At 64.8% G+C, this 57,671-nt stretch carries 49 protein-coding genes and 1 riboswitch (2 of these 50 only partly in view); of the genes, 30 read left to right on the top strand and 19 right to left on the bottom strand.

Annotated features, from left to right (window positions below; genetic code table 11):
• From IB275_RS11035 to IB275_RS11015, 5 genes are all read left to right on the top strand, one after another.
• A protein-coding gene (locus tag IB275_RS11035) for an efflux RND transporter periplasmic adaptor subunit (RefSeq protein ID WP_192295464.1) crosses the window boundary here: on the top strand, positions 1–29 show its end. The gene continues 1,054 nt to the left of window position 1, outside the view; only the last 29 of its 1,083 coding nucleotides appear in the window; its start codon lies off the left edge, out of view; the stop codon is at positions 27–29.
• Positions 29–3,082: an efflux RND transporter permease subunit gene (locus tag IB275_RS11030; RefSeq protein WP_192295463.1), complete on the top strand. Its 3,054-nt coding sequence runs from the start codon at positions 29–31 to the stop codon at positions 3,080–3,082. The genes IB275_RS11035 and IB275_RS11030 overlap by 1 nt, the downstream gene beginning before the upstream one ends.
• Positions 3,083–3,166: 84 nt before the next feature.
• The gene (locus IB275_RS11025; protein ID WP_192295462.1) at positions 3,167–4,171 is read left to right on the top strand and encodes a GlxA family transcriptional regulator; all 1,005 of its coding nucleotides are present in this window, start codon (positions 3,167–3,169) and stop codon (positions 4,169–4,171) included.
• Between the two features lie 29 nt (positions 4,172–4,200).
• The gene (locus IB275_RS11020) at positions 4,201–4,443 is read left to right on the top strand and encodes a DUF1272 domain-containing protein (RefSeq protein WP_081516560.1); all 243 of its coding nucleotides are present in this window, start codon (positions 4,201–4,203) and stop codon (positions 4,441–4,443) included.
• 9 nt (positions 4,444–4,452) lie between these two features.
• Complete coding sequence (locus IB275_RS11015) at positions 4,453–5,622, top strand: MFS transporter (RefSeq protein ID WP_192295461.1); 1,170 nt, start codon at positions 4,453–4,455, stop codon at positions 5,620–5,622.
• A 154-nt stretch (positions 5,623–5,776) separates the two neighbouring features.
• On the opposite strand, the gene nfuA is transcribed toward IB275_RS11015, so the two are convergent.
• Entirely contained in the window at positions 5,777–6,361 is a 585-nt protein-coding gene (gene nfuA, locus IB275_RS11010) for a Fe-S biogenesis protein NfuA (protein ID WP_045208304.1), read from the bottom strand.
• Between the two features lie 170 nt (positions 6,362–6,531).
• Entirely contained in the window at positions 6,532–8,820 is a 2,289-nt protein-coding gene (locus IB275_RS11005) for a fatty acid cis/trans isomerase (protein WP_192295460.1), read from the bottom strand.
• A 171-nt stretch (positions 8,821–8,991) separates the two neighbouring features.
• On the opposite strand from IB275_RS11005, the gene metH reads away from it, so the two are divergent.
• The 9 genes from metH to IB275_RS10960 all read left to right on the top strand — a co-directional run bounded on the left by metH (position 8,992) and on the right by IB275_RS10960 (position 22,848).
• Positions 8,992–12,684, top strand: coding sequence for a methionine synthase (gene metH / locus IB275_RS11000; protein WP_192295459.1), 3,693 nt, complete (start codon positions 8,992–8,994; stop codon positions 12,682–12,684).
• Positions 12,685–13,349: 665 nt separating this feature from the next.
• The gene (locus IB275_RS10995) at positions 13,350–13,490 is read left to right on the top strand and encodes a hypothetical protein (protein WP_192295458.1); all 141 of its coding nucleotides are present in this window, start codon (positions 13,350–13,352) and stop codon (positions 13,488–13,490) included.
• A gap of 183 nt (positions 13,491–13,673) precedes the next feature.
• Complete coding sequence (locus IB275_RS10990; RefSeq protein WP_192295457.1) at positions 13,674–14,876, top strand: HlyD family secretion protein; 1,203 nt, start codon at positions 13,674–13,676, stop codon at positions 14,874–14,876.
• 2 nt (positions 14,877–14,878) lie between these two features.
• Positions 14,879–16,978, top strand: a complete 2,100-nt coding sequence (locus IB275_RS10985) for a peptidase domain-containing ABC transporter (RefSeq protein WP_192295456.1) — start codon at positions 14,879–14,881, stop codon at positions 16,976–16,978.
• The gene (locus IB275_RS10980) at positions 16,975–18,294 is read left to right on the top strand and encodes a TolC family outer membrane protein (RefSeq protein WP_192295455.1); all 1,320 of its coding nucleotides are present in this window, start codon (positions 16,975–16,977) and stop codon (positions 18,292–18,294) included. Before IB275_RS10985 ends, IB275_RS10980 begins: the two co-directional genes overlap by 4 nt.
• On the top strand, positions 18,278–19,195 hold the full coding sequence (locus IB275_RS10975; protein WP_225607878.1) for a hypothetical protein: 918 nt from the start codon (positions 18,278–18,280) through the stop codon (positions 19,193–19,195). Before IB275_RS10980 ends, IB275_RS10975 begins: the two co-directional genes overlap by 17 nt.
• Positions 19,196–19,425: 230 nt before the next feature.
• On the top strand, positions 19,426–20,541 hold the full coding sequence (locus IB275_RS10970; protein WP_192295454.1) for a fimbrial protein: 1,116 nt from the start codon (positions 19,426–19,428) through the stop codon (positions 20,539–20,541).
• A 116-nt stretch (positions 20,542–20,657) separates the two neighbouring features.
• Entirely contained in the window at positions 20,658–21,008 is a 351-nt protein-coding gene (locus tag IB275_RS10965; protein ID WP_192295453.1) for a 50S ribosome-binding protein YggL, read from the top strand.
• Between the two features lie 478 nt (positions 21,009–21,486).
• A complete protein-coding gene (locus IB275_RS10960) occupies positions 21,487–22,848 on the top strand; it encodes an FAD/NAD(P)-binding protein (RefSeq protein WP_192295452.1) in 1,362 nt (453 codons plus the stop codon).
• A 78-nt stretch (positions 22,849–22,926) separates the two neighbouring features.
• Here the strand turns inward: IB275_RS10960 and IB275_RS10955 are convergent, their stop codons facing one another.
• The 4 genes from IB275_RS10955 to IB275_RS10940 form a co-directional block, all read right to left on the bottom strand.
• Positions 22,927–23,286 (bottom strand): hypothetical protein, encoded by a 360-nt coding sequence (locus IB275_RS10955; protein ID WP_017519512.1) that lies wholly within the window; start codon positions 23,284–23,286, stop codon positions 22,927–22,929.
• A 71-nt stretch (positions 23,287–23,357) separates the two neighbouring features.
• Positions 23,358–23,768 (bottom strand): roadblock/LC7 domain-containing protein, encoded by a 411-nt coding sequence (locus tag IB275_RS10950; protein ID WP_192295451.1) that lies wholly within the window; start codon positions 23,766–23,768, stop codon positions 23,358–23,360.
• A 32-nt stretch (positions 23,769–23,800) separates the two neighbouring features.
• Positions 23,801–24,331 (bottom strand): GTP-binding protein, encoded by a 531-nt coding sequence (locus IB275_RS10945; RefSeq protein WP_192295450.1) that lies wholly within the window; start codon positions 24,329–24,331, stop codon positions 23,801–23,803.
• The gene (locus IB275_RS10940) at positions 24,328–24,927 is read right to left on the bottom strand and encodes a hypothetical protein (RefSeq protein WP_192295449.1); all 600 of its coding nucleotides are present in this window, start codon (positions 24,925–24,927) and stop codon (positions 24,328–24,330) included. Before IB275_RS10940 ends, IB275_RS10945 begins: the two co-directional genes overlap by 4 nt.
• 121 nt (positions 24,928–25,048) lie before the next feature.
• Positions 25,049–25,136, bottom strand: a riboswitch (cyclic di-GMP riboswitch).
• A gap of 230 nt (positions 25,137–25,366) precedes the next feature.
• Here IB275_RS10940 and IB275_RS10935 point away from each other — a divergent pair.
• The 5 genes from IB275_RS10935 to IB275_RS10915 all read left to right on the top strand — a co-directional run bounded on the left by IB275_RS10935 (position 25,367) and on the right by IB275_RS10915 (position 30,175).
• On the top strand, positions 25,367–26,692 hold the full coding sequence (locus IB275_RS10935; protein ID WP_192295448.1) for an MATE family efflux transporter: 1,326 nt from the start codon (positions 25,367–25,369) through the stop codon (positions 26,690–26,692).
• Positions 26,693–26,740: 48 nt separating this feature from the next.
• Positions 26,741–26,956 (top strand): DUF2970 domain-containing protein, encoded by a 216-nt coding sequence (locus tag IB275_RS10930; protein ID WP_045208331.1) that lies wholly within the window; start codon positions 26,741–26,743, stop codon positions 26,954–26,956.
• A gap of 324 nt (positions 26,957–27,280) precedes the next feature.
• On the top strand, positions 27,281–27,769 hold the full coding sequence (locus IB275_RS10925) for a PaaI family thioesterase (RefSeq protein WP_405307856.1): 489 nt from the start codon (positions 27,281–27,283) through the stop codon (positions 27,767–27,769).
• Between the two features lie 260 nt (positions 27,770–28,029).
• On the top strand, positions 28,030–29,688 hold the full coding sequence (locus tag IB275_RS10920; RefSeq protein ID WP_192295447.1) for a nitrite/sulfite reductase: 1,659 nt from the start codon (positions 28,030–28,032) through the stop codon (positions 29,686–29,688).
• Complete coding sequence (locus IB275_RS10915; protein WP_192295446.1) at positions 29,672–30,175, top strand: DUF934 domain-containing protein; 504 nt, start codon at positions 29,672–29,674, stop codon at positions 30,173–30,175. Before IB275_RS10920 ends, IB275_RS10915 begins: the two co-directional genes overlap by 17 nt.
• A gap of 72 nt (positions 30,176–30,247) precedes the next feature.
• On the opposite strand, the gene IB275_RS10910 is transcribed toward IB275_RS10915, so the two are convergent.
• On the bottom strand, positions 30,248–30,826 hold the full coding sequence (locus IB275_RS10910; RefSeq protein WP_192295445.1) for a TetR/AcrR family transcriptional regulator: 579 nt from the start codon (positions 30,824–30,826) through the stop codon (positions 30,248–30,250).
• Positions 30,827–30,993: 167 nt separating this feature from the next.
• Between IB275_RS10910 and IB275_RS10905 the strand changes: the two genes are divergently transcribed.
• Together IB275_RS10905 and IB275_RS10900 are read left to right on the top strand one after the other, a co-directional pair.
• Entirely contained in the window at positions 30,994–31,431 is a 438-nt protein-coding gene (locus IB275_RS10905) for a hotdog fold domain-containing protein (RefSeq protein WP_192295444.1), read from the top strand.
• Positions 31,432–31,442: 11 nt separating this feature from the next.
• On the top strand, positions 31,443–32,297 hold the full coding sequence (locus IB275_RS10900) for an alpha/beta hydrolase family protein (RefSeq protein WP_081516546.1): 855 nt from the start codon (positions 31,443–31,445) through the stop codon (positions 32,295–32,297).
• A gap of 33 nt (positions 32,298–32,330) precedes the next feature.
• Here the strand turns inward: IB275_RS10900 and IB275_RS10895 are convergent, their stop codons facing one another.
• A complete protein-coding gene (locus IB275_RS10895) occupies positions 32,331–33,323 on the bottom strand; it encodes a YhdH/YhfP family quinone oxidoreductase (RefSeq protein WP_081516545.1) in 993 nt (330 codons plus the stop codon).
• A gap of 55 nt (positions 33,324–33,378) precedes the next feature.
• Complete coding sequence (gene sohB, locus IB275_RS10890; protein ID WP_081516544.1) at positions 33,379–34,407, bottom strand: protease SohB; 1,029 nt, start codon at positions 34,405–34,407, stop codon at positions 33,379–33,381.
• A gap of 211 nt (positions 34,408–34,618) precedes the next feature.
• On the opposite strand from sohB, the gene IB275_RS10885 reads away from it, so the two are divergent.
• The 4 genes from IB275_RS10885 to IB275_RS10870 all read left to right on the top strand — a co-directional run bounded on the left by IB275_RS10885 (position 34,619) and on the right by IB275_RS10870 (position 37,896).
• Complete coding sequence (locus IB275_RS10885) at positions 34,619–35,329, top strand: histidine phosphatase family protein (RefSeq protein WP_192295443.1); 711 nt, start codon at positions 34,619–34,621, stop codon at positions 35,327–35,329.
• 58 nt (positions 35,330–35,387) lie between these two features.
• Positions 35,388–35,699, top strand: a complete 312-nt coding sequence (locus IB275_RS10880) for an SCP2 sterol-binding domain-containing protein (RefSeq protein ID WP_081516542.1) — start codon at positions 35,388–35,390, stop codon at positions 35,697–35,699.
• 334 nt (positions 35,700–36,033) lie between these two features.
• Positions 36,034–37,101, top strand: a complete 1,068-nt coding sequence (locus IB275_RS10875) for a phosphotransferase family protein (RefSeq protein WP_192295442.1) — start codon at positions 36,034–36,036, stop codon at positions 37,099–37,101.
• A 27-nt stretch (positions 37,102–37,128) separates the two neighbouring features.
• Positions 37,129–37,896, top strand: coding sequence for an SDR family oxidoreductase (locus IB275_RS10870; RefSeq protein WP_045208354.1), 768 nt, complete (start codon positions 37,129–37,131; stop codon positions 37,894–37,896).
• 178 nt (positions 37,897–38,074) lie between these two features.
• On the opposite strand, the gene IB275_RS10865 is transcribed toward IB275_RS10870, so the two are convergent.
• Entirely contained in the window at positions 38,075–38,719 is a 645-nt protein-coding gene (locus tag IB275_RS10865) for a hypothetical protein (RefSeq protein WP_192295441.1), read from the bottom strand.
• A gap of 156 nt (positions 38,720–38,875) precedes the next feature.
• On the opposite strand from IB275_RS10865, the gene IB275_RS10860 reads away from it, so the two are divergent.
• On the top strand, positions 38,876–39,658 hold the full coding sequence (locus tag IB275_RS10860; RefSeq protein ID WP_192295440.1) for a TSUP family transporter: 783 nt from the start codon (positions 38,876–38,878) through the stop codon (positions 39,656–39,658).
• Between the two features lie 24 nt (positions 39,659–39,682).
• On the opposite strand, the gene nudC is transcribed toward IB275_RS10860, so the two are convergent.
• The 9 genes from nudC to IB275_RS10815 all read right to left on the bottom strand — a co-directional run bounded on the left by nudC (position 39,683) and on the right by IB275_RS10815 (position 52,021).
• Positions 39,683–40,522 carry an NAD(+) diphosphatase gene (gene nudC / locus IB275_RS10855; protein ID WP_192295439.1) on the bottom strand — a complete coding sequence of 280 codons (840 nt, stop codon included), beginning with the start codon at positions 40,520–40,522 and terminating at the stop codon, positions 39,683–39,685.
• Positions 40,522–42,195: a FimL-related protein gene (locus IB275_RS10850; RefSeq protein ID WP_192295438.1), complete on the bottom strand. Its 1,674-nt coding sequence runs from the start codon at positions 42,193–42,195 to the stop codon at positions 40,522–40,524. Before IB275_RS10850 ends, nudC begins: the two co-directional genes overlap by 1 nt.
• A gap of 42 nt (positions 42,196–42,237) precedes the next feature.
• Positions 42,238–43,050, bottom strand: a complete 813-nt coding sequence (locus IB275_RS10845) for a crotonase/enoyl-CoA hydratase family protein (RefSeq protein WP_138216321.1) — start codon at positions 43,048–43,050, stop codon at positions 42,238–42,240.
• 238 nt (positions 43,051–43,288) lie between these two features.
• Positions 43,289–44,632 carry an amino acid permease gene (locus IB275_RS10840; protein WP_192295437.1) on the bottom strand — a complete coding sequence of 448 codons (1,344 nt, stop codon included), beginning with the start codon at positions 44,630–44,632 and terminating at the stop codon, positions 43,289–43,291.
• A gap of 191 nt (positions 44,633–44,823) precedes the next feature.
• Complete coding sequence (locus IB275_RS10835) at positions 44,824–47,010, bottom strand: putative bifunctional diguanylate cyclase/phosphodiesterase (RefSeq protein ID WP_192295436.1); 2,187 nt, start codon at positions 47,008–47,010, stop codon at positions 44,824–44,826.
• Positions 47,011–47,116: 106 nt separating this feature from the next.
• Complete coding sequence (locus tag IB275_RS10830) at positions 47,117–49,369, bottom strand: Orn/Lys/Arg family decarboxylase (RefSeq protein ID WP_081516534.1); 2,253 nt, start codon at positions 49,367–49,369, stop codon at positions 47,117–47,119.
• 632 nt (positions 49,370–50,001) lie between these two features.
• Positions 50,002–50,739 carry a DNA polymerase III subunit epsilon gene (gene dnaQ, locus IB275_RS10825; protein WP_081516488.1) on the bottom strand — a complete coding sequence of 246 codons (738 nt, stop codon included), beginning with the start codon at positions 50,737–50,739 and terminating at the stop codon, positions 50,002–50,004.
• A gap of 71 nt (positions 50,740–50,810) precedes the next feature.
• Complete coding sequence (rnhA, locus tag IB275_RS10820) at positions 50,811–51,254, bottom strand: ribonuclease HI (RefSeq protein ID WP_024763291.1); 444 nt, start codon at positions 51,252–51,254, stop codon at positions 50,811–50,813.
• A gap of 11 nt (positions 51,255–51,265) precedes the next feature.
• Complete coding sequence (locus IB275_RS10815) at positions 51,266–52,021, bottom strand: class I SAM-dependent methyltransferase (protein ID WP_151189651.1); 756 nt, start codon at positions 52,019–52,021, stop codon at positions 51,266–51,268.
• Between the two features lie 89 nt (positions 52,022–52,110).
• Here IB275_RS10815 and gloB point away from each other — a divergent pair, with 89 nt between their 5' ends.
• The 4 genes from gloB to IB275_RS10795 all read left to right on the top strand — a co-directional run.
• The gene (gene gloB / locus IB275_RS10810) at positions 52,111–52,905 is read left to right on the top strand and encodes a hydroxyacylglutathione hydrolase (protein WP_192295501.1); all 795 of its coding nucleotides are present in this window, start codon (positions 52,111–52,113) and stop codon (positions 52,903–52,905) included.
• 79 nt (positions 52,906–52,984) lie between these two features.
• Complete coding sequence (locus IB275_RS10805) at positions 52,985–54,595, top strand: LysM peptidoglycan-binding domain-containing protein (protein ID WP_192295435.1); 1,611 nt, start codon at positions 52,985–52,987, stop codon at positions 54,593–54,595.
• Positions 54,596–54,711: 116 nt separating this feature from the next.
• Positions 54,712–56,541, top strand: a complete 1,830-nt coding sequence (locus IB275_RS10800) for an extracellular solute-binding protein (RefSeq protein WP_192295434.1) — start codon at positions 54,712–54,714, stop codon at positions 56,539–56,541.
• Positions 56,538–57,671 carry the 5' portion of an extracellular solute-binding protein gene (locus IB275_RS10795; RefSeq protein WP_192295433.1) on the top strand. The gene runs 732 nt beyond the window's last position, so 1,134 of the gene's 1,866 nt are visible here — the first part of the coding sequence; the start codon lies at positions 56,538–56,540; its stop codon lies off the right edge, out of view. Before IB275_RS10800 ends, IB275_RS10795 begins: the two co-directional genes overlap by 4 nt.

The following is a 57,671-nucleotide window of genomic DNA, read 5'->3' as shown; positions in this document are numbered from 1 at the left end:
GCCCGTGGCAACGCGAACGGGGGCTGTGATGGACATCAGCGGCTACTTCATCCGCAACAAGGTCAGCAGCTGGATCGTCATCCTCCTGCTGGCCCTCGGCGGCCTCTACGCGATCCTCGAGATCGGCCGCCTGGAAGACCCGGCCTTCACCGTGAAGACCGCCGTGGTCGCCACCCGCTATGCCGGCGCCTCGCCGCAACAGGTCGAGGAAGAGGTCACCTACCCGCTTGAAAACGCCATCCAGCAGCTGGCCTACGTCGACAAACTCACCTCGATTTCCAGCGCCGGGCTGTCGCAGATCACCGTCAACGTGAAGCCGCAGTATCGCGCCGGCGAGCTGCCGCAGATCTGGGACGAGCTGCGGCGCAAGGTCAACGACCTCGCCCCGCACCTGCCGCCGGGCGTTTCGCCGCCGCAGGTGAACGATGATTTCGGCGACGTCTACGGCATCCTCCTGTCGCTGTCCGGCGACGGCTACAGCTACCAGGAGCTGCGCGACTACGCCGACTACCTGCGCCGCGAACTGGTGCTGGTGCCGGGCGTGAGCAAGGTGGTGGTCTCTGGGCTGCAGGCCGAGCAGGTGCAGGTGGAAGTCTCGCGGGAGAAGATGAACGCCATGGGCGTGCCGCTGCAGCGTCTGGCGGACCTGCTGAACCGGCAGAACGTGGTGTCCGACGCGGGCAGCCTGCGGGTCGGAAGCGAGAGCATCCGCCTGCACCCGACCGGCGAGTTCGCTGACGTCGGCGAGCTGGAGCGGCTGCTGGTCAGCGCGCCGGGCAGCGCCCAGCTGATCCGCCTGGGCGACATCGCCACCGTGCAGCGCGGCTTCACCGACACGCCCAGCCACCTCTGGCGCGCCGATGGCAGGCCGGCGCTGGCGTTGGGCATTGCCTTCGCCCCGCAAGTGAACGTGGTGAAAGTCGGTGACGCGGTGCACCAGCGTCTTGACCAGCTGGAAAGCGAACGCCCGGCCGGTATGCAACTGACGCCCTTCTATGACCAGGCCGTGGAAGTGCACGGCGCGGTCAACGGCTTCCTGCTCAGCTTCGTCACCGCGCTGGCCATCGTCGTCGGCACCCTGCTGGTGTTCATGGGCCTGCGCAGCGGGCTGGTGATCGCCGGGGTGCTGGCGCTCAACGTGCTGGGCAGCCTGCTGCTGATGTACCTGCTGGGTATCGAGCTGCAGCGCATCAGTCTCGGCGCGCTGATCATTTCCCTGTGCATGCTGGTGGACAACGCCATCGTCGTGGTCGAGGGCGTGCTGGTCGGTCGCCTGCGCGGCCAGGGCATCGACGCCGCGATCCGCCACATCGTCCGCCTCACTGCCCTGCCCCTGCTCGGCGCCACGGTGATCGCGGTGCTGGCCTTCGCCCCCATCGGCCTGTCCTCGGACTCCACCGGCGAATACTGCCGCTCGCTGTTCGACGTGTTGCTGGTGTCGCTGCTGCTCAGCTGGATCACCGCCATGACCCTGGCGCCGCTGTTCGCCCGCTGGGCCTTCGCCAGAATGCCGGTGAAGGCGGAAAGCACCGAGCCGCACGCCGGCTGGCTGTACCATGCCTACCGCAGCCTGCTGGAAGCCTGCCTGCGCCAGCGCGCGCTGACCCTCGGCGTGCTCGCCGTGGCGCTGGCCGCCTCGCTGCTGGGCTTCTCCCAGGTGCGGCAGAACTTCTTCCCGCCGGCCAACACGCCGATGTTCTTCGTCGACCTGTGGCTGCCCCAGGGCACCGCCATCGAGCACACCCGTGACCTGGCCGCCGAGATCGACCGGCACATCACCGCCCTGCCGGGCGTGGAGCGCACGGTCACCAGCATCGGCCAGGGCGCGCCGCGCTTCATCCTCACCTACGGCGCCGAGCGCCAGCACGCCAACTACGCCCAGGTGCTGGTGCGCACCGAAAACCGCGCGCAGATTCCGGGGCTGATCGCAGGCCTGCAGCACTACCTCGACGAGAACTACCCGCAGGTACAGACGGGCCTCAAGCGCCTGATGTTCGGCCCGTCCAACGGCAGCGCCATCGAAGTGCGCCTGACCGGCCCGGATCCGCAGGAGCTGCGCCGCCTCGGCGCGCAGGTGGGCGACATCCTCGCCGCCGACCCGGTGGCCACCGGCGTCAGCCACGACTGGCAGGCCCGCGCGCTGCTGGTCAGGCCGCAGTTCAACGAGGCCCGCGGCCGCGAGCTGGGCATCGACAAGCGCGACCTCGACAGCCTGCTGCGCATGAGCTTCAGCGGCCTGACCGTAGGCATCTACCGCGACGGCACCCAGCAGATGCCGATCGTCGTGCGTGAACGCGACGTCGACGCCGGGCAGATCAACGACCTGATGCTGTGGAGTCCGGTGAGCCAGCGTTACCTGCCCATCGAGCAGGTGGTCGGCGGTTTCGACAGCGTCTGGGAGGACCCGCTGATCCTGCGCGAGGACCGCAAGCGCACGCTGACGGTGATGGCCGACGTCGCCCCGCAGAGCGGCGAAACCTCCTCGCAACTGCTCAGCCGGGTGCGCCCGCAGATCGAGGCGCTGCCGCTGCCGCCGGGCTACGAGCTGGCCTGGGGCGGCGACGTGGAAAGCTCCAGCGACGCCCGCAACGGCGTGCTCGGCAGCCTGCCCATGGCCTTCCTGGCGATGTTCATCATCACCGTGCTGATGTTCTCCTCGCCGCGCAAGGCGCTGCTGATCTGGCTGACCGTGCCGCTGGCAATGATCGGCGTGACCCTGGGCTTCCTGCTCACCGGCATCCCCTTCGGCTTCATGGCCCTGCTGGGGTTGCTGAGCCTGTCCGGCATGCTGGTGCGCAATGGCATCGTGCTGCTGGAAGAAGTCGACAACCTCGCCGAAACCGGCCAGCCGCCCCGCGAGGCGCTGGTGAACGCCGCCTGCGCGAGGCTGCGGCCGATCTGCCTGACCGCGCTGACTACCATCCTCGGCCTGGCGCCGCTGCTGCTGGACGCCTTCTTCCAAAGCATGTCGGTGGTGATCATGTTCGGCCTGGGCTTCGCCACGCTGCTGACGCTGATCGTGCTGCCGGTGCTGTATGCCAGCGCCTACCGCCTCGGCGGTTCGAAGGGGACTGCCAGCTGATTTGGCAAGATCCGTGGGGCGACTGACGTTGCCGCCAGCGTCGGTCACCGCCACACTCGTGGCATCCAATGAACGAGCCTTGCCATGGAATCGCCACGCCGTATCGCCTGCCTGCTCTACCCCGAGGTCATGAGCCTGGACATCACCGGGCCGCTGCAGGTGTTCGCCTCCGCGAACGTCGAGCGCCAGCGCCAGGGCCTGGCGCCGCTCTACAAGCTGCTGGTGCTGGGCGAACAGGCCGGACCGGTGGCGACCTCGGCTGGCATCCGCATCTGCGCCGACCAGGCGTGGCGCGAAGTCGATCCCTCGAGCCTGGATACCCTGCTGGTGCCCGGCGGGTTGGGCGTACCGGAGCAATGCGGGAACAGCGAACTGCTGCACTGGCTGGCAGCCGCCGAACCCCAGGTGCGCCGCCTCGGCTCGGTGTGCTCCGGTGCGCTGATCCTCGCCGCCGCCGGCGTGCTCAATGGCCGCCCGGCCACCACCCACTGGGCGGATGTCGACGAACTGTGCGCCGGCTTCCCCGAAGTGCTGGTCCAGGGCGACCGCCTGCACACCTACGACCCGCAGCGCCGCGACGGCGACGATCACGTGTTCACCTCGGCGGGCGTCACCGCCGGTATCGACCTTGCCCTGGCGCTGGTGGAGGCCGACCTCGGTCGCGCGCTGGCCCTGGCGGTCGCACGGCGACTGGTGATGTTTCTCAAGCGCCCCGGCGGACAGGCGCAGTTCAGCCACTGGCTGACCCCGGAGCCGACCCGCACGCCGCGCCTGGCCGCGCTGCTGGAATGGATACCGGCGCACCTGGGCACCGACCTGTCGCTGGAAGCCCTGGCCGAGCAGGCCTGCATGAGCCCGCGCACGCTCTCGCGGGTATTCATCAACGAACTGGGCATGGGGCCCGGCCGCTACGTCGAACGGGTGCGCCTGGAAGCGGCGCGGGCGCTGCTGCAGGACGCCCAGGCGTCGATCAGCACGGTGTCGCGGCTGTGCGGTTTCGGTCATCCGGAAAACCTGCGCCGCACCTTCCACAAGCACCTGGCGATCAGCCCGCAGGAATACGCCGAGCGCTTCGGCCAGTTGCACTGACAACGACAACCACCCAAAGGAAGATTGCCATGCTCGAACTCCGCCCCGGCTGCGAGTGCTGCGACCGCGACCTGCCCGGCGACAGCGCCGACGCCCGCATCTGCAGCTTCGAATGCACCTTCTGCACCGACTGCGCCGAGCAGGTGCTGAAAGGCCAATGCCCGAACTGCGGCGGTGAGCTGGTGCCGCGTCCGCGCCGCCCGCTGGCGAAGCTGGCGGCCAATCCGGCCTCGACCCAGCGGGTGCTCAAGCCCAACGGCTGCCAGGGGTGAGGACGGACCATGCTGCTGCGCACCCCGGCAATCCGCCTGCTGTTCACCAGCCAAGGGCTGTACTGGTCCTGCTCGCTGATCGGTATCACCCTCACCTCGCTGGTGGGCGCCCAGCTCGCTCCACTCAACAGCCTGGCCACGCTGCCCCTGGCGATCCTGGTGCTGGGCAACCTGCTGGCGGTGCAGCCGCTGTCGCTGTTCATGCAGCGCCACGGGCGCCGGCGCGGCCTGCTGCTGGGCGCCGCCTGCGGCGTGCTCGGCGGCCTGCTCTGCGCGCTGGGGGTGTGGCTGGCGGATTTCCTGCTGTTCTGTCTCGGCGCGCTGCCCATCGGCGCGTACCAGGCCTCGGCGATGTACTACCGCTTTGCCGCGCTGGAAGCGGTCGATGAAACCCACAAGGGCCGCGCCACGGCCTACGTGATCGGCGGCGGGGTGCTCGCGGCACTGCTGGCGCCGAGCCTCGCCCTGTGGTCGCGCAACGCCCTGCCCGCTCCTTTCGTGGGTTCCTATCTGGCGATCGCCGTCCTGGCGCTGGTCGCCATCGCCGTGCTCAGCCGTCTGCCGGAGGGTGCGGCGCCCGCGCCATCCACCGGAGGCTGGAAGGTGATGCGCGAGCTGCTGACGCGCCCGGCGGTCCGCGCGGCCATGGTCTGCACCGCAGCCGGCCACGGGCTGATGATCCTGATCATGAACGCCACGCCGCTGGCGATGAGCTTCTGCGGGCTGCCGCTGGAGCGCTCGGTGAGCGTGATCCAGTGGCACGTGCTGGGGATGTTCCTGCCCGCCTTCGTCGCCGGTCCGCTGGTGGACAGATTGGGCGGGCGCCGGGTGGCCTGGGTCGGCATGGCGTTGCTGGCGGTGAGCGCGGCGGTGGCCCTGAGCGGGCAGTCGGTGGCGCAGTTCCTGGTCAGCTCGCTGCTGCTGGGCATGGGCTGGAACCTGATGCTGGTGGCAGGCACCACGCTGCTTGCCTTTGGCCATTCACCACAGGAACGCGGCCATGCGCAGGGCCTGATGGAGCTGGGCAATGGCAGCCTGGCGGCGCTGATGTCCTTCAGTTCCGGTGCGCTGATCACCAGCGTCGGCTGGAGCGCGGTGAACCTGCTGGTATGGCCGGTGCTGCTGGTGGCGCTGGTGATGGTCTGGTCGGGACGGCGGGAGCTGGCAGTTACACCGTGAAGGCGCCTTGCAGGCGCTGTTCGCGGGCATGGCCCGCTCCTACAGTACATCCGGGCACCAAAACGCCTGGGGCGTTGTTCGACCTACGACGCCGTGGAAATCCGACCACAAAAAAGGCGACCCGAAGGTCGCCTTTTCGCTGCCAGACGCCGGCTCAGTAGTAGGCGTTCTCGCGGTTGCTGTGGTCGGTGACGTCACGCACGCCTTTCAGCTCCGGGATACGCTCGATCAGGGTCTTCTCGACGCCATCCTTCAAGGTCATCTCGACCGCGCCGCAGCCCTGGCAACCGCCGCCGAAACGCAGCACGGCGATGTTGTCCTCGACCACGTCCACCAGGCTCACCTGGCCGCCGTGGCTGGCAAGCCCTGGGTTGATCTCGGTCTGCAGGTAGTAGTTGATACGCTCGGTGATCGGGCTGTCTTCGTTGACCATCGGCACCTTGGCGTTGGGCGCCTTGATGGTCAGCTGGCCGCCCATGCGGTCGGTGGCGTAATCGACCACGGCGTCGTCCAGGAACGGCTCGCTGATGGCGTCGATGTAGGCGGTGAAGGCTTTCAGGCCGACCGGGGTGTCTTCCGGCTTCTGCTCGCCCGGCTTGCAGTAGGCGATGCAGGTTTCGGCGTACTGGGTGCCCGGCTGGGTGATGAAGATGCGAATGCCGATGCCGGGAGTGTCCTGCTTGGACAGCAGCTCGGCCAGGTAATCCTGTGCGGCTTCGGTGATGGTGATAGCGCTCATGGCAACTCCTCGCAAACGTGGCGCCAGTTTACGCCATTCGGGGATGAAGGATAAAGCCCTACCGTTTTAGTAGGAATAATTCGCAGCTGGATCGACAGCAGGTAACTCCCTGCAGGAGCGGGCCATGCCCGCGATCAAGGGCATGGCCGTTCCTACAAAGAGCGTACCGGTCAGAGGTTCTCGTAGCGGTTCATGTCCAGCACGCCCGCCTCCACCGGCTCGGTTTCACGCAGGTAGGCGTCCAGGTCGTGGAAGTAGAACCAGAACTGCGGGTGGCTGCGGCGGATGCCCCAGCGGTCGGCGACCTTCTCGAAGACCGTCGCGCTCTTCACCTGCTCCAGCGCGGCGACGAAATCGCTCACCTCGGCGGCCTTCAGATTGAACATGAAGTTCGGGTAGCTCGACAGCACGCCGGGGTAGATGGTCAGGGTGTCCAGCCCCGGCTGGTAGCGCAGGGATTCGCCCGCAATGAAAGCGACGTTGCTGTGCGCGCGGTTGCGCAGCACGGTGTAGATCTCGCGCTGCCCGTCCGGCAGCTCCACACGCAGGATGGTCGCCTCGGGAAACTGGTCGATCACCGGCAACCCGGCGGCCGGACGGCTGACCAGTCGGCTGAAGGCCTGTTCGGCGTCCTGCAGCGGCGCCGCCACGGTGTTGCGGTAGCAGGCACCATTCTCACAAAGGTTGATCGGGTCGGGTCGCGCATTGAGTGCCACGTAGTTCTTCAGCAACTGCTTGGCGAAGGCCAGCTTGGCGCCCTTTTCCGGCAGGAACAGGCCGGTCGGCTGGTCACTGTCATTGCTGTAGTAGTCGGCCCACATCTTGATTTTCCCGCTGTTCTGGTACCAGTCGTCGAGCAGCTTCTTGCGTGCGCCGACAGGCATCAGGCGCAGGAAGTTCTGCTCGGCGCCGTTGCGGATCAGGTCAAAGTACAACCGCGTCTGCGCCTGATGGGCGACGTTGCCGAACACGTCGAAGTTCACCACCAGCCCGTAGTAGGTGCGCTCCAGCAGCGGGTAGTCGAGCCACCAGATGGTCTGTGGCACGCCGCCGATCAGGCCCTTGCGCACCGAAGCGCTGTCGTACTGGCGGAAGATGCTCAGCACGGCATTGTCGTTGCCGGCCCAGATATCGGCCCAGGTCGGCGTCGGCGCATCGTCGTAGACGTCCTGGCGCAGCTCTTCGTACTGGTTGCGTTTGTCGCGGTAGGAGCGCCACTGGGACAGCATCGCGCCCACGTCATCGATCTGCCCCGGCAGCGCCAGCAGCGGCGAGGCCTGGCGCTGGAATTTCGGGTCGGTGACGTAGAGGTCGTGATCCGGGTCCTGGAACAGCGCCCAGAAGTTATCGCGGATCACGTCGGTGGCGATCTGCCCGCGGCATACCGGTCCGCGGATGAACGTACGGACGAAGTACTCGGCGTTATCCAGCATGAACTGGTAGCGCGCCCGCGCCGGGATCGCCTCGAAGGTCACGAAGGGATTGGCGCGGTGCTGCAGGCCATAGCCCGGCACCTTGTCGGTGTTCCAGTCGCTGCCGTAGAACAGCTCCTGGTTGCGCTTGAGGCGTGCCTCGTTGAGCGGATAGGTAATGTGCGTCTTGTGCACGATCACGCCCTGGATGGGCCACAGGCGGTAGTAGAAGGTATTGCCCGGATCGTCGTTGGGCCGGCGCGTGGCAATGGGGTCGATGGGCTGACCGCTGGGCGTGCGCGAACGCACCAACTGGAAGAAATGCCCCGGCTCGCCGCGTTCGGTGAAGTACAGGTGAGCGAGGAACAGGTGCTCGTAGATCCAGCGCTGCACCAGGCTCTGGCGCGCGCCGGGCTGGTTCAGGAAGGCTTCCCAGTCGGCGATCTGCGCAGCCTCGCCGGCGCCCGGCTGCCAGGCCTTTTCGTCCACCGGCGCGCCCTGAGCCAGCCAGGTCTTGATAGTCGACAGCTGTTTGTCGCTCAGGCCGGTAACGGCGAACGGCATGCCACTGCGGGGATTCTTGGCGACGAAGTCGTCGATGGAATCGGGTGTCGGGCACTGGTTGGTGCGGTTGATCGACAGGTCCAGCCCGTCGGGAATCTTCGCGTTGGGCACCAGCGGATGCTCGTGTCCGAGGTCGATCATCCGCGCCATCAGCGCCGCCTGGCTGCCGCGGCCGTCGAGCACCGACCAGAAGTCCTTGCGCCGCCAGGCATCCGCGCCCTGGGCGTCGAGGAACAGCCGCGTCGGGTCCTGCGCCTTGCTGCGTCCACCGTCGTAGACCGGCAGCTTGTTCGCCCCGCGCTGCGCGCCTTCGGCAGCTGTCAGGTTGAGCTGGCAAGGCGAGTCATAGCAGGCATGGCAGGCCACGCATTTCTCGGTGAAGATCGGCTGGATGTCCTTGGTGTAGGACAGCCCTCCCGCCAGGGCCTGCGCCGAAAACGCCAGGGATGCGATGAGCAACGTGAAACGGGCTCGCAGGGACATGAAGGACTCCGGACATCAGGATGGAGCGGATTCTAGCGGGAGTGCCGGCGCAATGCGCTCCAACCAAAGGCGGAACATGAGGAATCTTCATGTAAAACCGCGCCCGGTCAAATTTCCTGCAGCTTTGTTATCATCAGCGACCTTTCGTCACGCCTTTTTCCGAGAATTCCAATGATCGACCGTGCCGCACGCCTGCAAGCCCTCCAGCAAGCCCTCAAGGAGCGCATCCTGATCCTCGATGGCGGCATGGGCACCATGATCCAGAGCTACAAGCTGCAGGAAGAGGACTACCGTGGCGCACGCTTCGCCGACTGGCCGAGCGACGTGAAGGGCAACAACGACCTGCTGCTGCTCAGCCGCCCGGACGTCATCCAGGCCATCGAGAAGGCTTACCTCGACGCCGGCGCCGATATCCTCGAGACCAACACCTTCAACGCCACCCGCGTGTCCCAGGCCGACTACGACATGCAGGAGCTGGCCTACGAGATGAACGTCGAGGGCGCGCGCCTGGCCCGTGAAGTGGCCGACGCCAAGACCGCCGAAACCCCGGACCGCCCGCGCTTCGTCGCCGGCGTCCTCGGCCCGACCAGCCGCACCTGCTCGATCTCCCCGGACGTCAACGACCCCGGTTTCCGCAACGTCACCTTCGACGAACTAGTAGAGAACTACAGCGAATCGACCCGCGGCCTGATCGAGGGCGGCGCGGACCTGATCCTGATCGAGACCATCTTCGACACCCTCAACGCCAAGGCAGCGATCTTCGCCGTGCAGGGCGTCTATGAAGAGCTGGGCGTCGAGCTGCCGATCATGATCTCCGGCACCATCACCGATGCCTCCGGCCGCACCCTGTCGGGCCAGACCACCGAAGCCTTCTGGAACTCGGTGAGTCACGCCAACCCGATCTCCGTCGGCCTGAACTGCGCCCTCGGCGCGAAAGAGCTGCGCCCCTACCTGGAAGAGCTGTCGACCAAGGCCGCGACCCACGTCTCCGCGCACCCCAACGCCGGCCTGCCCAACGCCTTCGGCGAATACGACGAGACCCCGGCGGAAATGGCCGTGGTCGTGGAAGAATTCGCCGCATCGGGCTTCCTCAATATCATCGGCGGTTGCTGCGGCACCACGCCGGGGCACATCGAAGCCATCGCCAAGGCCGTGGCCAAGTACGCCCCGCGCGCGATTCCGGAAATCCCCCGCGCCTGTCGCCTGTCCGGCCTCGAGCCGTTCACCATCGACCGCAATTCGCTGTTCGTGAACGTCGGCGAGCGCACCAACATCACCGGCTCGGCCAAGTTCGCCCGGCTGATCCGCGAGGAAAACTACGCCGAAGCGCTGGAAGTGGCGCAACAGCAGGTGGAAGCCGGCGCCCAGGTGATCGACATCAACATGGACGAGGGCATGCTGGACTCGAAGGCCGCCATGGTCCGGTTCCTCAACCTGATCGCCTCCGAGCCGGACATCTCCCGCGTGCCGATCATGATCGACTCCTCCAAGTGGGAAGTGATCGAGGCAGGCCTGAAGTGCATCCAGGGCAAGGGCATCGTCAACTCTATCTCCATGAAGGAAGGCGTCGAGCAGTTCAAGCACCACGCCCGCCTGTGCAAGCGTTATGGCGCTGCGGTGGTGGTGATGGCCTTCGATGAAGCCGGCCAGGCCGACACCCAGGCGCGCAAGGAAGAAATCTGCCAGCGCTCCTACGACATCCTGGTCAACGAAGTGGGCTTCCCGCCGGAAGACATCATCTTCGACCCGAACATCTTCGCGGTCGCCACCGGCATCGAGGAACACAACAACTATGCGGTCGACTTCATCGAGGCCTGCGCCTATATCCGCGACAACCTCCCCTACGCCCTGACTTCGGGCGGGGTGTCCAACGTGTCCTTCTCGTTCCGCGGCAACAACCCGGTGCGCGAGGCGATCCACTCGGTGTTCCTCTACTACGCCATCCAGAACGGCCTGACGATGGGCATCGTCAACGCCGGCCAGCTGGAGATCTACGACGAGATCCCGCAGGAACTGCGCGACAAGGTCGAGGACGTGGTGCTCAACCGCAGCCCGGACGCCACCGAGGCGCTGCTGGCCATCGCCGACAATTACAAGGGCGGCGGCGCGGTCAAGGAAGTGGAAGACGAAGAGTGGCGCAGCCACAGCGTCGAGAAGCGCCTGGAGCACGCGCTGGTCAAGGGCATCACCACCTTCATCGTCGAGGACACCGAGGAGTGCCGGCAGAAATGCGCGCGCCCCATCGAGGTCATCGAGGGCCCGCTGATGAACGGCATGAACGTGGTCGGCGACCTGTTCGGCGCCGGCAAGATGTTCCTCCCGCAGGTGGTGAAGTCCGCCCGCGTGATGAAGCAGGCGGTGGCCCACCTTATCCCCTTCATCGAAGCCGAGAAAGGCGACAAGCCCGAGGCCAAGGGCAAGATCCTCATGGCCACGGTGAAGGGCGACGTGCACGACATCGGCAAGAATATCGTCGGCGTGGTGCTGGGCTGCAACGGCTACGACATCGTCGACCTGGGCGTGATGGTCCCGGCCGAGAAGATCCTGCAGACTGCCCGCGAGCAGAAGTGCGACATCATCGGCCTGTCCGGCCTGATCACCCCGTCGCTGGACGAGATGGTCCACGTCGCCAAGGAAATGCAGCGGCAGAACTTCAGCCTGCCGCTGCTGATCGGCGGTGCCACCACCTCCAAGGCGCACACTGCGGTGAAGATCGACCCGCAGTACAGCAACGACGCCGTGGTCTACGTGACCGACGCCTCCCGCGCAGTGGGCGTGGCGACCACCCTGCTGTCCAGGGAAATGAAGCCCGAGTACACCCGCAAGCTGCGCGAGGAGTACGCGGAGGTTCGCGAGCGCACCGCCAACCGCAGCGCGCGCACCGAACGCCTGAGCTACGAGCAGGCCATCGCCGCCAAGCCGAAGTTCGACTGGGCCGGCTACCAGCCGCCGGTGCCGAGCTTCACCGGCGTCAAGGTGCTGGACGACATCGACCTCAACGTGCTGGCCGAATACATCGACTGGACGCCGTTCTTCATCTCCTGGGACCTGGCCGGCAAGTACCCGCGCATCCTCACCGACGAAGTCGTGGGCGAAGCGGCCACCAGCCTGTTCAACGACGCCCAGGCGATGCTGAAGAAGCTCATCGGCGAGAAGCTCATTCGCGCCAAGGCAGTCTTCGGCTTCTGGCCGGCCAATCAGGTGCACCACGACGACCTGGAAGTCTACGGTGACGATGGCCACAAGCTGGCTACCCTGCACCACCTGCGCCAGCAGACCATCAAGCCCGACGGCAAGCCGAACTTCAGCCTGGCCGACTTCGTCGCACCGAAGGACAGCGGCGTGAAGGACTACGTCGGCGGCTTCATCACCACCGCCGGCATCGGCGCCGAGGAAGTGGCCAAGGCCTACGAGGCCAAGGGCGACGACTACAACGCGATCATGGTCAAGGCCCTGGCCGACCGCCTTGCCGAAGCCTGCGCCGAATGGCTGCACCAGCGTGTGCGCAAGGACTACTGGGGCTACCAGCCCGAGGAGCACCTGGACAACGAGGCGCTGATCAAGGAGCAGTACGTCGGCATCCGCCCGGCGCCCGGCTACCCGGCCTGCCCGGACCATACCGAGAAAGGCACGCTGTTCAAGCTGCTCGATCCGAAAGGTCTGTCAGGCGTAACCCTGACCGAGCACTACGCCATGTTCCCCGCCGCCGCCGTCAGTGGCTGGTACTTCGCCCACCCGCAGGCGCAGTACTTCGCCGTGGGCAAGGTCGACAAGGACCAGATCGAACGCTACAGCGCGCGCAAGGACCAGGAAATCACCACCAGCGAACGCTGGCTGTCGCCGAACCTGGGGTATGACAACTAGGTCCGCCGACAACTGACACCCCTGGCCAGGGAACCCTGACGCCCTGGCCAGGCGTGCTCCTTCGAAGGAAGGAAACGCCCTGCTCCTCCGAACGTCCCTGATTCCCCCCCCTATTCCCCACCTTCTCCCGGACAGCGAAAGCCTGCTGCTCACGGCGTCCCCTGCCTTTCTCTTTTCTTCTATTCAAGTTTCCGCAACCTGCACCTGCAAACTTCGGAAACTTACAAATTCCTTTCCATACCAATTCACACCTTCTTTTCCTGAAGCCCATCGACAACAGGCCTCACTGCTTAAATTTAAAACTGAAAACCCTCCTTCAAATACGCACCCACCCAGGCATTAATGGCTCGGAATATTCACTCAACAACACAATTCAATTCCTATTGATCCCACACATACCGGGTGAAACCATCCGGATTCGCCCGCCAAGAGCGCAGCTTCGAAAACTATTTGAGCGCACTGAAGAAGTTCAGCTCTTCCTTGAATATTGAAACCCGTCGCCCATCAGAGCTCCCCATCCAGCCAAGCAGCAACCCCATGAGCCTATCGAAGCCGCCTATTCGAAACGCCAGCAAATCCAACATCCAGAGGAAATACAACAACCAGCCATCACACCTACAAAGCGACAGCAACCACACCCATTAAGCAATCAAGGAAACCGAACAATGAAAAAGCTCGATCGCGACCAACTGATCAACTCCGAACTTTCCGGCGGCTGCTGTAAATCCAAGAAAAAACCGGCTCCTTGCCCGGCTCCCGTTCCGCCCAGTGGCGGTGGAAGCGGCGGTCTGAACAGCAGCCGCTAACTTCGTGACGGCCAGAGACGACGGCGCAAGCGCGGCCTGAAATGTCCCCGACGCCGGCCGGCGAGCGATACCCCTGTCCTGCATCGTCAGTCACGCGGCGCTGCCCGACAAATTTTCGGGTAGCGCCTTCACTCCAACCCACATCGAAAGTATCCACGGAACCACCACCATCCAGGCCGCCCCATGAGTATCCAAGCCGAGAAACTGCCCCGTTTCACCGATATATCCTGGCGCTGGATCGCCTATTCCAGTTCGACGGTAGTGGCAGCGGGCATCGTCTTTGCGTTCTTCCAGGAGGTTGAACTCAAGCGCGACGTTCCCTGCGAAATCGTCTCGCCATCCGAGATCAAGATCAAAGGACTCTCCGGACTGGTGACCAATCCGCAAGTCGTGAACGGCCAGCAGGTGCACCAGGGACAGCCGCTCTTCCAGCTTGCCCGGGACTTCACCCTTTCGAGCGACGGCACACCCCGTCCCCGCTTCGACGAGGCCATGCGCGATGAACAGATCGCGACCGCCACCACGCAGCATGACGACCGGCGCGCCGCCCTGGCCGCCCGCCTCGAGGCCACCGAACGTACGGGAAATGCTCGTGAATTGGAGCTGCAGGCCATCGACCGGCAGCAACTGCGCACCCGGCAAATGGCCGAGGATTCGCAGAGAGCTCTAGGGCGGCTGGAAGGCCTGGCCAACTATGTGGTCCTCGAACGGGTCGAGCAGGCACGCCTACAGGCCAACCAGAGCGCCGCCGATGTCGCCCAGGGCGATGCGCGACGCCAGTCGCTGCTGAGCGAGATCGAGACGCTGCGGGGCAGCAACCTCGAGTTGAAGGTGCAGCAACGGGAACTGGACACCCAACTCGCTCGCGAAATACAGGACATTCGTCTGCGCTTCGAGGCTGCGCGCCAGAATGCCATCATCTTCGCTCCGCACGCGGGCATCGTCACCTTTTCCAGCCTTGTCGCCGGCCACACGCTAGAGGCCGAAGACGTCGCACTGGTCATCAACACCGGCTCCAACCAACCCCTGGTGGCTGCCCTGAGCATTCCGTCGCGGCAGCGCGGCTTCATCAGGGAAGGCCAGATCGTCCGCCTCAAGCTCGACGCGTATCCCTACGCTCGCTTTGGCGCCCTGCCGGCAAGTATCGAATCCATTTCCGACACGGCCATGAACAAGAGCGAGAACACCCCGGCACCGGCATCCAGCAAACCGGCGGAGACCAACAATTACATGGCCTGGGCAACGCTCTCCGGCGCCACCTTCGGCCCATCTCGCGCGCCCCTGCGCATCCTTCCCGGCATGCGCGGCACCGCCAGCGTGGTCATCGAACGCAGAACCATCGCCGAGTGGGTGCTCGAGCCACTGTTCCAGATGATCCGGGGCTGATCGTGCGGATCATCTACCAGAACGAAGTCGCGGACTGCGGCTATGCCTGCCTGGCAATGGTGTTGACCCATCTGGGGCGAGCAACCGACGTGCGTGAAATAACAGCGCGCCGCCCGCTGTCGGCCAACGGCCTGACTTTGATGGACCTGTACGATGTGGCCACCGACTTCGGCCTCGCCGTGCAGCCCTTCCAGTTCGACGCCAGCGACCTGACCAACATCAAGCCCGGCTCGATCCTGCATTTCGGTGGTGCCCACTTTGTGGTGTTCGAGAAGTTCCGGCGCAGCCATGTGGTGGTCATCGACCCGGCCTCGGGGCGACGGCGCCTGACGCTGGAGATGTTCATGGCAAACGTCTCGGGCTACCTGCTCGAATGCTCGCCGACACCCCAGCTGCCGAGCATTCGTGCCCACTCCCGCGTGCCCGGCGCATTGACCAGGGTTCATGCGCTGAATCCGCAGCTTCGCGGGCACATCGCCAAGCTCATGTTCGTAGCCATTGGCGGACAGTTCGCAATCCTCACCCTGCCCTACTTCGGCAATCTGGTCCTCGACCATGTGGTGACCAGCGACAATCGCAACCTGCTGCACATCCTAGCCGTCACCTTCACCAGCATTTTCGCCATCGGTGCCTTCAGCAAGTTCATCCAGTCCTACCTCGTGGCCCTGGCGGGAACACTGGTCAGCGTCAACGTGACCCAGGGGCTGGTCGGGCAACTCCTGCGTAACCCGATTTCATACTTCGAGAAACGCAACGTCGGTGACCTGTTCGCCCGCCTGAAATCCCAGGAGGAAATCAACGACTACGCCGTCCGGACCAGCTTCGCGCTGCGCATCGACCTGGTAGTCGCCGGCCTGGCGATAGCCCTCATGCTGATACAGAGCACGCTGCTCGCCGGCGTCGCCCTGACAATATTCGCCCTGTACCTGGGCACCGCGTTCGCCCTCTACGTCCCGATGCGCGACGCTCACATGCTGGTTCTGGAGCGTTCCGCCCAGTGTGACGACACCCTGATCGAAACCATACGGGGTGCCTCGCTGATCAAGCTGGCCTGCGGCGAAACCCGCCGTACCGCGATCTTCATGGCGAAGTTCCGCGCCAATGCCGCAGCGGCATTGCACAGCGCCAAACTGACGGCGACGCGCGATGCCGTGCTGAAGCTGGTGGAATACGCCGACGTGATCGCCATCACCTGGCTGGCTGCTGGACTGATGCTCGACGGCAGGATTTCCGTGGGCGTTTTCTATTCCTTCATGATCTACAAGTCCCTGGCCTCGGAGCGGCTGGCACAATCGATCAACGCCTTGTTCGGCCGCTTCATGCTGAGCGTGCCAGTACAGCGCGTAGCCGACATCGTGGAGCACGAGCCGGAACGCTATGGGCTGACCGAACAGATCGGCAGGACGGCGGAGCTCCAGCGCCTGGATTCCATCGTGGTGCGCGACCTGAACTTCAGCTACGGCCTATCCGACCGTACTGTCCTGTCGGGAGTGACGCTGGACATCCAGCGAGGCGACAAGATCGCCATCGTCGGCCCTTCGGGTGTTGGAAAATCCACCCTATTCAAACTCCTCTGCGCAGCCGAACCGGTGCAACAGGGCGAGATTCGCCTGAACGGCGTGAGCTACGCCAATCTCGCCGTCGACGAAATCCGCCAGCACATGACCCAGATGCGCCAGGGCGACCTGATCCTCAATGGCAGTATCGCCGACAACATATCCCTGTTCGGCGCCAACCCTGACCACAACCGAATCAACCAGCTGCTCAAGGACGTCGGCCTGCTGGACGACGTCATGCAATTGCCGATGCGCACCCAGACGGTGATCAGCGACTCGATCGCGAACATCTCCGCCGGCCAGCGCCAGCGACTGCTGCTGGCACGCACGCTGTACCAGGACGCCGAAGTGCTTCTGCTCGACGAACCCACCTCCAACCTCGACCCCGTGTCGGTGGCGCACATCGCCGCCTTGCTCCAGCGCCTGGAGCGCACGCTCATTGTCATCACCCACGATCTGTCCCTGGCGACCTGCTTCAAGCACAGCTATCAGCTGATCGACGGCACGCTGCGGCGGCGTGTCCGGCAAGAGGAAGGGCTCGCATGACCCTGGCAAAGCTCTTCATCCCGCTGGGAATGTGCCTAGCCCTCGCTCCGCCCGGCGCCTCCTCCGGCGAGTTGCTGTCGGTGGTCAACGATGCCCTGGTCCACGATGCCGAACTCTCTGCGGCGAACTCGGAGATCGCCATTGGCCGTGAAGAGGTTCCGATCGCCAGGTCCGCCCTCCTGCCTAGGCTCGATGGCGGCTGGGGGCGAACCTACAACCAGATCACGACCGACAACCAGCCCACCACCAGGTACTGGCAGAACGGCTGGATGATCACCCTGACTCAACCCGTATTCGACTGGGAGCGCTGGGTCGCTCTCCGCCAGGCCGACATCGCCAGCGCCAAGGCAGAACTCGAATACGCCAGTGCCTGGCAGGCACTGGTGCTACGAAGCGCCAACGCCTATTTCGACTTGCTGGCCGCGGCTCAGGAGCAGTCCCGCGCATCCGACTACCTTAGCGCTGTCAGCGAACAACATGCCCTGACCGTGAAACTGCAGGCTGGCGGAGAGGCGACACTGATCGACGTGCAGGAGGCCCGGTCACGCCTGAGTGAGGCTCAACTGCGCCAGCAGGATGCTCTGCGCAACCTGGACTCGCGCCGACGCGTCCTGGAGACCCTGACCGGCCGCGACGTCACTCCACCCGCAAAGATAAACCTGAGCCGCACAAAACCCTGGTTGAAAGCCAGGAGCCTGCAACAGTGGGTGCGTCAAGCCGAAACCTCCAGTTACTCCGTGCAACTGGGGAAACTCGAGGTGCGCAACGCGAGCGAGGACAGCGAGAAAGCCCGCGCCCAGCGCTACCCCGTTATCAACCTGAGCGCCAGCCATGCGCCCTCCGGCGCGGCTGCCGGCTACTCCGAACCCACCACCACCAATAGCGCGATGCTCACAATATCTGCACCTCTGTTCACGGGCGGCGCAAACCGCGCTCGCCTGCGCCAGACCCTGGCGGAAGAGGAAAAGGCAGAGAATCGCCTATTGGGGGCAACCCGGAAATCGACGGCGGATACTCGGGAGTGGTTCCAGCGCTTCAACTGGGCGCGTGACCGAAGTCAGGCACTGAGCGAGATCGTTCGTCTCAACGCGTCATCGCTGGCGGCAACCCGCAAGGGCTACCAGGCCGGAAGCCGCACGAACCTGGACGTACTGCGCGCCCAGGAAGTGCTTTTTGCCAGCCGCGGTGAGCAGGCGAAGGCCAATTACGAAATGCTCTCGGCCTTCCTGGCCCTGAAGGCCGAAGTCGCTTCCCTCAACCTGGGGGACATCCAATTGCTCGACGACTGGTTGACTGCCGATGCCTCCACCAGCTGAGGCCCCCAAACCGCGCTGGCAGGACCGCTGGCTGCTGGCCTCGTCGGCGCTCGGTCTGGAGCGTGTCGCCCTGCTGTCCTGGGGCCTGCGCAGCATCTTCAGCAGGCGTGCTCGCTGGAAAGGACGGTTGCGCTACGAATGGGGCGCCGACAGCGCTGCGCTGACTCGCGCCGATGCCTGGCGCACCATGGCCAGTGAAGAGATCGAGCAAATGATCGATCGCCGCATGCACCTGGGAAGGCTCTACAACCGGGGCAATCATTGGCCGGAACTGGAGGCAGCAGCTCAGGAGCTGGCCGCTGCCACCCGCAGGCTCCAGAGCGATCTTCCCGGCCGGCCGGTCATTATTTCGCCGTTCCACTACGTTTCCGAGTACGCCAACATCTACGTGGTCGACGCCTTGCGCGCCACGCTGGGTCTGGCGGAGCTCGCCCTCGTCTCCGGCAGCCCGAGGGAAGCCTACGGCCACAGGGAGGACATCCTGATTCCCGGCTTGCGCATCCTGCATACCTATGACGAGAACAATCGTTCCGGGCTGGGGCTGCGCGTGATGCGCGCCCTGCGGCAGGAAGGCATCGCCGTGCTGTTCAGCGACGTACCGCCCTACATGATGCAGCGCTACCCCATGGAAACCGTGGAAGTGGTGCTACTCCGGCGCCCCGCGCGCCTGCACCGAGGCGTCTTCAGCATTGGCAGCCATGTCAACGCGGTAATGCTCTGCTTCCACCTGACCTTTTCGAAGGGCCGATTCGGCCACCATCTGTTCGACCCCATCGAGCTTGTCTGCAAGGATGCGCCGCAACGCGTTGCAGACTGCATCGAGGCAGCTTATCAGCGTGCGTATCCGAACTGGATCCTGGCAGACCATCCATCTCGTTACGGCTTCGCCCCTCGCAAATGACCGGGCCAGCCCAAGCACAACACAACTTCGGGAAATTTCCTTATATGCAGGACTACTTCTCAGACAGACCGCAAACGAGCACTGCGGTAATCATCTCCTGATTGAGGTCGTCACCGGACTCTCCCGGAGAGAACGCAAGTTCCCCTGGATGTCGGAGGCCATCGAATGCCTTCGTTCGAATCAAACGGAACATTTATCTATTGCGCAGCCATGCACGCAGGAGAATCAGCATGAACCCGAGGCAGCTTACCCACTGGCGCACCTACACCCGATCATGGTCACGTACGGCAATCTGCGCTCTGGCGCTAGCCGTGTTTTTCTGGGGCCAGAACGCCTTGGCTGCCGCTACTTGCACATTCAACGGCACAGGCGCTGAAAACTTTACATTCCCCGGTCCCATATCCGTTCCACGCGACAACAGCGCTTCGATGGCCCCGCTTTCGAACTGGGTAACAGGAGAGGCAGCGACCAATATCTATACCTGCACGCTCAGCAACAGCACGAAGGGAGGTATAGGTATCAAGTTCCCCACCATGGCGCAGGCCGGGAGCTACAGCGAAGGAGGAATAACCTACAAGGTATTCAATACCAGCGTGCAGGGCGTCGGCATCGTCTATGGATTCCGTCTCTATACCGGCGGCAACTACTGCGACCAGAGCGGTGGCGTCAATGGCTGGAACCCCTGGGGCTCCGGATCAGGTTCGACGCCTTACAGTTATCGATGGTGTGACAACTTGCAGTCAGGCAGTTATTCATTTGGCGCCCAGCTGAGGTTTCGCCTGATCCAGACAGGCAGGATTACTGCCGGGACAGTGCCAACCTTCACGATGAGCAACTCCGCACAGGTAACCGATGGTACCTTCTCCACCGCTGCCGGCAGCCGCAACTACGTCATCAGCCCCGTAGCATTCCAGGCCTTGAGCTGCACCGCAGTCGGGGCCAACGTCACTCTGGATACCGCGAAAAAAAGCGACTTCACCGACGCCACCAGCGTCAGGACCAAACCCTTCCAGTTTACCCTGCAGAACTGTCCGGCCGGCATGAACAGTATCAAGTACCAACTCGACCCCATTGGAACGATCATCAGCGCAACCGACGGCACATTCCAGAACGCCACTGGCGCAGACATGGCCAAAGGTGTCGGCCTGCGGATCACCAACGAAGCCAATACGGCGCCCGTTCGCTTCGGCGATTCCAGTTACACCGTAGCGAACTACAGCCCGACATCGGGCAATACGACACTGCCCATCAAGATGAACGTGTCCTACTACCGCACCGGCGCAGCGACCCAGGTCACCGGAGGAAAGGTCCGGGGCACGGCGCAATTGACAGTGTTCTATCTCTGAAAGCCGCGCAGCTGTCATCAGCATTTGCATCAGGGATAACGGGGACGACGTGATATGATGTCCGGCTGTCACCGATCCGGGCCAGTCGCCGGATCAACGAATGCCAAGGAGCTCTCATGAAATACCTCACCCCCGAACAGATGGCCAAGCCGCGCAAGCGTCGCCTGCTGAAGAAACTGCGCCTGGGCGAGTTCCAGGAATTCGGTTTCAGTCTGGAAGTGAACTACAGCGGCGACCTGGATGATGTGTTGGATCAGTGGATCGCCTTCGTCGAGTCCGAGGGCTGGGTCTTCGTCGGCGGCGCCACCGAAGACGGTGAGTTCACCGGCTACCTGTGCCTGAACGCCGTTGGCAGCCTGACCGAAGCCGACCGCGAGACCACCCGCCTGTGGCTGGAAAAGCAATCCTGGGCCAAGTCCTTCGAACTGGGCGACCTGAGCGACTGCTGGCACGGCCTGTTCGAGTAAGGCGCAGTGAAAGGCGGCCATCCTGGCCGCCTTTTCCTATTTGTCCTTCCCCCTGATACCAACTTCGCCGGCATCGTTCAGCACCTGAAGCCAACGCTGGAAGCTGTCATGCACCCACTCCTGCTGCTCTTGCTCCTGGCCTGAACCTTCTTGGGCTGCGGCACACTCATCACTCGCCTCGAAGATCCCAGCTGAACCACGGCACCTAGTACAAGGGCGTGCAGGCAGACGCCAAACTACTCACGGGAAACGTCAGCACCGGCTACGCGCCGATCGCGCTGTTCTGTTGGATGAGCATCGTCTGCCCGAAAGTCGCGGTGGTTTCCCTACCTGTGAACGCAGTCATCGACACCGTAGCGCAGCCCATCGACCACTCCTGGCGGACTCCGCTGGCTCGCCTACCGGCGCCCGCTGGTCACGATTGCCAGCAAGCCTTGCCTCTGCGACCCTGCCCCGGTCAAAACACGGAGCAGGTTGCATGGAACACATCGCCATCATCGGAAGCGGATTCTGCGGCACGGCGCTGGCCATCCAGTTGCTGCGCACTGCACAAGGGCCGCTACGGCTCAGCCTGATCAATCGCTCCGGGCGCCTCGCACGTGGCTTGGCCTATGGCACCCGTTCGGCCAGCCACATCCTCAATGTCCCGGCTGAGCGCATGAGCCTTTCCCCTGACCAGCCCTCGGATTTTCTCGAATTTGCCCGCAAGCAGATGCCTGAGGCGCAGCCGGGCGACTTCCTCCCCCGCCGTTTCTACGGTGACTACCTGCAGGACCGCCTCGGCCACGCTATCGCCGAAGCTGCGCCTGGCATGCGCTTCAGCAGCCTCTGCCAGCAAGTACTGGAGCTGAGCGACCAGGGTGACCACCTGCGCCTTCGGCTCGATGACGGCCAGCCGCTGGACAGCCGAAAGGTGATCATCGCCACCGGAAACTTTTCCCCCGCCACGCCCGGTCCGCTCAAGTCACTTGAAAACACCCCGCAGTATCTCCGCGACCCCTGGACGGCAGGCGCACTGGAACGTATTCCATCCGATGCCAATGTCCTGCTGCTGGGTACCGGACTGACCATGTACGACATGGCGTTGGCCCTTCAGGACCAGGGTCATAGCGGGCCGCTGCTGGCACTTTCTCGCCGCGCGTTGCTGCCCCATGCTCACCGGGACAATGCCAGCCACCCCATGTTGCCGGCACTGCCCGACGCCTTCCTTGCGCAAATGGGTCTTAACGAGCGGTTGCGCGGCCTGCGTAGGTTGATCCGCCAGGCAGCCGAGGACGGCCACGACTGGCGGGACGTGATCGCCGCGTTGCGACCTGCTACGCCGCACTTCTGGCAGGCAATGAATGACCGCGAGCGCAGCCGTTTCCTGCGCCATTTGCAGGCCTACTGGGATGTCCACCGGCATCGCGCCGCGCCACCGGTAGCCCAGCGCATCATCGAGCTGCGCGACAGCGGACAGTTACACGTGCAAGCCGGCCGGGTGCTGGCGGCCAAAGCGTCGGATAACGGCATCGATCTGCAAATCCGCCATCGCGGAGCGAAGCAATCGCAACAGCATCGCTTCGACTACCTGATCAACTGTACCGGCCCCTGCACCAACCTGCGCGCCGTGAACGAACCACTGCTAAGCGGATTACTGGATCGCGGTGTGATCCGCCAGGACAGGCAAGGCCTGGGGCTGGACACTGACGACGGCTTCCGTCTGTTGGATGCGAGCGGCAAGGCAAACCCGAACCTCTACCTGCTCAGCCCGATGCTGCGCGCCAGCCACTGGGAAGCCACCGCCGTGCCGGAACTGCGCGGGCACGCCGCACGCCTGGCCGAACTGCTGCTGGCCTGAAACGAAGCTGGCCCGCAAGGGCCAGCCCAGTGTCATCAATAAGGGCGGGCCTCCCCGCCCACCCTGGTTTGCGGGGTGTCAGATCGCCACCTGCGCCTCCACCTCCTGCAGTTTTCGCCGGGCCAGCGCCAGGTTGGCTTTCACCTTGTCCAGCACGTAGTACATGAACACGCCTTCATGCTTCGCCATGGGGCGAATGATGTGGTACTGGCGGCCCAGGGTGATGAGGATGTCCTCGATCACATCGTTGAGCGCCAGCGACTTCATGGTCTTGAGCTTGGCGCGGACCACTTCGGTGTTGCCCGCCGCCGCCAGTTCCAGGTCCACGCCGCCACCCGCCTGCCCGAGCAGCATGCCGCTCTTGGCATCCACCACGGCGGACGCCAGGGCACCATCCAGGTTCAGCAGTTCGTCCAGCGATTGTTGCAGTGCTGCCATAGCGATTACTCCTTGAGTGCGCGTCCTGTTGTAGGGGCCCCGCAGCCGCGCGCGCCGCGAAGCCTTTTGTCTCATCCGGCCAGCGACAGGTCCGCCAGCCGTATGGCCGTGCGTTTTGCCTGGTAGAGCACCTGGCCGAGCATCTCCTCGCGGTCGGCGACCAGGTTGAGGATCATCGGATGGCTCGGGTGCGGGATGTCGACGATGACGATGTAGCCTTCGCTCGCCTCGACGATCACGTTCTGGTGCGGCCCGACTTCGCTCTCCTGGCCAACCATCGCACCGAGGGCGGAGATGGAGCAGGCCATCGCCGCCAGCTTGGAAACTTCCAGCCCCTTGCCGGTGCGGGAGGCCACTTCGAAACCATCGGTAGTGGCAATCACTGCCGCGCTCAGCCGGCCCAGGCTGGCGCCCAATTCGTCCAGCGCCAGCTCGGCGTCGTGACGCAGTCTTTCCGGCAGGCTCATCAGGGCATGTTCCATGGTCGACTCCAGTCGGTGGCGAACGTCAGGCCTCAGGCCGCCGTGCATTCGAGTTGCAGCAGGAGCAGGTCGAGCAACAGCCGGACTTCCTCCGCTTCGCGCACGTCGACCTCGATCACCGGGAAGCTGTATCCGGCTTGCGCCAGGGCGGTGACGTAGTCGTCCAGGCCGGGATGGGGATTACCCGGCAGGCGGCCGACACCGATCACACAGGGCGCGTGGCCGATACAATCGGCAAAGCCGTCGAGGTAGACGCGCAGGTCGCCCAGCGGGTCAGGCCGTGAGTTGTCGATCAGGATCACAAGCCCGAGCGCACCTCGGGCGAGGATTCCCCACATGAAGGCGAAGCGCGCCTGGCCGGGGGTGCCGTAGAGACGCAGACGCTCGTCCGGGCCGAGCACCACTTCGCCGTAGTCCAGGCCGACCGTGGTGCGAGCCTTGTCCAGGCTGGGGTCGTTGTTCTGCACATCGGTGCTGACCGGGTCGATATCGCTGATCGCGGCGATGGCGGTGGTCTTGCCAGCGCCCATGGTGCCGGTGAAGAGGATCTTGTATTCCCTCATCGGCTGGCCTCCGCAGTACCGCCCAGACCGAGATGACGACGGATGCGCGCCAGCAGGCCGATGGGCGCTGCGGTTTGCTGCGCGGGCGCAGCAGGCGTGGCCTCGACGGGTTGAAGCATCTGCTGGGCGTCCATCAGGCGGACGAAGGTTTCCGCCACCTGGCGCGGCACACCCGAGCGCTCGCACAGCTCATCCAGGCTCATGGCCCGCGCACAGAGCAGCGTGGCCAGGCGCACGTAGCGATGCTCACCCTTGAGCAAGGACGCCGCCGGCCAGTGCTTCAAGCGCAGCGCTCCGCCAGGAGTCTCCACTGGCCGGTGACCGATGGCACGGGCGGCGCGCTCAAGACAGTCGAAGACTTCACTGGCACGCAGTGGCCAATGGACCCAGAGCGGCTCGCCTTCGGCGGTGCGCAACTGGACGCGGGGCTCGCCTTCCTCCCCCTCGACCAGCAGATCGGCCGGGCCATCGACATACGCCCAGCTCGCCAGCGTGCGACCGCTGAGCAGGCCGACAATGGATTTGAAAACCACCTGATCCCGCAACGCCATCCGGGCGAACCCGTAGGTGTAGTGAACCTGATACGGCTGATTCATCGGCGCGCTCCCTTGGGCCAACAAACACCATCAACCTGCACGGGTTGATCAGGAGGCTCACCGGGACGTTGGAAGATGCCGAGCGCAAGCTCGCAGAAGGCGCGAACGAACGTCCGGCCTGCTTGGCAACCCCGCGGTCATGGCCCTTCCGGGCTGTAGATCGGTGGCTTTGCGTCCCTGGCTTTCGCACAGGTTTGCCCTGGTCAATTGAGTCTCAGCGTAGTACGCCGATTTCGTTCGCCAAGGCGAAAAAGCGTGATGCACCTCACACAAATATCGGAAATATCGCCGGAACAACTTCGCAATATTCGTAGGCATATTCCGTTCTAAAAAGGGGCGGGAAGCGCTCCCTTCGGCTAGGATTTCCTACAGCGAAGCCCTACCGGCACGGGCCCGCCAGATGTCCAGAACAGGCCGGGGCTTACTGCCCAGAGACGCCATGCTAGAGCGCCAGCGGTTCCAGAATATTCTCAGCCTGGGCCTGCCGATCATCGGCGGGATGCTCAGTCAGAGCCTGCTCAACCTGGTGGATGCGGCCATGGTCGGCCACCTCGGGGAAAAGTCCCTCGCCGGGGTCGGCATCGGCAGCTACGCCAACTTCGTCGCCATCTCGCTGGTGATGGGCCTGGGCGCAGGCGTACAGGCACTGGTGGCGCGCCGGCGGGGTGAAGGCCGCAGCGCCGAGTTCGCCGCGCCGTTGAACTGCGGGCTGCTGGTGGCGCTGGGCCTGTCGCTGCCGATCACGCTGATCTGTCTGTTGTTCGCCGAGCCCATCGTCCATGCGCTGTCCAACGACCCCGAGGTGCTCGCGGTCGGTATCCCCTACTTCGAATGGCGCGCCTTGTCGGTGCTAGCCGTCGGACTGAACTTCTCCTTCCGCGGCTACTGGAACGGCACCCGGCGCTCGGGCATGTACATGCGTACCCTGGTGGTGATGCACCTGGCCAACGCGGCGATCAGCTACAGCCTGATCCACGGCCTGTTCGGCCTGCCCAGGATGGGCGCGGTGGGCAGCGGCCTGGGCACCACGCTGGCGCTGTACATCGGCTCGCTGATCTACGCCTGGATCACCTGGCGCGATGCCCGCGCCCAGGGTTTCCACCCGCGCCTGCCGAGCGAATGGGACATCCGCACGCTGCTGCGCCTGTCGCTGCCAAATTCACTGCAGCAGTTCTTCTTCGCCGCCGGCATCACCCTGCTGTTCTGGATCATCGCCCAAGTCGGCACCCGCGAGCTGGCAGTGGCCCACGTGCTTATCAACCTGGCGCTGTTCCTGATCCTGCCTGGTGTCGGCCTGGGCATGGCGGCGACGACGCTGGTCAGCCAGAGCATGGGCGAGCGCGACTTCGACAGCGCGCACCGCTGGGGCTGGGACGTGGTGAAGGTGGCGGCCTGCGGCCTGGCGCTGTTGGGGGCGCCGTTCTGGATTTTCCCCGAAGCCATTCTGCGGCTGTTCGTCAGCGATCCGGCACTGATCGAACTGGGCCGGGTGCCGCTGATGCTCACCGGAATGGGCATGGTGATCGACGCCACCGCGCTGGTGCTGACCCAGGCGCTGCTTGGCGCAGGCGCCGTGCGCACGGTGATGGCGGTCAGCCTGGGCAACCAGTGGCTGTTCTTCCTGCCGCTGGCCTACCTGGTCGGTCCGGTGCTGGGCGGCGGGCTGCTGGCGATCTGGAGCATGCAGATACTGCAGCGCGGGCTGGCCTCGGCGATCTTCGCGGTGATGTGGCAGAAACGCCAGTGGACGCAGATCGAACTCTAGCGTTCGCGCCCTCAGGAGCTAGGCTTGCAGGCAAAAGGAGGACCAACGATGGACGAGCAACAGAACAAGCCGCCGAGCTTCTGGCAGATGCTCCACAGCGTGCTGGCCGCGGCCTTCGGCGTACAGAGCGGACGCAACCGCGCGCGCGACTTCACCCACGGCAAGCCCAGTCATTTCATCGCCATGGGCATTCTCTTCACGCTGGTCTTCGTGCTGCTGCTCTACGGGCTGGTGCAGCTGGTGCTGCATTTCGCCGGACTGTAGGAAAGCCGGCTGGGGGATGAGGTACCGGGCGGGCCGAAGGACGACCCGCCGGCACCGCTGTCACTGGTGGCTGACCCAGAACACGGCGGTCGCTACCACCAGCAGGATCAGGATGAATGCGGCGCGGGCATCGACGACGCTGTCGCTGGTCTTGCTGGACGTTTCTTCGCTCATGCTTCCCCCATCTTCTCGTTATTGGCTGAAGGACCACAGGCAAGAGTTAAGACCAGCCCGGCCCGCTGCTCAAGGAACCGCCCCTTTCCGCCACTGCGCAAATGCCGTTAGGCTGCTGATTCCATAAGAACAAGCAAGTGGATTAAGCGCGTGGACTCACTGCAAGACACTGTTGCGCCGGAAGGCGTCTGCTACGGCTGCGGCGGCAGCAACCCGCACGGCCTGCACATCAAGAGCCGCTGGCACGAGGACGGCATCCACGTCGTCGCCGAGCACCTGCCCGAAGCCAAGTACTGCGGCTGGCCGGAACTGGTCTACGGCGGCCTGATCGCCATGCTGGTGGACTGCCATTCGAACTGGACGGCCATGGCCTACCACTACCGCGCCGAAGGCCGCGAGCCGGGCAGCCTACCGCGCATCGACTGCGTGACCGGCAACCTGGGCATCAAGTTCATCAAGCCGACACCCATGGGCGTGCCGCTGACCCTGAAGGCTCATGTAGAAGGTGAAGTCGGGCGCAAGAGCCGGATCATCTGCGAGGTCTACGCCGGGGATGTGCTGACCTGCGTCGGCGACTCGATCTTCGTCCGCGTCGACACCTCACAACTGCGCGACGCCGCCCACGGCCGGGATGCCTGATCGACTCCCGTTGCGCCGCCGCCCATAGCCAGACGAAGCGGCGCAACGGAGCAACAGACGTCCGGCTTCAAGTCCCGTCCCGCCTGTGTTTCAGGCTTGGCGCGACTTATACCCGAAAGTTCTCGCCATATACTCAAACATCACTTTTGCGCATATTCCCGAACTGGTATCGTGCGCCCCACTCCGCGTGGAGCGCGTTGCCGTGCGCGCTGGGATACGCAATACGCCCTGAGCGCTATAGCCTGACAGCAGGATGATTCATGTACGTATATGACGAATACGATCAGAGGATCGTAGAAGATCGCGTCAAGCAGTTCCGCGATCAGACCCACCGTTACCTGGCGGGCGAACTGACCGGCGAGGAATTCCGCCCGCTGCGTCTGCAGAATGGCCTGTACATCCAGCGCTACGCGCCCATGCTGCGAGTGGCTGTGCCTTACGGCCTGCTGTCCTCCCGGCAGGTTCGCAAGCTGGCGCAGATCGCTCGCGACTACGACAAGGGCTACGCGCACATCAGCACCCGCCAGAACGTCCAGTACAACTGGCCGGAACTGGAAGACGTGCCGGAAATCCTCGCCGAACTGGCCACCGTGCAGATGCACGCGATCCAGACCAGCGGCAACTGCATCCGCAACACCACCACCGACCAGTTCGCCGGCGTCGCCCGTGACGAACTCGTGGACCCGCGCCCCTGGTGCGAGATCATCCGCCAGTGGTCGACCTTCCACCCCGAATTCGCCCACCTGCCGCGCAAGTTCAAGATCGCCGTCAACGGCGCCGTGAGCGATCGCGCTGCCATCGAGGTGCACGACATCGGCCTGGAAGCGGTGCAGAACGAAGCCGGCGAGCTGGGCTTCCGCGTCTCCGTCGGCGGCGGTCTGGGCCGTACCCCGATCGTCGGCAGCTTCATCAATGAATTCCTGCCCTGGCAGCACCTGCTGTCCTACCTGGACGCCATCCTGCGCGTGTACAACCGCTATGGCCGTCGGGACAACAAGTACAAGGCGCGCATCAAGATCCTGGTCAAGGCGCTGACTCCGGAAGTCTTCGCCCAGAAGGTCGACGCCGAATGGGCGAACCTGAAGGACGGCCCGAGCACCCTGACCGACGCTGAACTGCAGCGCGTGGCCGCCCACTTCGTCGACCCGGCCTACCAGACCCTGGAAGACCAGGACGCCGCCCTCGCCCAGCTGGACGCCGAGAACCCCGGCTTCGCCCGCTGGCGCACCCGCAACACCTTCGCCCACAAGAAACCCGGCTACGTCGCCGTGACCCTGTCGCTCAAGCCCACCGGCGTGGCGCCTGGCGACATCACCGACAAGCAGTTGGATGTGGTCGCCGACCTGGCCGACCGCTACAGCTTCGGCGAAGTGCGCAACAGCCATAACCAGAACATCATCCTCGCCGACGTCGAGCAGGCGCAGCTGTTCACCCTCTGGGGCGAACTGCGCGAGAACGGTTTCGCGACCCCGAACGTGGGCCTGCTGACCGACCTCATCTGCTGCCCGGGCGGCGACTTCTGCTCCCTGGCCAACGCCAAGTCGCTGCCGGTGGCCGAAGCCATCCAGCGTCGCTTCGATGACCTGGACTACCTGTTCGACATCGGCGACCTCGACCTGAACATCTCCGGTTGCATGAACGCCTGCGGTCACCACCACGTGGGCCACATCGGCATCCTCGGCGTGGACAAGAAGGGCGAGGAGTTCTACCAGGTCTCCCTCGGCGGCAGCGCCAGCCGTGAGGCGAGCCTCGCGCAGATCCTCGGCCCGTCGTTCGCCCAGGACCAGATGGCCGACGTGATCGAGAAGATCATCAAGGTCTACGTGGAACAGCGCACCGAAGAGGAACGTTTCCTCGATACCTACCGTCGCATCGGCATCGACCTCTTCAAGGAGCGCGTATATGCAGCGAATCATTAAGAACCGCGAGGTCGTCGACGATCGCTGGCACCTGCTGCCCAAGGACGCGACCCTCGAGACCGTGCCCAACTGCGACGACGTGATCATCCCGCTGAACCTGTGGCTGGAACACGGCCCTGCCCTGCGCGGCCGTGACGGCGGCCTGGGCGTGTGGCTGGACGCGGACGAAGAGCCCGAAGCCATCGCCGAAGACCTGGACAAGTTCAAGGTCATCGCCGTGAACTTCCCCGCCTTCACCGACGGCCGCGGCTTCAGCACCGCGCGCCTGCTGCGCGAGCGCTTCGGCTACAAGGGCGAAGTGCGCGCCATCGGCGACGTGCTGCGGGACCAGCTGTTCTTCATGCAGAGCTGCGGCTTCGACGCCTACGCCATCCGCGCCGACCGCGATCCGCAAGCGGCGCTGGCCGGCCTGGACGACTTCTCCGAGGTCTACCAGACGTCGGCGATCCAGCCGCAACCGCTGTTCCGTCGCCGTCAGCTCGCCTGATCCAGCGACAGTAAAAAGCCCCGCACTGCGGGGCTTTTTCATTTCTTCGCGGCGTGTTTCTCGTAGTGACCTTCAAGCTCGCACGCTGTCCCACGCGATCTGAGCCAGTTGCTCGCGGCACTCGATCAGGTCCACCCGCGTGCGCCCGGCCAGCCAGTTGCGCGCGTAGTCGTGGGTCGGGCCGATGACCACGGAGTTGAACAACTCCGCCGACAACGCCCTGAACGCCCCGGCCTTGCGGTGCTCGGCGAGCAGTTCGGCGATACGCCGGCCCTGCTGGCGGTTGGCCTCGCGCAGCTCCTCGCCCATCTCCCCTGCTTCCACGCGCCCGCGGCTGTGCAGGATGAAGCGCGCCCACTGCGGATTGGTCGAGACCCAGTCGATGTAGGAGGTGACGAACAGCTTCACCACCGCCTCGGCACTCTTCGCCTCCTCCAGCCCCGCGTCCAGCAACGCCGCGTACTGGCCGATACCGGTCAGGTACAGCGCACCGATGATGCGTTCCTTGTTGCCGTAATGGTGATAGAGGCTGCCGATACTGGCGCCGGAGCGGTCGCGGATCATCTCGATGGTGGTGGCGTCCACGCCGGATTCGCTGAAGCAGGCCAGCGCGGCCTGGAGGATGTCGTCTTTGCGGGAAGGTCGGGCCATGAGCGTCCTATCGGGAATTCGTTCCAGAAAGTAATTCTAGAATATTCTTCTAGAATTACTTTCTAATCTTCGTATACTGCCTGGGCGCGCACTGCTCTTCAATGACAGTTCTTCAATCACAGCTCTTCAATCCCAGCTTGCCCACCCCATCAGCCTGCGGAGCCACCATGAGCCAGATGCTGCAGATGTTCCAACAGGCCGGTCCGGCGCAGTTCAGCGCCATGATCGGCCAGGTTGCCCCCTATTTCTCCACCATTGCCCCGCAGTTCGTCGAGCTGCGTCCGGGTTATGCGGAAGTCACCTTCCCCAAGCGCCGCGAAGTGCTGAACCACATCGGTACCGTGCATGCCATCGCCCTGTGCAACGCCGCCGAGCTGGTGGCCGGGACTCTGACCGACGTGTCGATCCCCAAGGGTCGCCGCTGGATTCCCCGCGGCATGACCGTGGAATACCTGGCCAAGGCCGAGGGCGACGTCCGCGCCGTGGCCGATGGCCGCGCGATCGACTGGAACCAGGAAGGTGACATCATCGTCCCGGTGCTGGCCTACGTCGGTGAGAAGAAGGTCTTCCGCGCCGACATCACCCTGTACGTCAGCCAGGCCTGAGGGAACCCGCCATGATCACCCCACTCCCCCGTCCACTGGACAACGGCAACGGCCACAGCCTCTCCAGCCACTGGTACTACCCACCCGGCGAAGCCCGCGGAGCGGTGCTGATCGTCCCCGCCATGGGCGTCGAGCAGCGCTTCTACACCGCCTTCGCCAACTGGCTGGCGGAGCGCGGCTTCCTCACCGTGACCTTCGACTACGTAGGCATGGGCAAGTCCCGCGCCGGCCACCTGCGCGACCTGGACGTCAACGTCGTCGCCTGGGGCAACCACGATTGCAGCGCCATGCTCGACGCCGTGGTCGAGGCCGCTGGCGAGTTGCCGGTGTACTGGATCGGCCACAGCCTGGGCGGGCAGATCCTGCCCTTCGTCCGTGGCAACGAACGCATCCAGCGCGCCTTCACCATCGCCACCGGCAGCGGCTACTGGCGCGAGAACACCAAGGGATTGCGGCACAAGGCCTGGCTGCTCTGGTACTGCCTGGCACCGACCATCACGCCGCTGCTGGGCTACTTCCCGGGCAAACGCCTGGGCGTGGTAGGCGACCTGCCGCGCGGGGTGATCGAGCAATGGCGGCGCTGGTGCCTCGACCCGGAGTACGCGGTGGGCGCGGAAGGCGGTGCGGTGCGCGAGGCGTATTCATCGGTGCGCACGCCCATCACCTCCATCTCCTTCACCGACGACGAGATGATGTCCGGGCGCAATACCGAGTCGCTGCACGGCTTCTACCGTGGCTCGCCAAAGACCGTGAAGCGAATCGCCCCGGAGGACATCGGCGTGAAACGCATCGGCCACTTCGGCTTCTTCCGCAGCCAGTTCGCCGATTCGCTGTGGGCGGGCTACCTGCTGCCGGACCTGGGCTGACACCCAGGCCCGGCGCGGGCATCGATCGGAGGATCAGTCCAGCGTCACCAGTACCCGGCCGACCAGCTTGCCGGCAAGGATCTGGTGGATGGCGGCGGGCAGGTCGTCGAGCTTGACCTCGCGCACCGCCGCTTCGAGGTTGTCGAGCTTCCACTGCAGGGACAGCTTGTCCCACATGGACGCCTTGACCACCAGCGGCAGCTCTACCGAGTCGACGCCCAGCAGGTTCACGCCGCGCAGGATGAAGGGCAGCACGGTGGCCTTGAAGGCGGCGCCGGCAGTCAGGCCGCAGCAGGCGACGCTGCCGCCGTATTGCAGCGACTTGACCACGTTGAACAGGATGTCGCCGCCCACGGTGTCCACCGCGCCGGCCCACTGCTCGCGCAGCAGCGGCTTGTCGACGCCATCGGAGACGGTGGCACGGTCGAGGATCTGCCGCGCGCCCAGGCGGTTCAGCAGCTCGGCCTGCTCCAGCTTGCCGGTGGCGGCGGCCACGGTGTAGCCCAGTTGCGCCAGCAGCATCACCGCGATACTGCCCACGCCGCCGGTGGCGCCGGTGACCAGGATCGGGCCCGCGGACGGCGTGACGCCAGCGCGCTCCAGCTTGTCGACGCACAGCGCGGCGGTCAGGCCGGCGGTGCCGAGGATCATCGATTCACGCAGCGACAGGCCCTGCGGGCGCTTGATCAGCCAGGCCGCGGGCACACGGATGTACTGGCCGAAACCGCCAGGGGTGTTCATGCCCAGGTCGTAGCCGGTAACGATGACTTCGTCGCCAACGGCGAATTCGCCCACCGAGGATTCTTCCACCACGCCAGCAGCATCGATGCCGGGAGTGTGCGGGTACTTGCGGGTGACGCCACGGTTGCCGCTGGCGGACAGCGCATCCTTGTAGTTCAGCGAGGAATACTTCACCCGCACCAGCACCTCACCCGCCGGCAGATCGGCAACCTGCCGCTCGGCCACCTGCAGGTCATACACGCCATGCGCGCTCTCCGTGACCCACAACGCCTTGAATGCACTCATCTCGACCCTCCTCTTTCGAATTTGGAACGGGCGCGATCCCGGCGCCCGACGACGATCATTGCCAGAAGCGGCTGCGACCCAGGCGGTCCCACCAGGTCACCAGCACGCGATCGATCACGCCGCTGACGCCCACGCCGAAGCGCTCCTGGATGGACTTCTTCTGTACGTAACTGAGCTGGTAGACATCCGCCTCGCGAGCGCGTTCGGCCAGGTATTCGTCACTGGTCTTGAGCTCGTCAACCAGCTTCTTGCCCAGCGCCGCCTGGCCCAGCCAGACCTCGCCGGTGGCGATCTCGTCGATGGCCAGTTGCGGGCGGTAGTGGACGACGAAGCGCTTGAACAGCTCGTGGGTGGTTTCCAGGTCCTCCTGGAACTTCTCCCGGCCCTTGTCGGTGTTCTCGCCGAACACGGTCAGGGTGCGCTTGTACTCGCCAGCGGTGAGCACCTCGAAATCGACGTCGTGCTTCTTCAGCAGGCGATGGATGTTGGGCAGCTGCGCCACCACGCCAATGGAGCCAAGAATGGCGAAGGGTGCGGAAAGGATGCGTTCGCCGATGCAGGCCATCATGTAGCCGCCGCTGGCTGCAACCTTGTCGACGCAGACGGTCAGCGGTACGCCGGCCTGACGGATGCGCGCCAGCTGGGAGGCCGCCAGGCCGTAGCCGTGGACCATGCCGCCGCCGCTCTCCAGGCGCAGCACCACTTCGTCACGCGGGGTGGCGAGGGTCAGCAGCGCGGTCACTTCATGGCGCAGCTGCTCGGTGGCCGAGGCCTTGATGTCGCCGTCGAAGTCGAGCACATAGACGCGGTTCTTCTCGCCGCCCTTCTTCTTTTTCGCCTCCTTCAGGCTTTTCGCCTCGGATTTGCGCAGGGCCTTGAGCTTGGTCTTTTCCAATACGCTATGTTGCAGGCGCTCGCGCAATTCCTTGTAGAAGTCGTTGAGCTTGTGCACTTCAAGATGCCCGCTGCCGCCGCGACGACCGCGGCCGCGCAGTGCGGCGATCACCACCAGGACGATGACGATGGCCACCACCACGGTGAAGGTCTTGGCCAGGAAACCCGCGTAATCCGCTAGAAACTCCACTCACATCCCCTTTTACAATTCTGGTCGAGCCCGCCAGGCGAGCGCAGCGAATCCCGCAAGCATACCCACGCCGCAGGCCCGCCACCAGCGCTGGCAAACCGCTGCATCAGTCCAGCGAATGCCATTCAAACAAGCGTATGTTTTTTCGTTGACAGCCCCAGGTGATCCTCATAACCTCGCCGGAACTTTCAGCCCTGCCGGGATACTGCGCGTGGGAAGCATCTACCTGATTCGACATGGCCAGGCTTCATTCGGTGCCGACGACTACGATGTGCTCTCGGCCACTGGCGTACGCCAGGCTCAAATCCTCGGCGAACACTTGGCTGGCCTGGGCCTGCGCTTCGATCGCTGCGTGGCCGGCGACCTGCGCCGCCAGCGCCACACCGCCGAAGCGGTGATGGGCCGGCTGAACGAAGCCGGGATCGAAACCCCCATCCTGGAAATCGACTCCGCCTTCAACGAGTTCGAAGCCGACGCCGTGATCCGCGCGCACCTGCCGGACCTGCTCGAGATCGAGCCGCAGGCGCTGCACATCATGCGCAACGCCGCCGACCACCGCGCCGAGTTCCAGCGCCTGTTCTCCACCGTGATCGCCCGCTGGGTTTCCGGCGACCACGACAAGGACGGCCTGGTCAGCTGGGCCGAGTTCCTCGACACCGTGCACGGCGGCCTCCAGCGCCTGCTGGAGGCGGCCAGCGGCAAGGACAACATCGGTGTGTTCACCTCCGGCGGCACCATTACCGCGGTGCTCCAGCATGTGACCGGGATTCCGGCGCTGAACGCCTTCGAACTCAACTGGCAGATCGTCAACACCTCGCTCAACCGCCTGAAGTTCCGCGGTAGCGAAGTGGCCCTGGCTTCCTTCAACAGTCACGTGCATCTGGAACTGTTGAGGGCGCCGGAACTCATCACCTATCGTTGAGTACCGGCCCATTGCGACGCGAGCGTCGCGCGAGAAAACCTAGAAAAGGAATAGAACCATGAGTGTTGCTGACATCGTTTCCACCATGCAGAGCAAGTTCAACGCCAGCGCGGCCGCCGGCCTGGATCTGGTGTTCCAGTTCAACATCGAAGACGGCGACAACCACTACCTGGTCGTCAAGGACGGTACCTGCCAGGTCGTACAGGGCGACGCCGAGTCCCCCAACGTCACCCTGATCATGGACAGCGAAACCCTCAAGGGCATCACCAGCGGCGAAACCGACGGCATGCAGGCCTTCATGGCTGGCAAGCTGCGCGCCGAAGGCGACATGATGCTGGCGATGAAGCTGGGCGAACTGTTCCCGGTCTGATCCGAGGAAAACCTGCCCGCGCAGCACGAAAAACCGGAGTCCATGGCTCCGGTTTTTTTATGCCCGCGCCCCGCTGCAATACCCGGATCAGGCAGCTTGATCGGGGTCCAACACGAACGCCAATAAGGGCTTTGTGTGCTTGTGACGGGCAAGGCCTGACATTAGATTAGCCAATGATCACCCGGCGCCATCATTGCTTTGCCTGATCCTGCCGCGACCCATCGGGCAAGATACAGACGCCGGCCTGCGCGCACCTCGCCAGGAGCCCTGGGCCCTCGCGGGGAGATCAGTACGAGCCAGTACAAGACGAGCTCCTAGATAAAAAGGGACCAGCATGTCGTTGACCGACCAGACCATCCGCTCCCGCGAAGGCGAAGAACTCGATGCCGCCGTGATCGACGGCTTCCTCAAGGACCACATTCCCGGCCTGCAGGGTCAGCCGCGCATCAGCCAGTTCCCCGGCGGCGCCTCGAACCTGACCTACCTGATCCAGTACGACAACCAGGAACTGGTCCTGCGCCGCCCGCCGTTCGGCAAGAAGGCCAAGTCCGCCCACGACATGGGCCGCGAGTACCGCATCCTGAACCAGCTCAAGGACGGCTTCCCCTACCGCCCCAAGGCGTACGCCTACTGCACCGACGAGTCGGTGATCGGCGCCGAGTTCTACGTCATGGAGCGGGTCAACGGCATCATCCTGCGCAGCGACCTGCCCAAGGAGCTGAACCTCGACGCCGAGCAGACCACCGCCCTGTGCAAGAGCTTCATCGACAAGTTCGTCGACCTGCACAACGTCGACTACAACGCCTGCGGCCTGGGTGACCTGGGCAAGCCCGAGGGCTACGTACAACGCCAGATCGGCGGCTGGATCGATCGCTACGAGAAGTCCCTGACCCCCGACGCGCCAGCCTGGGAACAGGTGAAGGTGTGGCTGCGCGAGAAGATGCCGGCCGACCACCACAAGCCGGGCATCGTCCACAACGACTACCGCTTCGACAACGTCATCCTCGACCCGAACAACCCGATGCAGATCATCGGCGTGCTCGACTGGGAGATGACCACCATCGGCGACCCGCTGATGGACCTGGGCAACACCCTCGCCTACTGGATCGAAGCGGGCGACCCGCAGCCGATGCAGATGCTGCGCCGCCAGCCCAGCCACGAGCCGGGCATGCTGACCCGCCAGCAGTTCGCCGACTACTACGCCGAGCGCGCCGGCATCCAGATCGACAACCTCGATTACTACTACACCTACGGCCTGTTCCGCCTGGCCGGCATCATGCAGCAGATCTACTACCGCTTCTTCCACGGCCAGACCCAGGACAAGCGCTTCGCCACCTTCATCCACGCCAACAAGCTGCTGGAACAGGTGAGCCTGCAAGTCATCGGCAAGTCCCGCCTGTAACGGCGCCCCAGAACAAGGAGAACTCCCATGTCCAAGACCCAACTGTTCGACCTCGAAGGCAAGATCGCCTTCGTCTCCGGCGCCAGCCGCGGCATCGGCGAAGCCATCGCCAAGCTGCTGGCCCAACAGGGTGCCCACGTGATCGTCTCCAGCCGCAAGATCGACGGCTGCCAGGCCGTGGCTGACGAAATCGTCGCCGCCGGCGGCAAAGCCACCGCGATTGCCTGCCACATCGGCGAGATGGAGCAGATCCAGGCCGTCTTCGCACAGATCCGCGAGCAGTTCGGCCGCCTGGATATCCTGGTCAACAACGCTGCCACCAACCCGCAGTTCTGCAATGTGCTGGACACCGACCTGTCGGCCTTCCAGAAGACCGTCGACGTGAACATCCGCGGCTACTACTTCATGTCCATCGAGGGCGGCAAGCTGATGAAGGCCAACGGCGGCGGCAGTATCATCAACGTTGCCTCGGTCAACGGCGTCACCCCGGGCGAGTTCCAGGGCATCTACTCGGTGACCAAGGCCGCAGTGATCAGCATGACCAAGGTCTTCGCCAAGGAGTGCGCGCAGTTCAACATCCGCTGCAACGCCCTGCTGCCGGGCCTGACCGACACCAAGTTCGCCTCCGCACTGGTGAGCAACGATGCCATCCGCAACGTGGCCCTGCAGCGCATCCCGCTCAAGCGCGTGGCCGACCCGAGCGAAATGGCCGGCGCTGTGCTGTACCTCGCCAGCGATGCGTCCAGCTACACCACTGGCGTGACGCTGAATGTGGATGGCGGGTTCCTCGCCTAAGCGTTATCGCGGATATGAAAAAGGGAGCCGGTTGGCTCCCTTTTTCTTTGGTGAGGAATGGGCTCGCTCAGACAAGATCAAAAGCCCCTCCCCCCAACCCTCTCCTGCAAGCGGGAGAGGGTTGGGGGGAGGGGATGAAGCGGCAAAGACTTCACAGGGGAAACCAGTTACCCCTCGCTCACTGCCAATCTTTGAGAGCCTGGTTCGCCGCCGCATTCATCGGCTCGGCGGTCAGCCCGCCGGCCCCATAGCGCACGGAGAAAACGGCCTGGTCGGCCAGCGGCAGGTAGTTCACCCGGCCCGCCTTGGGCACGAAGGTCAGCAGGTCATGCTGGCCGTCGCGCAGCCAGCGCCACAGATCGAGCCCCAGCACGTCGTCCGCCAGCATGACCTTGCGCCCCAGGCTCTGCTGCTCGACAGCAAGGAATCGGCCGCTGAGGTCCTGCAGACGATAACCCGGCGCCATCCCTATCAGCCGCGCCAGGCCTTTCCACTCCAGTACCCGCGCATCCAGTTGCCAGAGGTCGCCAGCCAGTTCAACACGACGCTCTTCATCGCCCTGCAGCAACGTCACGTCATAACGCTGCTCACCGACCTTGTGGAAGCTCAGGGTCGCCAGCGGGCGCTCTGCCGGTAGCGGGTCGTAGCTGCGCAGGTCCCAGGCCACCAGCGCCACCAGCGCGGCCACGGCCACGAACAGCATGCCCATCGTCCCCCGCAGCCAGCCGAGGAACCAGTGACGGTCGAACAGAATGCGGGCGGCTACCACCAGGGCCAACAGCGCCAGGAAGGCAACGACCCAGGCCAGACCGTCGTACTGCATCGAATGATTTCCTTCCTCGTAGAAATGCCGGCATTATGCGCACCGCGTACCTGCACGGCCAGCCAGACCGTCGCAGCTTTCGGGCCCGTTAACGTTTCCCGCGCACCATTCTTTACGAGAGAGTGGCGCCACGGGCCCCCGATCAAGGCCAACCCCATGCCCTTCGAACTCGTCGTAGACCCGACCACCCTCGTCATTCTCGCCGGCGTCGCCTTCCTTGCCGGTTTCATCGACGCCATCGCCGGCGGCGGTGGCCTGCTGACCATCCCTGCCCTGCTCACCGCTGGCGTCCCACCGCACCTGGCGCTGGGCACCAACAAACTGAGCTCGACCTTCGGCGCCGCCGTGGCCAGCTACACCTTCTACCGCCGCAAGCTGTTCCAGCCGCGCCAATGGCGCAAGGGCCTGATCGCCACAGCCATCGGCGCAGCGCTCGGCGCCTGGGCCGCCCACCTGATGCCGGCAGAGTGGCTCAACCGCATGCTGCCGGTGGTGGTCTTCGGTTGCGGCCTGTACCTGCTGTTCGGCAAGACGCCCGAAGCGCCGCTGGACGCCAACCCGCGCATCGCCCAGCGCCGCCAGTGGCCGCAGGGCCTCGGCCTGGGATTCTATGACGGCGTGGCCGGCCCCGGCACTGGCGCCTTCTGGACCGTCAGCACCCTGCTGATGTACCCGCTCGACCTGGTCCGAGCCAGCGGCGTGGCGCGCAGCATGAACTTCGTCAGCAACATCGTCGCGCTGGCGGTGTTCATCGCCTCGGGTCAGGTGGTCTGGCTGATGGGCCTGTGCATGGGCAGTTCGCTGATGATCGGCGCCTACTTCGGCGCGCGCACGGCGATCGGTGGCGGCGCCAAGTTCATCCGTCCGGTGTTCATCCTGGTGGTACTCGCCTTGACCGTGCGCCTGGCCTGGCAGCACTGGTTCACCGCCGCGGCCTGAGGAAGGCCGGAGCGGCGCCTGGAATCAGGCGCCGCCGGGCAGGACAGGATCGGGACGACCGGCGCGGCGCGCCAGGTAGACCTCGATCAGGTAGCGGGCGATGGAGCGCTCGGCCGGCAGGCGCGGCAGCTCGTCGACGTGGAACCAGCGGGCATCCTCGATCTCGTCGGGCTGCATGACGATCTCTCCACTGACATACTCGGCGTGGTAGCCGAACATCAGCGAATGCGGGAACGGCCAGGGCTGGCTGCCCATGTAGCGGATATTGCCGATCTCGACGCCCACCTCTTCGCGCACCTCGCGCGCAACGCAGTGCTCCACCGACTCGCCCGGCTCGACGAAGCCGGCCAGGGTGCTGTACATCCCCGGCACGAAGCGCGGCGAACGTGCCAGCAGTACCTCATCGCCACGGGTCACCAGCACGATCATGCTCGGCGACAGCAGCGGGTAGCGCTGGATGCCGCAGCTTTCGCAGTGCATGGCGCGATCGCGGGGCATGCGCAGGCTGGGCTGGCCGCAGCTGCCGCAGAAACGGTTCTGCCGCCACCAGATGCCGATCTGGCTGGCGAAGCCGAGCATGGCGAAGATGTCTTCTTCAGCCTGCATCATGAACTGGCGCAGGCCGATCCAGCTGGCGCCTTCCAGCGGGTCGGTACGGTCCATTTCCAGCAGGTAGACCGGTTCGCCGTCGAACTGGCCGACAGCATGTTCGGACAGCACCGAAAGATCCTGGCGCTTGAGCCAGTCACGGGGGAACAGCACGCCATTGCTGTCGGCGAGGAACTGCTGCTGGCAGTGGGCGAGCGCCCAGCCGCCGTTGGCAGCGACCTCGAACATCGAGGATTCCCAGCGCCCGGTACGCATCAGGCTGCCACCGTCAGGCCCAGGGCCTTGACGCTCTCGCTGGCGACGTCCAGAACGTCGGGTTGACCCTCAGGCCGCATCATGGCTCCACCCTCCAGGTAGTACTCCAGGCCGGTCAGCGCATCCGCCAGGGTTTCCAGCATCTGCTCGGACGGCATCTGGGTCGTCTCGATCATCTGCCCCTGAATGTAATCGGCACAGGCGCCCACGAGCAATGCCGCGCGCTCCTGACCGAGGAACCACAGGCCACCGCGCACCGCCTGCAGGCTGATCGGCACGTTGGCCAGGTGCAGCTTGTCGCCATTGGATTCCAGGTAGGCGGTGATCGCGCGCTTGGCCAGCGCCAGACCAGCCTGGGCCTCGTCGATCACCACGATGCGCGCTTCGGCGAGCTGGTGCACGGCGAAGGAGTCGTCTTCACCCATGGGCACCGGACGCGCGCTCATGCGCTCGCCACGCTCCAGGTTGCCAACCATGCTCTCGACGTACAGCAGCGCGTCGGCCAGCGCGTTGAGCGCGGCAGGTTCGTCCACCACGCCCTTGGCGACCCAGCCGGCGACCACACCATGCTGGTGCTGCAGCGAGGTGGCGGCGGAATTCAGGCCGACCATGCCCAGGGTCTTGGCCAGCTTGCCCAACTGGGTGTGCAGGATGCCCAGCGCATCGGACTGGGACACGCCGCGCTCGATCAGGTCGAGCTGGTCCTTCACCGCCGTGAGCTCTTCCCGGATCGCCACCGACAGCGAGCGCATCACCGATTTTCCCGGGCCGGACAGGCGCTGCGACTCGTCTTCGAGCAGGTGATCGGTGAACGGCAGCGGTGCCAGGCCGAACACCTGGCGCAGCTCGGTCGCGCGCACGCCGCTGGTATCAGCCAGCGTGGTGAGATACAGCAACTCCTTGAGCAGCTGCCGTGGCGCTTCGTACTGCGGGTTTGCAATCAGTTGCTTGAGCTCGCGGTCCAGGCGCGAGAACACCTGCTTGCGCGTCTTGCGCGGCAACATCTGCGCGTCCACCAGGGATTCCAGCGCGCCAGCTCCGACCCAGCACAGGCGGGTGCGCGCGGCGCTGCCCAGCAGCACGTCGAGCTTGCCCAGCGCCCGGCCCATGAGCTTGAGGCTGGGGTAGAGATTCTGTTCGCGGATCAGCCCGACCAGGCCGACCTGGTACATCTGCCGCAGGCGGCGTACCTCGCGGGCCGGGTCTTCCACCTGCGGCGCGGTGATGGCGCGCAGCGGGCGCGGCAGGTCCAGACGCGCGCTGAAGAAGAAGCTCTCCGGCAGCGCGGGCTGGCCGGCGGCATGGCGCACGTCGTTGATCGCCGGCAGCAGCAGCTCGGGGATTTCCTGGCGGTGCGCTTCGAGGTTTTCCAGGTAGCGGCGCAGCACATAGAGCGCGTTGCCGAGCGCGGCCAGCTGGCCGTCGCGGTCTTCACTGACCCCGGTCGGAATGTCGGTGGCGAGGTCCAGCGCTTCCTGCGCCAGCAGTTCGGCGCCGGCCAGTTCGATGAGATTCAGCGTGCCGCGAATCTGGCTCAGGCAATCGACGGAATGTTGCAGCAGGCTGCCGTTCTGACGCTCGGCGATGAAGTGCTCGAGATTCTGCTCGGCTTCCTCCATCGTCGCGAACAGCTCGTCGCGGACCAGACTGAGGGACGTGGCTCCAGTAACCATCGGCCTAGTGCGCCTCCTGCGCGCAAGAAGAGTGGACGGACATCAATCGGCAAACTCGGGGGTCTTCTTGCTCATGTGCGCCATCATGGCGGCCTGCAGGTCAGCGGACTGCAGCATGGCGGCATTCCAGGTGGCGATGTATTCCAGGCCATCCTCGACGCGGTGATCGCGTGCGTAGCCGATCATTTCCTTGGTGCCGCGGATGGCGATCGGCGACTTGGCGGCAATCTGTCGGGCCAGTTCCATCACGCCGTCCTGCAGCGCCGAATGGTCGGCATAAACGCTGTTGACCAGGCCGATACGCTGCGCTTCCTCGGCGTTGACGTTACGCCCGGTGTAGGCCAGCTCACGCATGATGCCGTCGCCGATCAGGCGCGGCAGGCGTTGCAGGGTGCCGACATCGGCCGCCATGCCCATGTCGATCTCCTTGATGGAGAACTGCGCGTCCGCGCTGCAGTAGCGCATGTCGCAAGCGGAGATCAGGTCGATGCCGCCGCCGATGCAGTAGCCCTGGATCGCCGCGAGGACCGGCTTGCTGCACTTGTCCACGGCGTTGAAGGAGCCCTGCAGCTGCAGGATGGTCTTGCGCAGGGCGCGGGCGTTGCGGCCGACGTCCTTGCCCAGGTGGCTGGCGGCCTGGGCCAGCAGGGCGAGGTCGATGCCGGCGGAGAAGTGCTTGCCAGCGCCGCTGAGGACGACGACGCGGACTTCATCCGTTTCATCGGCCCACTGGAAGATATCGATGATTTCCTTCCAGAAATCGGCGTTCATCGCGTTGAGTTTTTCCGGGCGGTTGATCTGCACATGGGCGATCTTGTCCGCCAGTTCAACGCGGAAGGCTTTGTATTCGGTCACGGGAGATGTCCTCGGGAATGCCCTGCTTCTCGTCTGGGTGCGGCGCGCTGCCGCTGGAGCCCGGGCCAACAGTTCTTATGGTTGCCGCATACAGATTTTTGGCATCGCGCCACTATAACAAGGCAAGACCAAAAGTCGATGCCGCGGTCTGTGACACAGGCCACGGCATCGGGCGTGAATCCGCTCGCAATCCGCTCACCAACTGCTTGATCTGGCAGGAAGGTGGCCGCCGCGGCAATCAGTCGCCGGCGGCCATCGGCAGCCCCTGCGCGCGGTTGCGGTACTGGCGCCACGTGTACATCGGGATGCCCGCCATGAACACCAGGAAGCCCCAGAAGATCGCCTGCTGCCCCGTGCCGTAGAGCGCCCACAGCGAGTAGAGGAAGCCCAGGCAACCAATCGCCAGCACCTGCGGGCGCGAACGCGGGGAGAAGGACTCCGGCTTCACCGCCAGCATCTGGATCAGCGCAGCGGTGCAGAAGGCGTAGGGCACGACGCCGGTCATGGTGCCGAGCAGGATGATGACGTTGAACACCTCCACCAGCTCGCCATGGCCGTCGACCATCACCAGCGCGGTGACCAGCAACCCGGAGGACAGCAGCCCGTTGGCCGGCGCACCGTTCTTGTTGAGCTTGCCCAGGGATTCGGGGAACAGCCCGTCGCGGGCCGGCGCCACCGGGATCTGGCCCTGCAGCAATACCCAGCCGTTGAGCGCGCCCAGGCAGGCGATCACCGCGCCACCAGCCACCAGGTAATAGCCCCAGGTGCCCAGCAGGATGCGCGCGGCATCGGCGAACGGCGAAGTGGACTTGGCCAGCACTTCCGGCGGCATCAGGCCCTGCACGGCGGTGATCGACAGGATGTACACCGCGGCGGCCGCCAGGGTGCCGAACAGCGTGGCGCGGGGGATGGTCTTCTTCGGGTCGCGCACATCGTCCGCCGGCACGGTGGCCGACTCCAGGCCGATAAACGACCAGAGCGTCAACGCCGCCGTGGTGGCGATCGCCTGGGCGTAGCCCATGTTCGGCAGTTCGCTGGGCGCCGGGATGGTCAGGTAGTCGGGGTTGAAGTGGAACCAGCCGAGAATGCCCACCAGCAGCAGCGGGATCAGCTTGAGCGCGGTCAGGCAGTTCTGCACCACGGCGAAGGCGGTGATGCCGCGCAGGTTGATCAGGGTGCACAGCCAGATGGCGCCGATGGCCGTGGCGACCATCAGCAGCGGGTCGGCCAATGCGGGGATGAACACCCGCAGGTAGCCCACGAGCGTGACGGCGATGGCCGCGTTGCCGATCCACGCGGCCTTCCAGTACGTCCAGGCACAAAGGTAGCCGGCGAAGCTGCCGAAGCCGTCACGGGTATAGGCGTAAGGCCCGCCGGCACTGGGATTGAGCCGCGCCAGGCGGGCGAAGGTGAAGGCCAGGATCACTGCCCCGGTGCTCGACACCAGCCAGCCGAACAGGCTCAGCCCACCAAACGCCGCCAGGCTCGACGGCAGCAGGAACACCCCCGACCCCACCATATTGCCAACCACCAGCGCGGTGCAGCTCCAGAACCCCATGCTGCCCTTTTTCGCTTCCGCCATCTGCGCTCCTTAGAAGCCCGCGATCTGTATTTTCGTGTTATCGCCCTGGCCATCGTAGGGACGCAGAGCGGCGATCTGTCCTACAGGGTAGACAGCGCCGGGCAAAGGAGGAAACCGTTTTGCAGGACGAGACCGCCCGTTTCGAGCGATTTCGCCCCGCGCGGTCAATGCCGTTGCAGAAATTCCGCCGCTCAGGCGGAGCCGAACTGGCGCGTGCCGATCTCGTAGAGCTGTTCGAACTGCAGCGACGGCATCGGCTTGGCGAACAGATAGCCCTGCCCTTCGGTGCAGCGTTCGGCGCGCAGGCGGTCTCGCTGGGCGGAGGTTTCGATGCCCTCGGCGATGGTCTCCAGGTCGAAGCTGCGGGCCATGTCGAGGATCGCGCGGATCACCGAGAGGTCCTGCTGGGTCTCCAGCATGCCGATGACGAAGGTGCGGTCGATCTTGATGCGGCTCAGCGGATAGGTCTTGAGCAGACTGAGGGAGGCGTAGCCGGTGCCGAAATCGTCGAAGGCGATACCGACCCCATAGGAGCGCAGGCTCTGCAAGGTGCTGAGCACGGTGTCGTCGTGGTTGAGCACGATGTTCTCGGTGATCTCAAGCTCCAGCGCCTCCGCCGGCAGACCGTGCCGTTCCAGTGCCTCCAGCACCTGGGTGACCAGGTTGCCCATGCGGAACTGCGCACCGAACAGATTCACCCCCATGCGCAGGTCGGGCGCACCGTTGCGCCGCCAGTAGGCAGCCTGGGCGCAGGCCTCATCCAGTATCCAGGCGCCGACGATAGCCGCCAGCGGCCCACCCTCCAGCGACGGCAGGAAAGCCGCCGGCGACAGCAGGCCGCGCTGCGGATGCTGCCAGCGGATCAGCGCCTCGGCCCCGCGCAGGGAGCCATCGCGCAGGCTGACCTGGGGCTGGTAGAACAACAGGAACTCGCCGTTGGCCACGGCGCGATGCAACTCCATGCCATACAGATGCCGCGCCGCCGCTTCCATCTTCAGCGCCGGAAGGAACACGAACGCGTGGCTGCGACCGCTGCTCTTGGCCTTGAACAGCGCAAGGTCGGCGTCACCCACCAGCTCCAGCGCTTCCTGCGCATGCAGAGGCGCCAGAGCAACGCCGCAACTGGCAGCGACCCGCACCTCATGAGCGTCGATGACGATGGGCTCCGCAATGCTGGCAATCACCGCCTGGGCGAAGCGCATGGCGTGTTCGGGCGAGAGCAGGTTCGGCTCGAGGATGGCGAACTCGTCGCCACCGATGCGCGCCACCGTGGCACCAGCGGTGGCCAGCCGGGCCAGTCGCTCGGCGACCTGCCGCAGAATGCCGTCGCCGACGGCGTGGCCGAGGGAATCGTTGACGTCCTTGAAGCCGTCCAGGTCGATCATCAGCACGGCCGCCGGGCGCGACTGCACCAGGACTTCTTCGGTACGCCGGTAGAACTGGCCTCGATTGGCCAGACCGGTGAGCACGTCGACGCTGGCCAGTTGGCGCAGCGCCTCCTCTTCCCGATGGCGGGCGGTGAGGTCCTTGAGCACTGCCTCGAACTTGAGCTTGCCCCTTTCCGACCAACTGAAGAGCGTCAGACCCAGCGAGAGTTCGGAGCCGTCCTTGCGCAGGCCGGCGATTTCCCCCGGCACGGCCATGCCATCCAGAGACGTGGCATCGCTGGCTCCGCTGATCAGGGCGCGGAAGGACTGGCGACTGCGCTCGGGCAGCAGCAGCTCGAAGGACTGGCCGCTGCCTTCGATCAGTTCGTAGCCGAACAGGTTGGCCGCCGCTTCGTTCCAGGCACCGATCTCGCCCCAGCAGTCGAACCAGACCACGGGAGTCGGCGAGGTGCCGGCGTACGCCTCGAACAGCGGCCGGGTACGCGACGAGGCCACCTCGATGCGGCGCAGTTCGAGCCGGTCGGACGCCATGCGCGCCAGCTCGACCAGACGCTCGCGGTCCTCGCCGGAAAAGTCTTCGTGGGGCTGGCTGTCGATGATGCACAGCGCGCCCAGCGCCTGTCCCTCGACCGAGAGCAACGGCACGCCCGCGTAGAAGCGCACGCCATTGGGCGCCGTCACCAGCGGGTTGTCGTGGAAGCGCTCATCGCGGCTGGCGTCGCCCACCACCATCACGCCGTCCTGGGCGATGGCATGGGCGCAGAAGGATACGTCGCGCCCCATGTCGACTTCGCCGATGCCGGTGGCGGCGGCGAAGAACACGTGGTCGCTGCCGATCATGTTCACCGCTGCGACCGGCATGCCGAACATGCGCACAGCGATCTGCACCACCGGGTCGAGGCTGGGCAGCAGGCTTTCGTCGTCGAAACCGTAATCGGAGAGCGCACTCAGGCGCTCGCTCTCGTTCGGCAACGTCACGGGACAGCGCATGGGGGAAACCTCCCTTTTTCCTCAATTTCTCCCTTTACCGATGCGCACAAGGATAGTTCCACTTTTCATACAGTGATGTATGTCGCTGCTGTCAGTAGTCGGACGGTCACTTGCAGCATTCCACGGTATAACGCCGCTCACCGTCTACCTCGCGCACTTGCAGGCCATGGACGTCGGAATCGAAGCCGGGGAAATTGCGTTCGAAACTCTGCGCGAAGGCCAGGTAATCCAGTATGGAGCGGGTGGATTCGGTGAACCGCTCGCCCGGCATGATCAGCGGAATGCCTGGCGGATATGGCACCAGCATCACCGCGGCGATGCGCCCCTCCAACCGATCGATAGGCACCGCCTCCACCTCGCCGCGCACCAGTTGCGCGTAGGCGTCCGCCGGGCGCATGGCGATTTCCGGCAGCACCGTGTACATGCGCTTCATCGCCTTGGCGGTGGCGTGGTCGCGATAGCAACGGTGCAACTCGTCGCAGAGGTCGCGCAGGCCCATGCCCGCATAACGCACGCCGCCGGCCTGGGCGACGCTGGGCAGCGCGTCCGCCAGCGGCTGGTTGGCGTCGTAGCTGCGCTTGAACTCCAGCAGCTCGGTGACCAGGGTGCTCCACTTGCCCTTGGTCACGCCCATCGAGAACAGCACGAGGAAGGAGTACAGCCCGGTCTTCTCCACCACCAGCCCTCGCTCCCAGAGGAAGCGGCTGACCACCGCGGCGGGAATCCCGCGCGAATCCAGGCGCCCGCCGGCGGTGAGGCCCGGCGTGGCCAGGGTGACCTTGATCGGGTCGAGCAGCACGTAGTCTTCCACCGCGTCGCCGAAGCCGTGCCAGTCGGCGTTGGGTTCCAGCACCCAGTCGCGGGTCTTCACCTCGTCAGTGCCCTCGACGCCCGGCGGCTGCCAGACGCAGAACCACCAGTCGTTCTCCGCGAGGTTCTGTTGCACATTGGCCAGGGCGCGACGGAAGCTCAGGGCTTCGTCGAAGGTTTCCTGGATCAGCGAGCGCCCCGCCGGGCCTTCCATCATCGCCGAGGCCACGTCCAGCGAGGCGATGATGCCGTACTGCGGCGAGGTGGAGATGTGCATCATGAAGGCTTCGTTGAAGCGTGCCTGCTCGAAGCGCCGCGCGCCGGCATCCTGCACATGGATCATCGAGGCCTGGCTGAAGGCGGCGAGCATCTTATGCGTGGAGTGAGTGGTGAACACCAGCGGGCCGCTGTCGTCACGGCTGGTGCCCATGCCGTAGCGTCCGTCATAGAACTCGTGGAAGGCCGCGTAGGCGTACCAGGCTTCGTCGAAATGCAGCACCTCGACGCTGTCGCCCAGGGCCTGCTTGATCATCTGCGCGTTGTAGCAGAGGCCGTCGTAGGTGGAGTTGGTCACCACCGCCAGCCGCACCCTGGGCTCTCGGCCGCGCGCCAGCGGGCTGGCCTCGATCTTCGCGGCGATGGATTCGCGGCTGAACTCCGACAGCGGGATCGGCCCGATGATGCCCAGCTCGTTGCGCTCCGGCGTCAGGTACAGCGGGATGGCGCCGGTCATGATGATCGAATGGAGGATCGACTTGTGGCAGTTGCGATCCACCAGCACCAGGTCATCGCGGCAGACCATGGAGTGCCAGACGATCTTGTTCGCCGTGGAGGTGCCGTTGATCACGAAGAAGGTATGGTCGGCGCCGAAATTGCGCGCCGCGCGGGCCTCCGCCTCGGCCAGCGGCCCGGTGTGGTCGAGCAGCGAGCCCAGCTCGGGGACCGAGACGGAAAGGTCCGAACGCAGCGTGTTCTCTCCGAAGAACTGGTGGAACGCCTGCCCCACCGGGCTCTTGCGGTAGGCCACGCCGCCGCCATGGCCCGGCGTGTGCCAGGAGTAGTTGGACTGCGCGGTGTGCTCCACCAGCGCGCGGAAGAACGGCGGCAGCAGGCCTTCCAGGTACTTGCGCGCGGCACGGCTAACCTGGCGAGCGAGGAAGGGCACGGTGTCTTCGAACAGATAGAGAATGCCGCGCAACTGGTGCAGGTCGGCCATGGACTCGGCCGGCGCGTTCTCGATGGTCATCTGCTCGCCGAGGGCAAAGATCGGCAGTTGTGGCGCGCGCACCCGCGCCATGCGGATCAGCTCCACCACATCCTGCAGCAGCCTCTGGTTCTCCCCCGCCCCCTCGGCGGCGACCAGGATGCAGGCCAGACCGTGGTGGGTCGAAGCGACGATGCGCCCCTCGGCGGAACTGGCGGTGGACAGGATGCTGAAGCCGTCCTGCTCCAGTTCCCGCGCGATATCCCTCACCCGGTCGCCGGCCACGGTATCGGCCTTGATGTCGCGGTGAACGATGAGGATGGGGAATTTTAAGTCTTTGTACATTGTGAACCCCTGAATGGACGTACGACTGGCGTCGATCCCTTTCAGAGTATGGACTCACGGATTGTAGGGGAATGCGCCCGGCTGACGGCTGTAATAAAACGTCGCGTGGGTGACAGGTGCGCTCACCTTGAGCGTTTTGCTCTGGCTCTGGCTCTGGCTCTGGCTCTGGCTCTAAAAGACTTCCAGAGAAATGCCAGCGCACTCCAGACTGCCCCGTTCAGGAGGCCTCGTTGAATTGGAGTTTCAGGGGTTGAGCGACATGGATGTCGCGAGAGCCGCGATGGGCCAGGGATGGCCCTTCGTGGGGGACGCCTAGTTCGTGCCCCTGAAACTTCGATTCAACGAGGGGATTTTTCGCCTAAGCGAAAAACCGGATGTCCGGGGCAAGCCTTCTTGGTTACTTCTTCGGCGTTTGGAAGAAGTGACTCGCCCGAGGGGGCGAAACACAGAGTTCGCGCGTACGCCAGAGCGACGCGAGACTGCCTAAGTCAAAGCAGCGTTACAGGATCAACATCCGAGCAGAGAACGGCGCCGGCACTGCCGGCGGATCGCGGGCATGGCCCGCTCCTACACTGTCTGCGGAAATGAAAAAGGCCCCGGTTCAGGGGCCTTTTCTCAGGTAGCTAGGAGGATCACTCCTTCGGCGCTTCCATCTGCGCCCACAGCGACGGGCCACCGGCGGATTTCTCGATCACCGCCAGGCGCGCCACATGCGCCTCGATCTCCGCATCGCTGGCGCGAATCACCCGGGTCAACCCGCGGTCCGCCGCCAGGCGACGGATCGCCGAGGCCGTGGCACGGCCGCTGCCGTCACCCTCTGCACCATTGCCAGCCAGCGACAGGCTGGTCTGGCCACCGGTCATCGCCAGGTAGACGTCGGCAAGAATCTCGGCGTCGAGCAATGCGCCGTGCAGGTCACGGCCGGAGTTGTCGACGCCATAGCGCTTGCACAGCGCATCGAGGTTGTTGCGCTGGCCCGGATGGCGCTCGCGGGCCATCAGCAGGGTGTCGAGGATGCCGCAGTAGTCGGCGACGTCCGCACGCTCGGACTGCCCCAGCAGGGCGAACTCGTTGTTGATGAAGCCAACGTCGAACGCCGCGTTGTGGATGATCAGCTGGGCGCCCTTGATGAATTCGAAGAAGTCATCCGCCACTTCGCGGAAGCGCGGCATGTCCTTGACGTATTCATTGGTGATGCCGTGGACCGCGATCGCACCTTCGTCGATCTCGCGGTCGGGCTGCAGGTAGACGTGGAAATGCCGGCCGGTCAGGCGGCGACCGTCGAGTTCGACGCAACCGATCTCGATGATCCGGTGGCCGTCGGTGACCGGCATACCGGTCGTTTCAGTATCGAGTACGACGCTGCGCATTCTGTGTGAAACCTTCTTGCGATTGATGCGCCCGAATGACTTCGGGCGACCTTGATTCTGAGAGCGGACGCTTAGCGCGGCAGCTCGCTCACGCCACGGTTGGCGAGCATGTCGGCGCGCTCATTGCCGGGGTGGCCGGTATGGCCGCGTACCCAGCGCCATTCGACAGTATGCCGGTTTACCTGCTCATCCAGCGCCTGCCACAGGTCGGCGTTCTTCACCGGCTGCTTGGCGGCGGTCTTCCATCCGCGCTTCTTCCAGTTGACCATCCACTCGGTGATGCCCTGCATGACGTACTGCGAGTCGGTGACGATACGCACATCGCAATGCCGCTTGAGTGCGGCCAGGGCCATGATGGCGGCCATCAGCTCCATGCGGTTGTTGGTGGTTTCGGCCTCGCCGCCCCACAGTTCGCGCTCGGCGCCCTTGTAGAACAGCACGGCGCCCCAGCCACCCGGTCCCGGGTTGCCCTTGCAGGCGCCGTCGGTGTAGATCTCGACTTTCTCTTCGCTCATTTGGCTCGCTTTCAGGACTCGGAATCGCGGCGGCTGACCTTGGCCACCGGCAGCGGCACCAGTTGGCCGCGCGGCTCGCGACGGGGCTGACGCAGGGGCCGCAGACCGACCACCAGCTTGCGCGCCACCAATAGATAGAAGCCGGCGCCGGAGCCCTGCAGGACGGGGCCCCAGGTCTCCATGCGGGCCAGACGACCCTGCCATTTCGCCGATGCAAGCGGCGGACGATAACACCCGAAGCGGCGTTTCTCCAGCGCGAAGCCCAGCAGGTTGAGCCAGTCGCAGACCCGGTTCGGCGAGATGCAACGGGCGCGGCGCAAGGCATCGCGGGCGAAGTAGTGGCGGATGCCCCAGGCACTCCAGGGATTCACCCCGACCACCAGCAGGTGCCCGCCCGGACGCACGCTGCGCGCGGCTTCGCGCAACAGGCGATGCGGCGACAGGCAGAAATCCAGGCCATGCTGCAGCAACACCACATCAGCGGCATGCTCGCCCAGCGGCCAAGCCGCCTCGTCGCAGGCGATCTCCACGCCGGGCAACGGCGGCCCGAGGCGCACGCCACGCTGGATATTGCCGACGCTGGCCGGCAGCTCCGCATGCGGCCCGTAATGCACCAGGTAGCCGCCGAAATAGCGCTCCAGTTCATCGATCAGCAACTGCTGCTCTTCGGCGAGCATCATTCCGCCGATCGGCCCGGACAGCCAGTGGCGGGCCTGGTCGATCAGTTCGAGCCAGTCGGCATCGGCCTGGGCGAAGGGTTCTTCGATCATCACTACCCCCTGTGGGACAGCGCGACACAAAAGTGCGTATCCGCACTACTATGCGCCAATGCCCACCACTTGGCGACTTTTCCTCCATGATACAGATAGATGCTCTGCCCGCCTTTTCCGACAACTACCTCTGGCTGTTGCAGGATGTGACCCGCCGCGAATGCGCGGTTGTCGATCCGGGTGACGCTGCGCCGGTCGAGCAATGGCTGCAGGCCCATCCCGGCTGGAAGCTGACCGACATCGTCATCACCCATCACCATGCCGACCACGTCGGCGGCGTCGCCCGCCTCAAGGCGGAAACCGGCGCCCGCGTACTGGGCCCGGCCGGGGAAAAGATTCCGGGACGCGACGTGGCGCTGGAAGACGGCGATCGGGTCGAAGTGCTGGGGCTGGGCTTCGAAGTCATCCATGTGCCCGGCCATACCCTCGGCCACATTGCCTATTTCCATGCAACGAACAGCCATGACGATGAAAGCCAGCCACTGCTGTTCTGCGGCGACACCCTGTTCGCCGCCGGTTGCGGCCGCCTGTTCGAAGGCACGCCGGCGCAGATGCATGCCTCGCTGAGCCGACTGGCCGCCCTGCCCGGCCGCACCGCCGTGTACTGCGCCCACGAATACACCCTGAGCAACCTGCGTTTCGCCTGTGCGGTCGAACCGGAGAATCCAGAGGTCCTCGCGCGCTTCGAAGAAGTCAGCCGCTGGCGTGAACAAGGCAGGATTAGCCTTCCTTCTTCCATTGCCCTGGAACGAGCGACGAATCCTTTCCTTCGCGTGTCGGAAATATCCGTTAAGAAAGTCGCCGACGAGCGGAACGGCCAGCAAATCCGCACGCCGGACGAGGTCTTTGCGACCATTCGCCGCTGGAAGGATCAGTTCTGAAGGCTGGCGAAATCTTGACCAGGGCAGGCTCGGTTTCTAGAATCGCCGAAATTTTTGCCCCGGACATAGTCATCAGCCAATGCCGCCCAAGACCAGAAAGACCTCCGATCTAGACGCATTGGCACGTGCCATCCGAGTCTCTATTGTCCTCCTCGCGGCGGGCCTGGCGGGCTGCCAGTCGACCCAGCAGACCGCCAATGACAACCAGGCCCGCAGCGCCTCCCGCGCCATTGATGTGCAGTTCAATCCCGCCTGGAACCAGGCCCAGAACGATATCTGGGAACGCATGCGTGGCGGCTTCCAGTTGCAGGACCAGCTCAATACCAACCCGCGTATCGAGCGTCAGCGCCTGTGGTTCATGAGCAACCAGTCGTTCCTGGAAAACGCCAGCGAGCGCGGCGCGCCTTACATGCATTACGTGGTCGAGCGCCTGGAAGAGCGCGACATGCCGCTGGAACTGGCGCTATTGCCGATGATCGAGAGCTCGTACAACCCGATGGCCGTGTCGCGTGCCCAGGCCGTTGGCCTGTGGCAGTTCATCCCGAGCACCGGTACGCACTTCAACCTGCGCCAGACCAACTTCTATGACGGCCGCCGCGACATCACCGCGTCGACCAATGCCGCGCTGACCTACCTGAACCGCCTGCACGACATGTTCAACGGCGACTGGCTGCTCGCGCTGGCCGCCTACAACGCCGGCGAAGGCACCGTCAGCCGCGCGATCGAGCGCAACGAGCGCCTCGGCCTGCCCACCGACTACTGGAACCTGCCTCTGCCGCAGGAAACCCAGGACTACGTGCCCAAGCTGCTGGCCCTGTCGCAACTGGTGAATGCCCCGACCATCTACGGCATCAACCTCAGCCCGATCGCCAACCAGCCCTACTTCACTTCGATCCGCGTCAAGCCGGGCCTGGATCTTTCCCAGGTTGCCGCGGCCGGCGACCTGGATCAGGACGAACTGCAGCAGCTCAACCCCGCCTTCAAGCGTGGCGTGACCCTGGATGGCCCGCATCACCTGCTGGTGCCGCTGGCCAAGGCGGATTCGCTCAAGGCCGGCGTCGCCAACCTGGAGCCGGTGCAGGTCAAACCGCTGGTAGCTTCGAACAACGGCCATTACCGCGTGCGCAAAGGCGATAGCCTGCACAGCATCGCCCAGCGCTACCGTCTGAGCGTGGCCGAACTCAAGGCCGCCAACCGCCTGAGCGCCAACCGTCTGCGCAATGGCCAGACCCTGGTCATCCCCGGCCAGCCCGGCCGCCCGACCATCGAGCCGGAGAGCCCGCGTCAACTGGCCCAGGTGGAAAGCTCGAAGACCGTCGCCAGCGCCCGCGTCGCTACTCGCAGCTACACCGTGAAGAATGGCGACACCCTGTGGAACATCGCCAAGAAGAACGGCGTCGAGGTCGCGGACCTCAAGCGCTGGAACGGCCTGGACAGCCATGGCGTCAAGCCCGGCCAGACCCTCAAGCTGCAGAGCGCCGCCGCCACCCAGCTGGCTTCCAGCAGCAAGAGCAAGGCCAAGCAGGACACCGCGACCTACTACAAGGTCAAGCAGGGCGATTCGATGTACCTGATCGCCAAGCGCTTCAACGTCGAGATGCAGCACATCAAACGCTGGAACCCGCGCAGTGGCCAGGCCCTGAAGCCCGGCCAGACCATCACGCTGTACCTCGATACTGCCAGCCGCTGAGTTTCACCTTGCGCCGGGGCGCACAGCCCCGGCCGCATGTCTTCTGGCAGCAAGGACAAGCTGCTACTGTACGACGCTAACCTCCTTCAGCCAGCCGGGATCGGATCCTACGCCTGATGCGTCGCTTGTCTCTCCTGCTCCTGGGACTCTTCCTGGGCCTCCCCGCCTCCGCCCAGATCACCGAGAGCCACGGCTACGCCCAGTTCGGCGAACTCAAGTACCCGGCCAGCTTCGACCACTTCGACTGGGTCAACCCCAAGGCGCCCAAGAGCGGCCTGCTAAGGCTGATGGGCCTGGGCACCTTCGACACGCTCAATCCTTACACCTTCAAGGGCAGCCCGCCGGTCAGTACCGCGGACTTCCTGCAGTACGGCGTCAGCGAGCTGAACGAGCCACTGATGATCGGGACCGGGCTGTATGACCCGTCCGGCGACGAGCCTGCCTCCAGCTACGGCCTGATCGCCCGTAGCGTGGAGTACGCCGAGGACCGCAGCTGGGTGGTGTTCAACCTGCGCCCGGAAGCCCGCTTCCACGACGGCAAGCCGATCACCGCCTACGACGTGGCGTTCTCCTATCGCACCCTGCTCAAGCATGGCCACCCGATGTACCGCACCAACCTGCAGGAAGTGCAGCGGGTCGACATCCTCTCGCCGCAGAGCATCCGCTTCGTCTTCAAGCGCCACGACAACCCGCTGCTGATCCTGCGCCTGGGCGAGATGCCGGTGCTGCCGCAGCACTACTGGAAAGGCCGCGACTTCCAGGCCACCACCTTCGAACCGCCGCTGGGCAGCGGCCCCTACCGAATCACCGAGGTGGTGCCGGGGCGGCGCCTGGTGTTCGAGCGGGTCAAGGACTGGTGGGGCAAGGACCTGCCGGTGAATCGCGGCAAGTACAACTTCGACCGTGTCGAGGTGGACTTCTACCGTGACGCCGGTATCGCCTTCGAAGCCTTCAAGGCCGGCGAATTCGACGTCTACATCGAACACCAGGCGAAGAACTGGCGCAGCAACTACCGCTTCCCGGCCGTTCGCCGTGGCGAAGTGCTGAAGGTGGAAATCCCCCACCAGATTCCCACCCAGACCCAGGCGCTGTTCCTCAACACCCGCCGCGCGACCTTCGCCGATCGCCGCCTGCGCGAGGCGCTGGGGATGATGTTCGACTTCGAATGGACCAATCGCGCGCTGTTCAACGATGCGTACGTGCGCGCCAGCAGCTACTACCCCAACAGCACCCTTGCGGCCACCGGCGTACCGCAGGGCCAGGAGTGGCTGCTGCTCTCGCCGTACCGCTCGCAGCTGCCCGAGGCACTGTTCAAACGCCCCTTCACCGTGCCGGTGACCAAAGGCGCCGGCATCCCGCGGGAAACCCTGCGCCACGCTTTGGGTCTATTGGGCGAAGCCGGCTGGAAGCTCTCCGGCGATCGCCTGCTGGACGCCAACGGCAAGCAGCTGCGCTTCGAGATCCTGCTGGTCAACCCCAGTCTGGAACGCATTCTCCAGCCGTATCGCGAGAACCTCGCCAGCATCGGCATCGATGCGAGCTTGCGCACCGTGGACCGCGCCCAGTACAAACAGCGTCTGGACCAGTTCGACTACGACATGATTCTGATGACCCTGCCCCAGACCCTGAGCCCCGGCCTCGAACAATGGCAGTACTTCCATTCCAGCCAGGTGGCGGTGAAGGGCAGCAAGAACTATGCGGGCATCGCCAACCCCGTGGTGGACGCGATGCTTGAGAAACTCCTCGGCGCCACCAACCGCGACCAGCAGGAAGCCGCTGCGCGCGCCCTGGACCGGGTACTGCTGTGGCAGCACTACAGCATTCCCAACTGGTATCTGAACAAGCACCGGCTGGCGTATCGCAACCGCTTCGCCTTCGTCACCACGCCGCCCTATACGCTGGGTCTGCGAGCCTGGTGGCAAAAAGACCAGGAGAAAACCCTATGAAAAGCCCCCGCCGCGCCGCGCTCTGTGCCGGCCTGTTGCTGGGACTGCTGGGCAGTGCGCAGGCCGCGCCGCAGCACGCTATCACCCTGTATGACGAGGCGCCGAAATACCCGGCGAACTTCAAGCACTTCGACTTCGTCAATGCCGATGCGCCCAAGGGCGGCACGCTGCGCCTCTCCGACTTCGGCGGTTTCGACAGCCTCAACCCCTTCATCGCCAAGGGCAACTCCGCACCTCAGATCAACCTGATCTACGACACCCTGACCTTCCACTCCCTCGACGAGCCCTTCACCGAATACGGACTGCTCGCCGAGAAGATCGAGAAGGACCCCGAGCATCGCTTCGTCCGTTACTACCTGCGCCCCGAGGCGCGCTTCCAGGACGGCACACCGGTCACCGCCGAAGACGTCGTGTTCACCTTCGAGACGCTGATGAAGGACGGCGACCCGATGTACCGCAACTACTACGCGGACGTCGACAAGGTGGTGGCCGAAGACAAGCTGCGCGTGCGCTTCGACTTCAAGCACGGCGACAACCGCGAGCTGCCGCTGATCCTCGGCCAGCTGTCGATCCTGCCCAAGCACTGGTGGGCCAGCCGCGACTTCAACAAGACCAACATGGAGCCGCCACTGGGCAGCGGCCCGTACCGCATCGCCAAGGTCGAGGCCGGTCGCTCGATCCGCTACGAGAGGGTCAAGGACTGGTGGGGCGACAAGCTGCCGGTGAACCGCGGCTTCAACAACTTCGACGCCGTGGTGGTGGAGTCCTACCGCGACCTCACCGTTGCCCTGGAAGCCTTCAAGGCCGGGCAGTTCGACTTCAACGACGAGCGCATTGCGAAGAACTGGGCGACCGCCTACGACTCGCCCGCCGTGCGCGACGGCCGGATCGTCCGTGAGGAGCCGGTGAACGGCAACCCGTGGGGCATGCAGGCTTATGCCTTCAACATCCGCCGCCCGGTGTTCCAGGACCCGCGCGTGCGCGAAGCGATCACCAACCTGTTCGACTTCGAGTGGACCAACAAGCAGCTGTTCTTCGGCTCCTACCTGCGTGACGGCAGCTACTTCGAGAACTCCGAGATGGCCGCCAGGGAGCTGCCCGACGCCGAGGAGCTGAAGATTCTCGAGCCG

It is taken from the genome of Pseudomonas sp. PDM21 (assembly GCF_014852505.2).
Lineage (GTDB): Bacteria > Pseudomonadota > Gammaproteobacteria > Pseudomonadales > Pseudomonadaceae > Pseudomonas.
This window is presented reverse-complemented; position numbering and strand designations above follow the sequence as displayed.

Coding starts and splice junctions, on each gene's coding strand:
- IB275_RS11015 (WP_192295461.1), top strand. CDS start 4,453: ATGCTGCTGCGCACCCCGGCAATCCGCCTGCTGTTCACCAGCCAAGGG.
- nudC (WP_192295439.1), bottom strand. CDS start 40,522: ATGCGTACCGGGCGCTGGGAATCCTCGATGTTCGAGGTCGCTGCCAAC.
- IB275_RS10980 (WP_192295455.1), top strand. CDS start 16,975: ATGACCCTGGCAAAGCTCTTCATCCCGCTGGGAATGTGCCTAGCCCTC.
- IB275_RS10800 (WP_192295434.1), top strand. CDS start 54,712: ATGCGTCGCTTGTCTCTCCTGCTCCTGGGACTCTTCCTGGGCCTCCCC.
- metH (WP_192295459.1), top strand. CDS start 8,992: ATGATCGACCGTGCCGCACGCCTGCAAGCCCTCCAGCAAGCCCTCAAG.
- IB275_RS10905 (WP_192295444.1), top strand. CDS start 30,994: ATGAGCCAGATGCTGCAGATGTTCCAACAGGCCGGTCCGGCGCAGTTC.
- IB275_RS10835 (WP_192295436.1), bottom strand. CDS start 47,010: ATGCGCTGTCCCGTGACGTTGCCGAACGAGAGCGAGCGCCTGAGTGCG.
- IB275_RS10840 (WP_192295437.1), bottom strand. CDS start 44,632: ATGGCGGAAGCGAAAAAGGGCAGCATGGGGTTCTGGAGCTGCACCGCG.
- IB275_RS10945 (WP_192295450.1), bottom strand. CDS start 24,331: ATGAGGGAATACAAGATCCTCTTCACCGGCACCATGGGCGCTGGCAAG.
- IB275_RS10970 (WP_192295454.1), top strand. CDS start 19,426: ATGAACCCGAGGCAGCTTACCCACTGGCGCACCTACACCCGATCATGG.
- IB275_RS10920 (WP_192295447.1), top strand. CDS start 28,030: ATGTACGTATATGACGAATACGATCAGAGGATCGTAGAAGATCGCGTC.
- IB275_RS10960 (WP_192295452.1), top strand. CDS start 21,487: ATGGAACACATCGCCATCATCGGAAGCGGATTCTGCGGCACGGCGCTG.
- IB275_RS11020 (WP_081516560.1), top strand. CDS start 4,201: ATGCTCGAACTCCGCCCCGGCTGCGAGTGCTGCGACCGCGACCTGCCC.
- IB275_RS10865 (WP_192295441.1), bottom strand. CDS start 38,719: ATGCAGTACGACGGTCTGGCCTGGGTCGTTGCCTTCCTGGCGCTGTTG.
- IB275_RS10955 (WP_017519512.1), bottom strand. CDS start 23,286: ATGGCAGCACTGCAACAATCGCTGGACGAACTGCTGAACCTGGATGGT.
- IB275_RS10990 (WP_192295457.1), top strand. CDS start 13,674: ATGAGTATCCAAGCCGAGAAACTGCCCCGTTTCACCGATATATCCTGG.
- IB275_RS10915 (WP_192295446.1), top strand. CDS start 29,672: ATGCAGCGAATCATTAAGAACCGCGAGGTCGTCGACGATCGCTGGCAC.
- IB275_RS10830 (WP_081516534.1), bottom strand. CDS start 49,369: ATGTACAAAGACTTAAAATTCCCCATCCTCATCGTTCACCGCGACATC.
- nfuA (WP_045208304.1), bottom strand. CDS start 6,361: ATGAGCGCTATCACCATCACCGAAGCCGCACAGGATTACCTGGCCGAG.
- IB275_RS10940 (WP_192295449.1), bottom strand. CDS start 24,927: ATGAATCAGCCGTATCAGGTTCACTACACCTACGGGTTCGCCCGGATG.
- IB275_RS10965 (WP_192295453.1), top strand. CDS start 20,658: ATGAAATACCTCACCCCCGAACAGATGGCCAAGCCGCGCAAGCGTCGC.
- IB275_RS10930 (WP_045208331.1), top strand. CDS start 26,741: ATGGACGAGCAACAGAACAAGCCGCCGAGCTTCTGGCAGATGCTCCAC.
- IB275_RS10900 (WP_081516546.1), top strand. CDS start 31,443: ATGATCACCCCACTCCCCCGTCCACTGGACAACGGCAACGGCCACAGC.
- IB275_RS10875 (WP_192295442.1), top strand. CDS start 36,034: ATGTCGTTGACCGACCAGACCATCCGCTCCCGCGAAGGCGAAGAACTC.
- IB275_RS10860 (WP_192295440.1), top strand. CDS start 38,876: ATGCCCTTCGAACTCGTCGTAGACCCGACCACCCTCGTCATTCTCGCC.
- IB275_RS10880 (WP_081516542.1), top strand. CDS start 35,388: ATGAGTGTTGCTGACATCGTTTCCACCATGCAGAGCAAGTTCAACGCC.
- gloB (WP_192295501.1), top strand. CDS start 52,111: ATGATACAGATAGATGCTCTGCCCGCCTTTTCCGACAACTACCTCTGG.
- IB275_RS11025 (WP_192295462.1), top strand. CDS start 3,167: ATGGAATCGCCACGCCGTATCGCCTGCCTGCTCTACCCCGAGGTCATG.
- IB275_RS10975 (WP_225607878.1), top strand. CDS start 18,278: ATGCCTCCACCAGCTGAGGCCCCCAAACCGCGCTGGCAGGACCGCTGG.
- dnaQ (WP_081516488.1), bottom strand. CDS start 50,739: ATGCGCAGCGTCGTACTCGATACTGAAACGACCGGTATGCCGGTCACC.
- IB275_RS11005 (WP_192295460.1), bottom strand. CDS start 8,820: ATGTCCCTGCGAGCCCGTTTCACGTTGCTCATCGCATCCCTGGCGTTT.
- IB275_RS10950 (WP_192295451.1), bottom strand. CDS start 23,768: ATGGAACATGCCCTGATGAGCCTGCCGGAAAGACTGCGTCACGACGCC.
- IB275_RS10850 (WP_192295438.1), bottom strand. CDS start 42,195: ATGGTTACTGGAGCCACGTCCCTCAGTCTGGTCCGCGACGAGCTGTTC.
- IB275_RS10995 (WP_192295458.1), top strand. CDS start 13,350: ATGAAAAAGCTCGATCGCGACCAACTGATCAACTCCGAACTTTCCGGC.
- IB275_RS10805 (WP_192295435.1), top strand. CDS start 52,985: ATGCCGCCCAAGACCAGAAAGACCTCCGATCTAGACGCATTGGCACGT.
- IB275_RS10870 (WP_045208354.1), top strand. CDS start 37,129: ATGTCCAAGACCCAACTGTTCGACCTCGAAGGCAAGATCGCCTTCGTC.
- IB275_RS10910 (WP_192295445.1), bottom strand. CDS start 30,826: ATGGCCCGACCTTCCCGCAAAGACGACATCCTCCAGGCCGCGCTGGCC.
- IB275_RS11030 (WP_192295463.1), top strand. CDS start 29: ATGGACATCAGCGGCTACTTCATCCGCAACAAGGTCAGCAGCTGGATC.
- rnhA (WP_024763291.1), bottom strand. CDS start 51,254: ATGAGCGAAGAGAAAGTCGAGATCTACACCGACGGCGCCTGCAAGGGC.
- IB275_RS10935 (WP_192295448.1), top strand. CDS start 25,367: ATGCTAGAGCGCCAGCGGTTCCAGAATATTCTCAGCCTGGGCCTGCCG.
- IB275_RS10895 (WP_081516545.1), bottom strand. CDS start 33,323: ATGAGTGCATTCAAGGCGTTGTGGGTCACGGAGAGCGCGCATGGCGTG.